This window comes from Pseudomonas sp. CC120222-01a, from assembly GCF_003097235.1.
In the GTDB taxonomy this organism is placed as follows: Bacteria; Pseudomonadota; Gammaproteobacteria; order Pseudomonadales; family Pseudomonadaceae; genus Aquipseudomonas.
In genome coordinates, this window is record NZ_QEQQ01000016.1 from 113,669 (window position 1) to 165,578 (window position 51,910).

General features: G+C 63.3%; 41 protein-coding genes, 1 tRNA gene and 1 pseudogene. 28 read left to right on the forward strand and 15 right to left on the reverse strand.

Annotation, left to right across the window (positions count from 1 at the left end; all coding sequences use genetic code 11):
• Nucleotides 1-346 precede the first annotated feature (346 nt).
• Nucleotides 347-604 carry a hypothetical protein gene (locus N430_RS19975; protein ID WP_110638474.1) on the forward strand — a complete coding sequence of 86 codons (258 nt, stop codon included), beginning with the start codon at nucleotides 347-349 and terminating at the stop codon, nucleotides 602-604.
• Entirely contained in the window at nucleotides 594-845 is a 252-nt protein-coding gene (locus tag N430_RS19980) for a DUF3077 domain-containing protein (protein ID WP_110638475.1), read from the forward strand. Before N430_RS19975 ends, N430_RS19980 begins: the two co-directional genes overlap by 11 nt.
• 64 nt (nucleotides 846-909) lie before the next feature.
• On the opposite strand, the gene N430_RS19985 is transcribed toward N430_RS19980, so the two are convergent.
• Together N430_RS19985 and N430_RS19990 are read right to left on the reverse strand one after the other, a co-directional pair.
• On the reverse strand, nucleotides 910-1,644 hold the full coding sequence (locus tag N430_RS19985; RefSeq protein ID WP_110638476.1) for a YkgJ family cysteine cluster protein: 735 nt from the start codon (nucleotides 1,642-1,644) through the stop codon (nucleotides 910-912).
• Complete coding sequence (locus tag N430_RS19990; RefSeq protein WP_110638477.1) at nucleotides 1,641-1,949, reverse strand: hypothetical protein; 309 nt, start codon at nucleotides 1,947-1,949, stop codon at nucleotides 1,641-1,643. Before N430_RS19990 ends, N430_RS19985 begins: the two co-directional genes overlap by 4 nt.
• A 214-nt stretch (nucleotides 1,950-2,163) precedes the next feature.
• Here N430_RS19990 and N430_RS19995 point away from each other — a divergent pair, with 214 nt between their 5' ends.
• Together N430_RS19995 and N430_RS29490 are read left to right on the forward strand one after the other, a co-directional pair.
• A complete protein-coding gene (locus tag N430_RS19995; RefSeq protein ID WP_110638505.1) occupies nucleotides 2,164-3,921 on the forward strand; it encodes an anti-phage dCTP deaminase in 1,758 nt (585 codons plus the stop codon).
• On the forward strand, nucleotides 3,908-4,066 hold the full coding sequence (locus N430_RS29490; RefSeq protein ID WP_158288802.1) for a hypothetical protein: 159 nt from the start codon (nucleotides 3,908-3,910) through the stop codon (nucleotides 4,064-4,066). Before N430_RS19995 ends, N430_RS29490 begins: the two co-directional genes overlap by 14 nt.
• 50 nt (nucleotides 4,067-4,116) lie before the next feature.
• Here the strand turns inward: N430_RS29490 and N430_RS20000 are convergent, their stop codons facing one another.
• From N430_RS20000 to norR, 6 genes are all read right to left on the reverse strand, one after another.
• On the reverse strand, nucleotides 4,117-5,016 hold the full coding sequence (locus N430_RS20000) for a chemotaxis protein (RefSeq protein WP_110638478.1): 900 nt from the start codon (nucleotides 5,014-5,016) through the stop codon (nucleotides 4,117-4,119).
• 219 nt (nucleotides 5,017-5,235) lie between these two features.
• On the reverse strand, nucleotides 5,236-6,420 hold the full coding sequence (locus tag N430_RS20005) for an HlyD family type I secretion periplasmic adaptor subunit (protein ID WP_110638479.1): 1,185 nt from the start codon (nucleotides 6,418-6,420) through the stop codon (nucleotides 5,236-5,238).
• Nucleotides 6,417-8,585, reverse strand: a complete 2,169-nt coding sequence (locus N430_RS20010) for a type I secretion system permease/ATPase (RefSeq protein ID WP_110638480.1) — start codon at nucleotides 8,583-8,585, stop codon at nucleotides 6,417-6,419. Before N430_RS20010 ends, N430_RS20005 begins: the two co-directional genes overlap by 4 nt.
• Nucleotides 8,582-10,015 (reverse strand): TolC family outer membrane protein, encoded by a 1,434-nt coding sequence (locus N430_RS20015; protein WP_110638481.1) that lies wholly within the window; start codon nucleotides 10,013-10,015, stop codon nucleotides 8,582-8,584. The genes N430_RS20010 and N430_RS20015 overlap by 4 nt, the downstream gene beginning before the upstream one ends.
• 63 nt (nucleotides 10,016-10,078) lie before the next feature.
• Entirely contained in the window at nucleotides 10,079-21,571 is an 11,493-nt protein-coding gene (locus N430_RS20020) for a BapA/Bap/LapF family large adhesin (protein ID WP_110638482.1), read from the reverse strand.
• Between the two features lie 138 nt (nucleotides 21,572-21,709).
• Complete coding sequence (gene norR, locus N430_RS20025) at nucleotides 21,710-23,263, reverse strand: nitric oxide reductase transcriptional regulator NorR (RefSeq protein WP_110638483.1); 1,554 nt, start codon at nucleotides 23,261-23,263, stop codon at nucleotides 21,710-21,712.
• A 155-nt stretch (nucleotides 23,264-23,418) separates the two neighbouring features.
• Between norR and hmpA the strand changes: the two genes are divergently transcribed.
• The 12 genes from hmpA (at nucleotide 23,419) to N430_RS20095 (ending at nucleotide 34,694) form a co-directional block, all read left to right on the forward strand.
• On the forward strand, nucleotides 23,419-24,597 hold the full coding sequence (hmpA, locus tag N430_RS20030; RefSeq protein ID WP_110638484.1) for an NO-inducible flavohemoprotein: 1,179 nt from the start codon (nucleotides 23,419-23,421) through the stop codon (nucleotides 24,595-24,597).
• 430 nt (nucleotides 24,598-25,027) lie between these two features.
• Nucleotides 25,028-25,534, forward strand: a complete 507-nt coding sequence (locus N430_RS20040) for a disulfide bond formation protein B (RefSeq protein ID WP_110638485.1) — start codon at nucleotides 25,028-25,030, stop codon at nucleotides 25,532-25,534.
• A gap of 558 nt (nucleotides 25,535-26,092) precedes the next feature.
• A complete protein-coding gene (gene cyoA / locus N430_RS20050) occupies nucleotides 26,093-27,028 on the forward strand; it encodes a ubiquinol oxidase subunit II (RefSeq protein WP_103445643.1) in 936 nt (311 codons plus the stop codon).
• A gap of 3 nt (nucleotides 27,029-27,031) precedes the next feature.
• Entirely contained in the window at nucleotides 27,032-29,050 is a 2,019-nt protein-coding gene (gene cyoB, locus N430_RS20055; RefSeq protein WP_110638486.1) for a cytochrome o ubiquinol oxidase subunit I, read from the forward strand.
• A 3-nt stretch (nucleotides 29,051-29,053) separates the two neighbouring features.
• Nucleotides 29,054-29,677 (forward strand): cytochrome o ubiquinol oxidase subunit III, encoded by a 624-nt coding sequence (gene cyoC, locus N430_RS20060; protein ID WP_027920308.1) that lies wholly within the window; start codon nucleotides 29,054-29,056, stop codon nucleotides 29,675-29,677.
• Nucleotides 29,677-30,009: a cytochrome o ubiquinol oxidase subunit IV gene (gene cyoD, locus N430_RS20065; RefSeq protein ID WP_054887538.1), complete on the forward strand. Its 333-nt coding sequence runs from the start codon at nucleotides 29,677-29,679 to the stop codon at nucleotides 30,007-30,009. The genes cyoC and cyoD overlap by 1 nt, the downstream gene beginning before the upstream one ends.
• An 11-nt stretch (nucleotides 30,010-30,020) precedes the next feature.
• Nucleotides 30,021-30,908, forward strand: a complete 888-nt coding sequence (gene cyoE / locus N430_RS20070) for a heme o synthase (protein ID WP_110638487.1) — start codon at nucleotides 30,021-30,023, stop codon at nucleotides 30,906-30,908.
• A gap of 318 nt (nucleotides 30,909-31,226) precedes the next feature.
• Nucleotides 31,227-32,435: an alanine transaminase gene (alaC, locus tag N430_RS20075; RefSeq protein ID WP_103445641.1), complete on the forward strand. Its 1,209-nt coding sequence runs from the start codon at nucleotides 31,227-31,229 to the stop codon at nucleotides 32,433-32,435.
• 151 nt (nucleotides 32,436-32,586) lie between these two features.
• Nucleotides 32,587-32,970, forward strand: coding sequence for a YkgJ family cysteine cluster protein (locus tag N430_RS20080; RefSeq protein ID WP_079229671.1), 384 nt, complete (start codon nucleotides 32,587-32,589; stop codon nucleotides 32,968-32,970).
• Nucleotides 32,971-33,184: 214 nt separating this feature from the next.
• A complete protein-coding gene (locus N430_RS20085; RefSeq protein WP_085673742.1) occupies nucleotides 33,185-33,748 on the forward strand; it encodes a GNAT family N-acetyltransferase in 564 nt (187 codons plus the stop codon).
• Nucleotides 33,745-34,302: a hypothetical protein gene (locus N430_RS20090; RefSeq protein ID WP_110638488.1), complete on the forward strand. Its 558-nt coding sequence runs from the start codon at nucleotides 33,745-33,747 to the stop codon at nucleotides 34,300-34,302. Before N430_RS20085 ends, N430_RS20090 begins: the two co-directional genes overlap by 4 nt.
• Nucleotides 34,303-34,313: 11 nt before the next feature.
• Nucleotides 34,314-34,694: a lysozyme inhibitor LprI family protein gene (locus N430_RS20095; RefSeq protein ID WP_110638489.1), complete on the forward strand. Its 381-nt coding sequence runs from the start codon at nucleotides 34,314-34,316 to the stop codon at nucleotides 34,692-34,694.
• 41 nt (nucleotides 34,695-34,735) lie between these two features.
• On the opposite strand, the gene mnmH is transcribed toward N430_RS20095, so the two are convergent.
• A complete protein-coding gene (gene mnmH, locus N430_RS20100; RefSeq protein WP_110638490.1) occupies nucleotides 34,736-35,836 on the reverse strand; it encodes a tRNA 2-selenouridine(34) synthase MnmH in 1,101 nt (366 codons plus the stop codon).
• A complete protein-coding gene (gene selD / locus N430_RS20105; RefSeq protein WP_110638491.1) occupies nucleotides 35,836-36,870 on the reverse strand; it encodes a selenide, water dikinase SelD in 1,035 nt (344 codons plus the stop codon). The genes mnmH and selD overlap by 1 nt, the downstream gene beginning before the upstream one ends.
• 126 nt (nucleotides 36,871-36,996) lie before the next feature.
• Here selD and N430_RS20110 point away from each other — a divergent pair, with 126 nt between their 5' ends.
• From N430_RS20110 to phnE, 4 genes are read left to right on the forward strand one after another with little or no spacing between them, the layout of a single operon-like run.
• Entirely contained in the window at nucleotides 36,997-37,851 is an 855-nt protein-coding gene (locus tag N430_RS20110; RefSeq protein WP_110638492.1) for a putative selenate ABC transporter substrate-binding protein, read from the forward strand.
• Nucleotides 37,848-38,645 carry a phosphonate ABC transporter ATP-binding protein gene (locus N430_RS20115; protein WP_110638493.1) on the forward strand — a complete coding sequence of 266 codons (798 nt, stop codon included), beginning with the start codon at nucleotides 37,848-37,850 and terminating at the stop codon, nucleotides 38,643-38,645. Before N430_RS20110 ends, N430_RS20115 begins: the two co-directional genes overlap by 4 nt.
• The gene (locus N430_RS20120; RefSeq protein WP_110638494.1) at nucleotides 38,639-39,466 is read left to right on the forward strand and encodes an ABC transporter permease; all 828 of its coding nucleotides are present in this window, start codon (nucleotides 38,639-38,641) and stop codon (nucleotides 39,464-39,466) included. Before N430_RS20115 ends, N430_RS20120 begins: the two co-directional genes overlap by 7 nt.
• Nucleotides 39,463-40,230, forward strand: coding sequence for a phosphonate ABC transporter, permease protein PhnE (gene phnE / locus N430_RS20125; RefSeq protein WP_110638495.1), 768 nt, complete (start codon nucleotides 39,463-39,465; stop codon nucleotides 40,228-40,230). Before N430_RS20120 ends, phnE begins: the two co-directional genes overlap by 4 nt.
• Nucleotides 40,231-40,356: 126 nt before the next feature.
• On the opposite strand, the gene N430_RS20130 is transcribed toward phnE, so the two are convergent.
• Nucleotides 40,357-41,247: a bestrophin family protein gene (locus N430_RS20130; protein WP_110638496.1), complete on the reverse strand. Its 891-nt coding sequence runs from the start codon at nucleotides 41,245-41,247 to the stop codon at nucleotides 40,357-40,359.
• 210 nt (nucleotides 41,248-41,457) lie between these two features.
• Here N430_RS20130 and N430_RS29325 point away from each other — a divergent pair, with 210 nt between their 5' ends.
• On the forward strand, nucleotides 41,458-41,715 hold the full coding sequence (locus N430_RS29325; protein ID WP_133248866.1) for a transcriptional regulator: 258 nt from the start codon (nucleotides 41,458-41,460) through the stop codon (nucleotides 41,713-41,715).
• Here N430_RS29325 and N430_RS20135 read toward each other — a convergent pair whose 3' ends face one another.
• A complete protein-coding gene (locus N430_RS20135; protein ID WP_110638506.1) occupies nucleotides 41,716-42,363 on the reverse strand; it encodes a trypsin-like peptidase domain-containing protein in 648 nt (215 codons plus the stop codon).
• Between the two features lie 365 nt (nucleotides 42,364-42,728).
• On the opposite strand from N430_RS20135, the gene N430_RS20140 reads away from it, so the two are divergent.
• Nucleotides 42,729-44,060, forward strand: a complete 1,332-nt coding sequence (locus N430_RS20140; protein WP_110638497.1) for a Fic family protein — start codon at nucleotides 42,729-42,731, stop codon at nucleotides 44,058-44,060.
• A gap of 248 nt (nucleotides 44,061-44,308) precedes the next feature.
• On the opposite strand, the gene N430_RS20145 is transcribed toward N430_RS20140, so the two are convergent.
• Nucleotides 44,309-44,980 (reverse strand): topoisomerase DNA-binding C4 zinc finger domain-containing protein, encoded by a 672-nt coding sequence (locus N430_RS20145; RefSeq protein ID WP_110638498.1) that lies wholly within the window; start codon nucleotides 44,978-44,980, stop codon nucleotides 44,309-44,311.
• 294 nt (nucleotides 44,981-45,274) lie between these two features.
• Nucleotides 45,275-45,359, reverse strand: a tRNA-Leu gene (locus N430_RS20150).
• 108 nt (nucleotides 45,360-45,467) lie between these two features.
• On the opposite strand from N430_RS20150, the gene queA reads away from it, so the two are divergent.
• The 6 genes from queA to N430_RS20180 all read left to right on the forward strand — a co-directional run bounded on the left by queA (nucleotide 45,468) and on the right by N430_RS20180 (nucleotide 51,533).
• Complete coding sequence (gene queA / locus N430_RS20155; protein ID WP_110638499.1) at nucleotides 45,468-46,517, forward strand: tRNA preQ1(34) S-adenosylmethionine ribosyltransferase-isomerase QueA; 1,050 nt, start codon at nucleotides 45,468-45,470, stop codon at nucleotides 46,515-46,517.
• A gap of 14 nt (nucleotides 46,518-46,531) precedes the next feature.
• Nucleotides 46,532-47,647, forward strand: coding sequence for a tRNA guanosine(34) transglycosylase Tgt (gene tgt, locus N430_RS20160; RefSeq protein WP_165837370.1), 1,116 nt, complete (start codon nucleotides 46,532-46,534; stop codon nucleotides 47,645-47,647).
• Nucleotides 47,648-47,689: 42 nt separating this feature from the next.
• Nucleotides 47,690-48,025, forward strand: a complete 336-nt coding sequence (yajC, locus tag N430_RS20165) for a preprotein translocase subunit YajC (RefSeq protein ID WP_027920288.1) — start codon at nucleotides 47,690-47,692, stop codon at nucleotides 48,023-48,025.
• 64 nt (nucleotides 48,026-48,089) lie between these two features.
• Entirely contained in the window at nucleotides 48,090-49,952 is a 1,863-nt protein-coding gene (secD, locus tag N430_RS20170) for a protein translocase subunit SecD (RefSeq protein ID WP_103445628.1), read from the forward strand.
• A gap of 10 nt (nucleotides 49,953-49,962) precedes the next feature.
• Nucleotides 49,963-50,871 (forward strand): protein translocase subunit SecF, encoded by a 909-nt coding sequence (gene secF / locus N430_RS20175; RefSeq protein ID WP_110638501.1) that lies wholly within the window; start codon nucleotides 49,963-49,965, stop codon nucleotides 50,869-50,871.
• Nucleotides 50,872-50,990: 119 nt separating this feature from the next.
• The gene (locus N430_RS20180; RefSeq protein WP_054887558.1) at nucleotides 50,991-51,533 is read left to right on the forward strand and encodes a glycine zipper 2TM domain-containing protein; all 543 of its coding nucleotides are present in this window, start codon (nucleotides 50,991-50,993) and stop codon (nucleotides 51,531-51,533) included.
• A 62-nt stretch (nucleotides 51,534-51,595) separates the two neighbouring features.
• Here N430_RS20180 and N430_RS20185 read toward each other — a convergent pair.
• Nucleotides 51,596-51,910, reverse strand: a pseudogene (locus tag N430_RS20185) (IS4 family transposase); the annotation flags it as partial.

Below are 51,910 nucleotides of genomic sequence, written 5' to 3' on the forward strand. Positions count from 1 at the left end.
CGCCCTAACGCGAACCTGCCACCAGCTGTAGGAAGAGTCTGAATCTGAAACCAAATGCTTCAAGAGCGCAGGGGGGACGAATTATCCTACGCGCTCTGTCGGATGGCGTCTGATAGGCGGGGAACTGTTTCAGCGATAACTTCACGGTTCGCCAAAAACGGCGAGCGGCCGTGAGAAGCCGCAGCTGCTTCTAGGATGCCATTTTTCATGGCAGCCGTGCGCGTGCGGACTTCGGTCCGGGCCGCGGTTCCTGGACGCGGTCTTCTCACCTCGCGTACGGCTGCCACCCAATCCGTGAGAAGAGCACGGTGGTTGCTTTCCAAATAGCAATTTCAGGAAAGTTAACATGAAGAAAATAGTTCCAGATCCACCTCTTTCGTTCCCACTCCCTTACCTCACAATAATCGCCGACCTAACCGTCGAAGACGCCAAGCCCCACGCTGCCGCTCTCATGGACAGCCTCTCCCGCACCATCCAGGTCTTGCTCGAAACCGAATGCCAAGACCACCGCCAGGTCCTGCTGGAAAACATGAGTATCCTCACCGAGCTGCTCCGAACCCTGTTCTCCCACATGGCAATGCGGGAGATAGCCCATGACCAATGAACTGAAGTCACGCAGCACAGCCGGCAAAGAAACCTTCCTCGACTTGTACGCCATCCAGCCGGGTATCCCGCTCGATCATGCCTTCGATGAGTTGTCGGTCTTGCTCGGTTGCATCCGCCATTTGAGCGAAGAGGCGGAAATGGAGGGCAACCTGATAGCAGGCAGTGCGGCGCGGATTCTCAGTGCCATGGCCAAGGCGCTGATCAATGATATGGAAATGGGCTTGAATCGCAGCGCCTGAACGTTATTGGGGCCGCTTTGCGGCCCTTCGCGGGCACGCCCGCGAAGAGGCCGGACCTGCTTACCTAGAACCCGATAAAGGCATAGTAGACCGGCGCTTCAGCAGTGGTCTGCAACCCCCGAACCTGCAAGTCATTCACCAGCTCAGGCTGCTCCACATGCAGCATCCACTCAGCCCCGCTCCCTGATGACGCCTGCGCGAGAGCGGCGGCAAACGCGCTCATGTCCGGCAAATAAGCAGTAAACCCATTGCCCTTGAGCGCACTGGTGGTCATCCCCAGTGCCTCGCAGATAGCCACCTTGGCCGCGATATCATCACGGTCCGCCTGCCGCGAAGCCTGCACCAGCGCCAGCAGCGCCGGGTCCACCGGCAGTGTGCCGTGGATCAACTCGGGCCCGTGCTCCCAGGCCTCGGGCGGGCAGTCCTTGTTCTCCGGCCGCAGCGGAATATGCGGATTGATCTCCACCGGGTAGATGCGACAGACCAGCGGTCGGTTTTCGTAAATGGTGCACAGGTCGTTGTCGTCGAGGTTGCGACAGCGCCCGGGGTTGAATGCGGCAAAGGTCACTGAAACGCGTACTTCGCTGCCCCCGCAAGGCACCGGGTACGAGCGACGCAGCACATGCTCGCGCTGGTCCGTCGGCATCCCCGGCCCATCGGTCACGAAGCCTTCGATCAAGACCACCACCTGGCCACCGCCTGCCGCCCACTGGCGCGCTTCGTCCAAGGTCAGCGGTACATGGTGGCCGGTACAGCACTTGCCACAGCCGGTACAGGCAAAACGCAGGCTGTCGTTCACTTGGCGTCCGGGTTCCATTCGCTGACAAAGGCCTGCTGCTGCTTGCGGTCGTACAGGCACAGTTCGGTGCCCGTCTGTTGCTGCATGTGCTTCTGTGGATAAACCCCTTCGATCAGCAGGGCGCTGAAACCGACCTGGTCATCGAACTCCGCCGGCTTGCCGCGGGCGTGGGCATCCTTGAACTGGCTGGCTTTGAGGCAGGCCTTGAGCATCTGCTGGCGTTGCTCGTTCCAGGCTTGCGTGGTGGAGGCCTGGGCGGCGAAAGCTGAAAAGGCAAGTACAAGGAAAAGCGCCGAGCGATTCATGGCTACATCCATCTACAAATGTCTGAATTATGCCGTTGCTGCCACGGCATGCAAGTGAATATTTCCTACGCTGTTTTCAGATTTTTTACGCATTGTTTCAATGTAGAGCCATAGCAATAATCTGTGATGTTTCACGAGCTTGAAAATGCAAGCGCTGCAGCTATACATAAAATGCAGTGCGATAAGAGTGTTGGTTGCTTTGCGGGAGGCTAGTATGCGTTTCGAAGGGAGCTACGAAGAACTGCAAGAAAAATTAATACAGCTAAATGCTGCAGGCGTATGGAAAGTATTGAATCCAAATCAGTATCAATTCAGGTCGAACAGTGGTGGGGTATTGAATTGGTATCCCAGCACTCGAAACATGACGTTTCAAGGTAAACCGTCCGCCGCCGATGAACTCGAAATTCTCGTTTCGAAAATCTTGGGGGCGGAAGAGGGGCCGCAGTCACTCGATTCAACTCAGGCAGCTGGGGAGGCGATAAAGAAACTTTCTGCCGAGGAGAGTGCTATAAACTCATCATTTCTTGATGATTCATATTCTGACTCTGAGCTCGTCATTGGTTTGGTCGGCGCTATTGGCACTGATCTGAGGGTTGTCTGTCAGTTGATAGAAGAAAGGTTGAAGGCGTTTTCATACGTGACTCAGCAAATAAAGATATCTTCCGATGTTATTTCAATGCTAGGTGAAAAGCCCGATTCCAAAAATGAGTTTGAGCGCATTGATAAATTCATGGCTGAGGGCAACAGGCTTAGGAAAGAGTGTCGTGATAACTCTGTTCTTGCATTGGGGGCGGCGGCAGTTATTGGTAGGCGGCGTGCCGAAATGGATCCCCGGCGAAATGCTTACATTATCAATTCTCTGAAAAGTCCTTATGAAGTGCAGCGGCTTAGGAAAATTTATGCGGGCGGATTCTTTTTGATAGGCGTTCATGCTGATTACGATCGCCGGCATGAATATTTGGCGAAAGATTTACGAATGAGTGAAACAGAGATTGCAAACCTTGTTTCCCGCGATGAAAACGAGAAGGAGGAGTTCGGTCAGCACACGCGCGATACCTACCACCTATCTGACTTCTTCATCAGTTATGATGGTAATCATGATGCGCTGAAGCAGCAGGTGTGGAGGGTGCTTAATTTGTTGTTCGGTAAGCCTTACGTGACACCGACTTTTGATGAGTATGCGATGTTCATGGCTTTCTCTGCTTCATTGCGCTCGGCAGACCTATCCCGTCAAGTCGGGGCTGTCATTGCCAAGGAAAACTGTATCGTCGCGACTGGAGCTAATGATGTTCCCCGTGCTGAAGGTGGGCTCTATTGGCCTGAAATAAATGCTAGTCATGAAATCGTTGATGCCGAAGATGGCCGGGACTACATGCGAGGGGAGGACTCCAATGCCGCCCAGAAAAAGGCGATAATCGACCAGCTCATCAAGATCGTACCGGAAAATCTCAGGGCAGAATTAGCACCCTTGATAAGAAGCAGTAGTATCAAGGACATCACGGAGTATGGAAGGGTTGTGCATGCGGAAATGGAAGCGCTTCTTTCCTCAAGCCGAACGGGAGTCAGCCCGCTAGGTAGTACGCTCTACTGCACAACCTTTCCTTGTCATAATTGCGCCAAGCATATAATTGCTGCAGGTATAAAAAGGGTTGTTTACGTCGAGCCTTACCCCAAAAGCAAGGCATTGCAATTTCACTCAGATGCCATTACTACCCATGAAGGAAGCCCCGGTGTTTTCTTCGAGCCTTTCATGGGGGTAGGCCCTCGCAGCTTCTTCGATCTTTTTTCCACGAACCTTGGAAGTGGCTATCCTGTCATACGTAAAACAGATGAGGGTCAGGTGGTTGACTGGCGTGAGGCAGATGCTAGATTGCGCACCCAAATGTTGCCATGTTCGTACATCGAGCGCGAATTCATAGCTAGTACTATGCTGTCAACATACTTGAAGGAGAAACCCGATGAACGGCTCTAAACAGGATTTTCTTCGCTATCTGGATGATTGCAGAAAGAAGGTCGAACAATGGCCTACCTGGAAACAGGAGGCGTTGAAAGCACCGGGAAGACAGCGTTCTCAGGCTGATGAGGGCTGCCAGGCTCGTGCTCAGTCCAAGCGTTGATGGACAGAAGGGGCAGAGAGTTGAACAAACCCTCTGCCCTTTTTGTTGCCTCAACGCTCGGCAAACACCACAGTCCGCGCCGCCGTCACCAGACAGTCGGTCAGGTCGGGCGAGGAGAACTTGGTGAGGATGGCATTGGCCCCGGCCAGCTTGGCCTTCTCGCTGCTCATGGCGCTGTCCAGCGAGGTGTGCAGCAGCACATAGAGGTGCTGGAAGTCCGGCGTCTCGCGCAAAGTGCGGGTGAAGGCATAGCCGTCCATCTCGGACATTTCGATGTCTGAAACGATGATGTTGATCTCTTGCCCGGTGCCTTGCAGCTCCAGCAGCACGTTCATCGCATCCTTGGCGCTGCGTGCGGTGTGGCAGTCGATGCCGAGGTTGCGCAGGGTGTGCACCGACTGCTGCAACGCCACTTGGCTGTCGTCGACCACCAGGATGTTGGCGGCGGCCAGCAGGCTGGCGTCCTCCTCGCTCAGCTCACCTGGCTGTGGCTCCGGTTCGGGCGGGGCGATGCCGTGGATGACCTTTTCTATGTCCAGCACCTGAACGAGCGTGTTATCGACCCGGGTCACGCCGGTGATGAATGAGCGGTTGCCCGAGCCGAACGGCGGCGGCTTGATGTCGGTGCTCAGGCAATGGACGATGCGGCTAACTGCTTGCACGTGCAGGCCTTGGCGTGAGCGGCTGATCTCGGTGACGATCAGGCAGCCGCCGTCCGGGTCGGCCAGCGGGCGTTCGCCAATGGCCCGGGACAGGTCGATCACCGACAGCGAGTTGCCGCGCAGGGTCGCCACGCCTTTCACGTGCGGGTGCGATTCAGGCAGCTTGGTCAGTGGCGGGCAGGGGATGATCTCGCTGACCTTGAGCAGGTTGATTGCCATCAGCTTGCCGCTGCGCAGGGTGAACAGCAGCAGCGACAGCGAGTCCGCGCGGGCATTTTGCGTGGCCATGGTGACCTTCGTGGGAGACAGGGGATAACGGGTTATCGGCCTGAGTTGCTTGGGCTTTAACCAAACTCCAGTGCAAGAGCATGGGCTGCTTTGCAGCCCTTTCGCGACGCAAGGCCGCTCCCACAGGTACTGCGCTGCATTCAAGACCTGTGAAGTCCCTGTGGGAGCGGCCTTGTGTCGCGAAAGGGGCGCACAGCGCCCCCAGGGATTCCAGCTTGATTACCGTTCGCGCAGGGCCTCGCGGGCGCGGTTCAGTGGTTTGATGAGGTAATCGAGGATGGTCTTCTCGCCAGTGCGGATATCCACTGTGGCAATCATCCCCGGCACGATCGCGAAGTGCTTGCCGGCCTTGTTGGTCAGGCTGTCCTGCTCGGTGCGGATGAACACCCGGTAGTAGTAGATCTCCGGTTTTACTTCATCCTGCAGGGTATCCGGCGATATCCCCACCACCTTGCCATCCAGCCCGCCATACACCGAGTAGTCATAGGCACTGATCTTGACCTTGGCCGCCTGGTCGGGGTGGATGAAGGCGATGTCCCGTGGGGCGATGCGGGTTTCGATCAGCAGGCGCTCGTCCATCGGCACGATCTTCATCACCTGCCCGCCAGGCTGCACCACACCGCCCAGCGTGTTGACCTCGATGTCCTTGACGATGCCGCGTACCGGCGAACGCAGGGTCAGGCGGGTCAGCGAATCGCTGCGCCCGCGGATCACTTCCGACAGGCTGTCGGCCTCGGCACTGGCCTTGGCCAACTCTTCGCGGGCGCGCACCAGGTACTCGGAGCGGGCCTCGTTGGCCTTGAGCTCCAGCTCCGAGCGCTGGCGGTTCAGGCGGATCACTTCGACCCGGCTGGAGGCGCCCATCTTGGCCAGGTTCTCGGTGATCTTCAGTTCTGCACGCACCAGCCGCAGCGAGTCCTCGATGCCGGCCAGGGTCTGCTCCAGGCCGCGACGGCGGGTTTCGTACAGCGCCGTCTCGGCGTCGATCAGGTCGGGTGAATCACGCAGGCTTTCGGGGAAGCTCAGCGGCTTGCCGGTGACCTCGGCCCGCAGGCGCGCCTCGCTGGCCTTGGCCGCACGGTACTTGGCCTCGCTTTCGCCAACGCTGGAGGCGGTCTTGGTCGGGTCGAGCTGGGCAAGCACCTGGCCGCGCTCGACCAGGTCGCCTTCGGCCACGTTCATCTCGGCGACGATGCCGCCTTCGAACGACTGGATCACCTGCTCGCGTGAACTGGGGATCACCTTGCCGGTGCCGGTAGACACTTCGGTCACCTCGAACCAGGCCGCCCAGGCCAGGAACGCAGCGAGCATGAGTGCGCAAATGGTGATGATGCGGCCAGCACGCAGCACGGCCTGGTCGTCCTGGCCATCCAGGTAGGAGGCGGGGAGTTCGTGGTTGCTCATGCCTGCGCTCCTTGCAGCTTGGCCAGGGCGGCGTCGCGTTTGTCGTCGATGACGATGCGCCCGCCGTCCAGCACGATGATGCGCTCCACGCGCTGCAGCACGCTGAGACGGTGGGTGGCGATCACCAACGTGCGGCCCTGGCAGAAGCGATCGAGGTTATCCAGCAGCTTGCGTTCGGTGACGTCGTCGAGCGAGGCGGTGGGCTCGTCGAGCAGCAGCACCTGCGGTTGGCGAACCAGCAAACGCGCCAGCACCAGGGCCTGGCGCTGCCCGCCGGACAGGCCCACGCCGCCTTCGAGAATCAGGTGGTCGAGGCCCTTGGGCAGGTGGCGGACGAAATCCAGCGCCCCGGTGGCGGCCAGTGCGGCCACCAGTTCCTGGTCACTGGCCTGGCCGGCGCCAAGGGTGAGGTTTTCCCGCAGGGTGCCGTGGAACAGCCGGGCGTACTGGGCCAGCAGGCCGACGTCACGGCGCAGGTCGGCCGGGTCGAGGTGGGCCATGGCGATGCCGTCGAGGCTGACTTCGCCCTGGCTCAGGTCCATGGCACCGCCCAGTGCCTGCAGCAAGGTCGATTTGCCGGCACCGTTGCGCCCGAGCACGGCGATGCGCTCACCGGGCTGTATGACGAGCTGGCCGATGTTCAGCACCGGTGGCGCTTCCGGGCTGTAGCGGAAGTTGGCCTGACGCAGCAGGTATTCGCCACGGATCGCCGGCAGGTGCACGCGGGCCTCGCCTTCGGGGTGGTCGACCGGCGCCTGCATGAGTTTGTCCAGGCCCTCCAGGGCCACCTTGGCCTGTTGCCAGCGGGTCAGCACATGGGTCAGCTGCGCCAGCGGCGCCATCATCCGTGACGACAGCATCGAGGCTGCCACCAGGCTACCGGTGGTTAGGTCGCCGGCAATCACCATCGGCGCGCCGATCACGATGACCACGGCAAACACCGCGCCCTGCACGTTCTGGGTCCAGGTCACCAGGCCGTTGGTCAAGGTGCGCAGGCGCAGGCTGGTGTGCGCGCAGGCAGCGTTGTACTGGTTCCACTGGCGCTCGAAGCGCGCCTCGGCCTGCAGCGCCTTGATCTCGTCCAGGCCCTGGATGCTCTCCACCAGCATGGCGTTGCGCAGCGACGACTCGCGCATCGAGGCATTGGCCAGTGCCGCCAGGCGCCGTTGCGCCAGCAGCCCCGGGATGACCATGGCCAGCAGCGCCACCAGCGGGATGAACACCAGCACCCCGCCGATCAGCCAGAACACCAGCAGGAACAGCAGGAAGAACGGCAGGTCGGCCAAGGCCGTGGCAGTGCTCGAGGTGATCAGGTCGCGGATCGACTCCAGCTCGCGCAACTGCGAGATGAACGAGCCGGTGGATTTCGGCCGTGCCGAATTGCGCAGGCGCAGCGCATGGCCGTAGACCAGGTCGGACACCCGCAGGTCGGCACGCTTGCCCAGCAGGTCGGTAACCTTCAACCGCAGCAGGCGCATGCTGAAGTCGAACACCAGCGCCAGCACCACGCCACCGAACAGCACGTACAGGGTCGGCAGGGACTCGGCGGGGATCACCCGGTCATACACCTGCATCGAAAACAGCACCCCGGCCAGGGCCAGCACGTTGGCCACCAGGGAGGCGACCATCACCTGGCCGTACGGGCGCAGGTCGCGCAGCACGATGCGGGTGAACCAGTGGCGGTCGTAGGGCGCGGTGTAGTCGTCGGTGCGCACATCGCGCAGCGGCCGTGCCGGGCGCATCAAGGCCACGCGATTGATGCGCCCTTCGAGCGCTTCACGGGGCAGGCGGGAGGTCAGGCGCTGGTCACCGGCGAACACCACGGCCAGTTCGTTTTCCTCGGTCACCGCCTCGACCGTGGCCAGCTGGCCATCGTCCAGTTCCAGCACCAGCGGCGTGCGCCACTGGCGCAGGGCCTTGGCGTCGTAGCGCACGAAACGCAGGGTCAGCCCGGCCTGGCGCGCCATGTGCCGGAGGATTTCATCCAATGGGCGCGCATCTTCGACCGCCGCCAGGCGGATGCGCTGGGGTGAGACGTCCAGGCGATAGTGGTGGGCGACCTGCAGCATCACTTCCAGCCACGGGCCCAGGTCGGGGCGGTGCACCACCGCCGGCTCCGGGTTCTGCGCCTGACCGGCCTGGGTCAGCTTGACGGTATCGTTCATGGCTCGATTTCCACCCCTTGCAGGTTGCGCCCTTCCAGCCCGAAGGCGGTACGCAGGGCGCCGGAGTTGTACAGGCAGTCGACATCCAGGCGCAGCAGGTCGGAGCGGGTGCCGGCGAGTTCGAAGCGTGACTGGTAGATCTCCTGCTCGGCGTTGAGCAGGTCGAGCAAGGGCCGGGTGCCCAGGTCCAGGTACTGCCGGCCATACAGCTCGCGGGCTTCCTGGATGCTGGCCTGGCGCGCCTCCAGCGAATTCAGGCGCCGGCCCAGCCCGGAGGTCTGCGCCATGGCTTCGGCCAGGCCGCGGCGGGCCTGCAGGCGCGCGGCGTCTTCGGCGGAATCGGCGGCGCTCAGGGCATGGCCGGCGGCGCGGCTGCGGGCGCTGATGGCGCCGCCCTGGTAGATGGGCACCTCGACGTTCAGGTAGATACCCGCCTGGGTGCGGTCCAGGCTGCGGTTGTCGCGGTTGTAGTCGTTGTCCAGGTAGTGGTTGACCTGCGGTTGCAGCGACAGCGTGGGGTAGGCTTCGGCCTTGGCCTGGGCCAGTTCGGCCTGGGACTGGGCGCGCAAGGCCAGAGCCATCAGCACCGCCGGCAAGCGGTCGCTGCCGCCCGATGAGCGCTTGCAGGCCTGGTTCAGCTCGGGTGGTGATTCTTCGGCCAGGGCCGGCGGTGCCACCCGGCCAAGCAGTTCGGCCAGGGTCGAACGCCAGCGCTCGTACTGCGACTGGTATTCCTCGAGGGTGGCACGGGCGCCTTCTACCCGCGACTCGGCCTGGACCACATCGGAGCGGGTGCTGGCGCCCATGTCGCTGCGCTGGCGGGCCATGCCGGCGATGTCGCCGACGCCGCGGATCTGGTCGCGGGCGATGACCATCAGCTGTTCATAGCGGCGGGTTTCGATCCAGGCGTAGGCGGTGTCGCGGGCCAGGTCGTCGACCACCAGCAGGATATTGGCCTGGGCCCGGGTAGCGGCGGCCTGGGCGGCACTGACGGCATTGTCGACCTTGCCGAAGTCGTAGAGCATCTGCTTCAGCGACAGGTTCAGCGCCTGGCTGTTGCGGTCGCCGCCGTAGCCGGTGTCATAGCCGGTGCGGATACCGCCGGAAATCTGTGGGTAGTAACCGGCGCGGGCGACGTTGATGCCTTCGCCCTGCTTGTAGAGGTTGCCGACCGCTTCGGCGATGCTCGGGTGCCACTGCGCGGCGGTCAGCACCGCCTCGGCCAGCCCCAGGCGGTCGCCATTGTTGTTGGACTGCCCGGAAGGGGGGCGGGCGGGGATGGCATCGGGCGCGTCGCGCATCAATGACGGCCCGATGGTGCGCAGTCTGGGGTCTATGTCATCGGCTGCCTGGGCAACCGGGTTGAGGTTCAGCACCAGGAGCCCGAAGGCTCCCAGCCACAGCGGTGACAGCGGACTGCTTCGCTTCACGAAATTCCCTTACTGCTGTTCGTCCTTGCCGCCGGGCAGTGTGCCCGGCGGGATGCAGCGGCCTCAGACAACATGGATGCTGTTCTGCACCCAGAGGTGATGGCTCGGATCTTCCTGGGCCGTGTATTGGTTATAGTCGATACCGTCGACAGTTTGGTTGCCGACCAGGGTCCAGTTGTCCGTCATGTGCACCGAGTCTTTGTCATCCCCCTTGATGATCAGCGTGTCGTTGCCGGTTTCGGTGATCTTCACCACGTCCGCCAGGTTGAGGGTCAGCGCTACGGCGCTGGTGTCGTTGAGGTCGATCACTTCGATGTTGTGGATACGGTCGGCCAGGGTGCCCAGGTCGATGCTGGCATCGCCGCCGCCCCACAGCAGGGTGTCGGTGCCGGTACCGCCATCGACGCTGGCGAAGTTCTGGTCGACCACTTCGAGGGTGTCGTTGCCCGCGCCGCCTTCCAGGGTGATGTGCCCGCCCTGGCTGCCGACCAGGTGGTCGTTGCCATCGGTGCCGGCGATCACCTCGCTGGAGGCTGAGGCTGCGACGCTGGCCACGGCCACGCTGTCGTCGCTGGTGTCGGCCACCAGCGCGGAGAAGGTGGTGAGGCCGGCGGCGTTGTCCAGGTTGACGGTGAGCGTGGCGGTGTCGGTAGTGCCGTTGGGGTGGGTCAGCTCATAGGTGAAGGTGTCGTGCTGGCCGATCACCGCCGAGGTCAGCCCGCTGTTGAGGGTGTACGTGTAGCTGCCGTCCGCGTGCACCAGCAGCGTGCCGTAGGTGCCGGCCACGCTGACCCCGTTGTAGCCTGGGATGGTGTAGGTGCCGGCGGCTGTCAGTACGCTCAGCACGGTCAGTGCCGAACCCAGGTTGTCGGTACCCGACGGGTCGGTGATCAGGTTGCCGCTGGCCACCGTGGCGCTGCTGACCACGTACTCGGTGAGGTGCGTGGTGGTGGTGTTGAGGCTGGTGGTGATCGAACTGGCCAGGCCGATGCCGCCGGCGGTGACCACAATGTGGTAGGTGCCGGCGCCCTGGCCGGTGAAGGTATAGCCGGCACCGCCGCCGAGCAGGCTGACCAGCGAGCTGCCGCTGACTGTCTGCACCACCACGTACTGGCCGGTAGTTGTGTTGAGCTTGAGCAACTGAATGGTGGTGCCGTTGAGCAGGCTCAGCAGGTTGGTGGAGTTGACCACCACTTGCAGGTCGGCCGTGGTGTCGGCGGCCACCGTGGTGGTGTAGGTGGCCGAGCGCGAACCGATCAGCGGCAAGGTCAGCGAGCCCAGGGTGGCGCTGCTGCTGTCGACCCGGTTGGCCAGGGTGATGTGGCTGCTGTCGACGTCGTTGACGGCATCCACCACCGTGGCCGGCGCGCTGAGGTTGCTGTCGTTCCAGGTCTCCGTGGCCTGCGGGCTGTCGATGCGCACGTAGAGGTTGGCCGTGGCGGTCAGCCCGTTCGGGTGCACCAGCTCGTAGCTGAATACATCCACCTTGCCGACGCTCGACGGGCTGCCGCTCGGGGTGTAGGTGTAGCTGCCGTCGGCATGGATCACCAGGGTGCCGTACTGGCCCTGCACCGTGGTGCCCGCGCCACTGGCAGCGGTCACGTAGCTGCCGTTGACCAGGATCTTCAGCACGGCGCCGCTGTCCGGGCCGAGGGAGTCGACCACGCCATTGGTGCCCGGGTCGGTGATGACGTTGCCCGAGGTGGCGGTGCCGGTGCCGGTGAACTGGGTCAGGCTGGTGGCTTCGATGTCCAGGCTGGTGGTGACTTGGGTCACCAGGCCGATGCCGCCACTGGCCACGGTCAGGCGATAGTCACCGGCCTGCAGCTTGCCGATGTCCACCTGCAGCCCCAGCGGCAGCACGATCAGGTCGAGCAACCCTTGGGTGTTGCCGGTGGCGATGGTCACCCAGGCACCGCTGGCGCCCTTCACCTGCAGGGTGAAGGTGGAGTTGTTGAGCAGCGCCAGCACGCTGTTGGTGGTCAGCGTCAGGGTCGGGTCGACCGTGGTGCCAGGAGCCACCGTCCAGGTGTAGGTCTTGCTGAAACCCGACAACAGGGTGGTGAAGCTGTCGGTGTAGGTGGTGGTGGCGGTGACCGGCGCCAGGTTGACGGTAGCGGTAGCCAGGTTGTTGCTGGCGATGACCGGGGCGTTGGCATCAACGTCGGGCGCGGTGATGTTGACGTTGCCGGAGACGTTGCTGCGCGGGTCGGTCAAGGTCACCGACAGCACCTGGCCGTTGTCCTGGGCCGGGCTCAGGGTGACGGTGAAGGTGCCGTTGGGTTGCACGGTCGCGGTCTGCAGCACGGTGCCGCTGGCGCTGCGTACGGTGACCGTGGCGCCGACCTCGCCGGTACCGGTGAGGGTGGTGCCGTCGGCACTGATCACCAGGTTGCTGGCGTTGGCCGGCGGGGTCAGGTCCGGAGCAGTCAGCGCCGTGGCGGTGGAGGTGTTGCCCGCAGCATCGGTGAGGGTGACGCTCAGTGCCTGGAAGTTGATCTGCGCCGCACTCAGGCTGACCACATACAGGCCGTTGCTGCCTACCGTGGCGGTGCCGAGCACGGTGCCCAGGCTGTTGCGCACGGTCACCGTGCTGCCGATTTCGCCAGAGCCGCTGACCGTGGTGCCGTTGGCGTTGATCGATGCCACCGGTGCGGTGGGCGCGGAGGTGTCCGGGGCGGTGATGCCGGTGCTGCCGGACACGTTGCTGCCGGCGTCGGTCTGGCGCACCACCAGGGCCTGGCCGTTGTTCTGGGTGCTGGTCAGGGTGACGCTGAAGGTGCCGTCCGCCTGCACGATGGCGCTACCGAGCGAGCTACCCCCCGGGCCTTGTACGGTGACGGTCGCGCCCGCCTCGCCGTTACCGGTGAGCACGGTACCCGCGCCATTGATCGCCAGGTTGGTCGGTGCCAGCGGCGCCTGGACGTCCGGCGCCGTGTAGCTGGTGGCACCAGAGACGTTCAGCGCGGCATCGGCCTGGGTCAGGCTGAGTACCTGGCCGTTGAGCTGGGCACTGCTGAGGTTGATGCTGAAGCCGCCGGAGCCGTTGACCAGGCCGGTACCGAGCACGTTGCCACTGGCATCGCGCACGGTCACCGTGGCGCCGGCTTCACCGGTACCGGTGAGCACCAGGCCGTTGGCCGACAGCGCGCTGACCACCGGGTTGGCCGGTGCAGTGATGTCGGCGGCAGTGACGAACACCGGTTGCGATTCGCCCCCCAGCAGCGACACCGAAGTCACCGACAAATGTTGCCCGTTGAGCTGGGCGGCGCTCAGGGTGATGGAGAAGCCACCGTTGCCGATGTTGGCCGAACCGGCGCCGATGAGGTTGCCAGCGGCGTCGTAGACGCGGATCGAGGTGCCGGTGGCAGCGGTCCCGGTCAGGGTCAGGCCATCGGCGGCCAGTGTCACGTTGACCGGTGGCTCCGGTGGCGGCACCAGCGGCGTGAGGAAGGTCGCCACCGCCGAGGTGTTGCTGGCGGCGTCGGTTTGCGTGACGGCCAGTGACGCCGCCGAGCCCGGTGCAGGCGACAGGTTGATGGAGAAGTTGCCACCGCTGTCGACCAGGCCCGTACCGATGACCACGCCACCAAAACTGACCGTCACGGTGGCACCGGCTTCGCCGCGCCCGGTGAGGATGTTGTAGGTGTTGTTGATGGCCAGGTTGGTGACCGCGGCCGGTGGCGCGGTGTCGAGGGTCTGGTAGGTGGCAGGCGTCGAGATGTTGCCGGCATTGTCGGTGGCGACGACGCTCAGCAGTTGGCCGTTGTTCTGGGCCGGGCTGAGGGTGACGGTGAAGTTGCCGCCCGCGGGCACCGCGATGGTGCCGACCACGGTGCCCGACGGGTCGCGCACGGTGATCACGCTGCCGACTTCACCGGTGCCGCTGAGCAAGGTGCCGTTACCGGTCAGGGTGAGGTTGCCGGGCTCGGTCGGTGGGACCAGGTCTGGCGCGTTCAGCAGCAGGGGCACCGACGGATTGCCGGTGGCGTCCTGGGCGATGACGCTCAGCACCTGGCCATTGATCTGCGCCGTGGTGAGGGTGATGACGAAGCTGCCATCGGCGGCAATGGTGCCCTCGCCGATCAGGTTACCCAGGTTGTTCATCACCGTGACGTGCGCGCCGGGCTCGCCGGTGCCGCTGATCTGTGTGCCACTGGGGTTGAGCAGGGCGACCACCGTGGTCGGTGGGGTGATGTCGACGGCGCTGAGGGTGCTGATCGGCGAGATGTTCTGGCTTGCGTCCGTCAGGGTGACCTGCAGCAGCTGGCCGTTGAGCTGTGCCGCGCTGAGGTTGACCACGAAGGTGCCATCGGCCGCGACCGTGGCGGTGCCGATCTCGGTGGTGCCGACGTAGACGCGCACCGTGGTGCCGGCTTCGCCGGTACCGCTGAGCTGGTCGCCGGCGGCATTGAGGTGCAGCGAGGCCGCCGCAGCCGGCGGGGTCAGGTCCGGCGCATTGACCGTGACCGGCAGGCTGATGTTGCCGGGCGGGTCGGCCTGTTGCACTGACAGCACCTGCTGGTTGATCTGCGCCGGGCTCAGTTCGACGCGGAAGCTGCCATCGGTCAGCACGGTGGTGGTGCCCAGCACCACGCCTGCGGCGTTGGTCACGGTGACCGTCGCGCCGGGCTCGCCGGAACCGCTGACCACGCTGCCATTGGCATTGATCACCACGTTGGTGAGCAAGTCCGGCGGGGTGAAGTCCGGTGTCTGCAGGGTGGCGACCGGCGACACGTTGCCGGCGCCATCGGTCAGGGTTACGCCGAGCAGCTCGGCGTTGCCCAGGGCCGGGTTGAGGGTCAGGGTGAATTGGCCGCCGGCATCGACGATGGCCGTGCCGATCTGCTGGCCGGCCGGGTCGGTCACGGTGACCAGCGCGCCGACTTCGCCACGCCCGGTGATGGTCGCGCCGTCGCTGGCGATGGCCAGCTCGGTGGGCGCGGCCGGCGGCGTGGTGTCGGGTGCGGTGATGGCGCCGGGGGAAGACTGGTTGCCGGCGGCATCGGTCAGCACCACCTGCACGGCCTGGCCGTTGGCCAACGGTGTGCCGAGGATGACTTGGAAGCTGCCGTTGGCCATGACCACGGCGGTGCCCAGCACGGTGCCGTCGGCGGCGATGACTTTCACCGTGGCGTTGGCTTCGCCAATACCGTTGAGCAGGCTGCCGCCGCCGGCGAACGCCAGGTTGGCAGGCGCGTCCGGGGCTACGCGATCGGGCGCGGTAAGGTTGACGCTGTTGGACTCGTTGCCGGCGGCGTCGGTCTGTGCGGCGCTGAGTTGCTGGCCGTTGATCTGCGCGCTGGCGAGGTTGACGCTGAAGTTGCCGCTGGCATCGACCACGGCGGTGCCCAGGCTGGCACCGCCCTGCCCGGTGATGGTGACGGTGGCGCCCGCTTCGCCACGGCCGGTAAGTGTGAGGCCATCGCTGGACAGCGCCAGGTTGGTCAGCGGTTGTGGTGCGGTGGTGTCCGGTGCTTGCAGTGTCGCAGGCAGGGAGGCGGTGCCATCGCTGGCCACCGCGCTGACATGCAGCACCTCGCCGTTGGCCTGGGCGCTGGCGAGGGTGACGCTGAAGGTGCCATCGCTGGCCACCGGTGCGGTGCCCAGCAATACGCCATTGGAGCCGTAGACGTTGACCGTGGCACCCACGGCGGCGGTGCCGGTGACCACCAGGCCATTGGCCGACAGCACCAGGTTGTCCGGGCTGTCCGGGGCAACGTTGCCCGGCGCAGTTACGGTTTGCGCGGGCGACACGTTCTGCGCGGCATCGGCCTGGGTCACGCTGAGCACTTCACCGGTACTGGCAGCCGGGCTCAGGGCCACGGTGAAGTGGCCATCGGCACCGACAGTGGCGGTGCCCAGTGTGCTGCCGTCCGGCGCACGCACGGTGACGGTGGCGCCTGCTTCGCCGGTACCGGCCAGGCTGGTGCCGTTGGCGGAGACCGCGAGGTGGTCCACCGCCGCAGGCGGTGTGGTGTCGGCGGCGGTGTAGGGTGCGGCTGGCGAGACGTTGCCGGCGGCGTCGGTGGCGGTCACCTGCAGGACCTGGCCGTTGGTCTGGGGGCTGCTCAGGGTGACCTGGAATACACCGTTGCCTGCTGCCACGGCGGTGCCCAGCACATTGCCCGAGGCGTCGCGCACGGTCACCGTGCTGCCGGCCTCGGCAGTGCCGTTCAGTTGCAGGCCACTGCCGGACAGCGCCAAGGCCGTCGGTGCGGCTGGCGCGGTAAAGTCGGGTGCGGTGACACTGACGGCGACCGAGGTGTTGTTGCTGGCGTCGGTCTGGGTCACGCTCAGGTGCTGGGCATTGAGCTGGGCACTGGTGAGGGTAAGGGTGAAGCTGCCGTTGGCGGCCACCAGGCCGTTGCCGATGATGGTGCCGTCCGGGCCACGCACGGTGACCGAGGCACCCGCCTCACCGAGGCCAGTGAGGGTCAGGCCGTTGTTGTTGAGCACGACGTTGGTCAGTGCCGCAGGCGGAGTCAGGTCCGGGGTGGTGACATTGATGGCAGGGGACACGTTGCCGGCGGCATCCACCTGGGTTACGCCAATCGCCTGGCCGGTGGCCTGCGGGGTGGCGAACGTCACCGTGAAGCGCCCGTCGGCACCCACGGTGGCGGTTCCGAGCACCGTGCCGCTGGCATCGCGCACCTGCACGGTCGCACCCACTTCACCGCTGCCGGACAGTTGCCGGCCATCGGCGCTCAACGAAGGGTTGGTGATCGCCGCCGGTGGTGTGCGGTCCGGGGTCGCCAGGCTGGCCGGGCCGGACACGTTGCCGGCGGCATCGCTGAGGGTCACCTGCAGCGGGCTGCCAGTGGTCTGGGCGCTGGGCAGGGTGATCTGGAACTGTCCGCTCTGGTTCACCGTGCCGGTGGCCAGTACGTTGCCACTGGCGTCGCGCACGGTCACCGTCGCGCCGGCTTCGCCTTGCCCGCTGACGACCGTGGCGGCGTTGTTCAGGCTCAGGGCGGTGGCGGCATCGGGCGCTTGCAGGTCGGGAGCCTGCACGGTCGCGGCCAGCGAGACGTTGCCGGCGGGGTCGGCCTGGGTGATCGTGAGGTTCTGCGCGTTGGCCTGTGGTGGCACCAGGTTGATGGTGAACAGGCCGTTTGTGCCAACGATACCGGAACCCAGCAGCGTGCCGTTGGCATCGGTAACGCTGACGGTCGCGCCCACTTCGCCATGGCCGCTGACCGTGCTGCCGCTGCGGTTGATGGTGACCTGGGTGGGTGCGTCCGGTGGCGTGGTGTCGGCGGCGACGATGGTGGCCGGTACCGAAGGGTTGCCACCGGCCGAGGCGCGGGCAGTGACCTGCAGGGTCTGGGCGTTGAGCTGGGCATTGGTGAAGAAGATGCGGAAGATGCCGTCGCTGCCAACCGTGCCGGTGCCCAGGGTGGTGCCCCCGGAGGTGACGGTGATCAGCGAACCGACGGTGCCCTGGCCAGTCAGCAGGAAGCCGTCGGCGCTGATGGCCAGGTTGCTTGGCGCGGCAAGCTGGCTGCCATCCGGGCCGGCCACGTTGACTGCGGTTTCGTTGTTGCCGGCATCGTGCACCACCAGCTGCACGCTGTCGCCGGTTACCAGCGGTGGGTTGACCTGAACCACGAAGGTGCCGTCGGCGCCAACCTGTGCGGTACCCAGTTCGGTGCTGCCATCGCGCACGATCACGGTGGTGCCGGGTTCGGCCCTGCCGCTGATGGTGCCGCCATCCGGGCTGACGGCGATGTCGGAGGCCGCTGCCGGTGGCGTGCTGTCGGCGGCGGTGACACTGGTCGGTTGCGTGGCATTGCCGGCAACATCGCTGACCACCACGGTCACGGTTTCGCCGTTGAGCAGGGCAGGGGACAGCGGCACGCTGAAACTGCCGTCGCCATTCACCGTCACGGTGGTTTCGACGCCGGTCGGGCTGATCACGGTGACCGAAGCTGCGCCCGGGGCGTTACCGGTCAGCGTGAGGCCATCGCCACTGATGGCGAGGTCAGTAGGCAGCGCGGGCGGGGTGAGGTCCGGTGCGGTCGCCTGGGCGGCGCCGGAGGCGTGGCCCTGTGGGTCGGTCTGGGAGACGTCAAGGGTCTGGCCATCGAGCTGCGGCGGGTTCAGCGACACACTGAAACTGCCATTGGCGGCTACCACCGCAGAGCCCAGCAAATCACCCGCGGCATTGCGCACTTCCACGGTTGCACCGGCTTCACCGGTGCCTTGCACGCGGGTGCCGTCGGCGCTGACCTGCAAGCCGCCGGGGGCCGCCGGGGCGCTGCTGTCATCGGCGGTGAAGGGGGCCGATGGCGACGCGTTGCCAGCGGCGTCGGTGAGCACCACCGAGACAGTTTCGCCGTTGGTCTGTGCGGGTGTCAGGGTGACGCTGAAGGTGCCGTCGCCATCGACCACGCCGCTGCCGAGCAACTGCCCGGCCGTGTCGCGGACCTCCACGGTAGCGCCGGGCTCGCCCTGGCCGGTCAGGGTGATGCCATCTGCGCTCAGGCCGAGGCCCTGGGCCGCTGCGGGCGCCTCGATATCCGCGGCGGTCAGGGTGTTGGCGGGGGAGGGGTTACCGGCGTCGTCGGTCTGGATGACGGTCAGCACTTGGCCATTGAGCTGCGGTGGGTCGATGGTCACATGGAAGCTGCCGTCGGCTGCGACCGTGGCAGTGCCCAGCACCGCGCCGCCGGCACCGGTCACCTGCACTTGCGCGCCAGGCTCACCATTACCGGAGAGCACCGTGCCATCGGCAGACAGGGCCAGGCCGGTGGTTGTGGCCGGGGCCTGGGTGTCCGGGGCAGGCAGGTCAACGGCGGCCGAGACGTTGCCGGTGGGGTCGCGCTGCTCGACGGTCAGGGCCTGGCCGTTGGTCTGGGCAGTATTCAAGGTGACCTGGAAGCTGCCATCGCCGTTCACCACGGCAGTACCCAGCACGCTGCCATCCGGGCCGCGCACGGTAACCGTGGCGCCGGGTTCGCCGGTGCCGCTGACGGTGCTGCCGGTGCCGTCGATGCTCGGGTTGCCGACCGTTTGCGGTGGCGTGGTGTCGGGGGCGGTGAAGCTGACCGGGCCGGCGCTGTTACCCAGCGTGTCGGTGGCTTCGACGCTCAGGTTTTCACCGTTGCGTTGCGGGGCGTTGAGGGTGACGTCGAAGTGCCCGTCGGCGGCGACGATGGCCGTGCCCAGCACGCTGCCGTCAGCCGCGCGCACGGTCACGATCGAGCCCGCCTGGCCGACGCCGGTCAGGTGCAGGCCGCTGACATCGACGGCCAGCGCCGATGGCTGCAGCGGGCCGTCCAGGTCCGGTGCGGTGAGGGTGGCGGTGGAGCTGTTGCCGGCGCCATCGCGCAGCACCACGTCGAGCTCCTGGCCATTGAGCTGGGCGGACGACAGGGTGACGGTGAAATAGCCGTTGGCGCCCACCGTGGCGGTGCCTAGCAGCGTGCCTTGGGCGTTGGTCACCTGCACGGTGGCGCCGACTTCGCCGCGCCCGGTGAGGGTGATGCCGTCGGCGGCCAGGTGCAGGTCGCTGGCTTGTGCAGGCGGGGTAATGTCGGGGGCCGTGATCTGGGTCGGCAGCGAGCTGTTGCCGTCGGCGTCGATGGCCACCACGTCGAGCAGTTCGCCATTGGCTTGGGCCGGGCTCAGGGGGATGGTGAAGGTACCGTCGTTGCCTGCCCGCACGCTGCCTATCAGGTTGCCGTTGGCATCGCGCACTTCCACCAGGCTGCCCGCCGGGGCGGTACCGCTGATGGACGAGCCGTCGGCGGCCAGCACCAGCCCGGCCGGGCTATCCGGCACGGCGGTGGCGGGGACGATGACGGTGAGCGCGACCGAGGGGTTGCCGGCGGCGTCGGTCTGTACCAGGACGAGGGTTTCGCCGGCGCTGACCGGGCCGCTCAGGTCGACCAGGAAGGTGCCGTTGGCGCTGACCACGCCGGTGCCGAGCAGGTTACCGTTGTTGTCGCGAATTTCCACGGTGGCGCCGGGTTCGCCGTGCCCGGCGACGGTCAGGCTGCCGGCGCCGACGATGACATTGCTGATGATCGCCGGTGGTGTCGTGTCCGGCGCGGCGTAGTCCAGCGGCGCGGAGCGGTTGCCGGCGGCATCGGTCACGGTGATGGCCAGGTGCTCACCGTTGCTCTGGGCCGGGTCGAGCGTGAGGCTGAAACTGCCGTCAGGCCCGACGATGCCGCTGCCGATCAGGTTGCCGTCGGCATCGCGAACTTCCACCCGGGCGCCGGGTTCGGCGCTGCCGGTCAGGGTCACGCCGTTGTCCAGGCCGAGCCCGGTAGGTTGGCCGGGCGCCTGCAGATCCGGGGTGGTCAGCGGGCTAGGCGTGGAGACGTTGCCGGCGGCATCGGTGAGGGTGACTTGCAGCGACGAGCCATTGGTCACGGGGGTGGTCAGCTGGAAGGTGAAGCTGCCGTCCGGCTGTACGGTGCCGGTACCGATCACCTGGCCCTGGTCATTGAGCACGTTGACGGTGGCGCCGGGTTCGCCCCGGCCCGAGACCGTACGGCCATCGCCGCTGATGGTCAGGCCAGTCGCAGGGTCTGGCGGGGTGGTGTCGCCGCCGCCTAGGCCGTCGTCCGGCGCGGTGACGTTGCCCGCTGTCGAGGTATTGCCGGCCGCATCGGTGGCTGTGACGGTCAAGGCTTGCCCGTCAGTCTGCGGCGGTTGCAGGGTGACGCTGAAGCTTCCGTCGGCCCCGGTCACGGCGCTGCCCAGCACGCTGCCGTCGGCGCCGCGCACCTGTACGGTCGAGCCCGGTTCGGCGCGGCCGGTAAGGGTATTGCCTTGCGCGCTGATTGCCAGCTCCGTCGGTGCTGTTGGCGCGGTGGTGTCCGGTGCGGTAACCGCACCAGGTTGCGATGTGTTACCCGCAGCATCGGTCAGGGTGACGCCGAGGTTTTCACCATTGGCCTGCGGGGTGTTCAGGGCGACATCGAAGCTGCCATCGGCATTCACCGTGCCGCTGCCGATCAGGTTGCCGGCGGCATCGAACACCTTGACCGTGGCCCCGGCTTCACCGCGCCCGCTCAGGCGCAGGCCGTCGGGCGAAACCAGCAGGTCGATGGGCGTGGCCGGTGCAGTGGTGTCGCCAGGCTCGCTGCTGCCACCCCCTCCACCGCCGCCCCCGCTGTTGTTCGCCGCTGCAGCCACGCCGCCGACACCGAGCAGGCTGAGACCGGCGATGGCGAAGGTTGAGGTGCCAGCGCCAGCGACACCGATACCGGCCACCAGTTCGTCAAGTGAGGCCACTTCGTCGAAGGTGAAGCCAGTGAACGCCGTCGTGTCATAGTTGGCGTGCCACAAAGTGCCGTCTTCGCCAACGAACACCATGTCGCTGCCAACACCTGCCTGGTCTACGGCAAAGAAATTGCCGACGGTGACCTTTTCTCCGTTCTTGAGCGTGACGATCAGATCCTGGCCACGCCGGGTGACGGTGGCTACCTGGTCGGGAGCGACGGGCATCTGCACGACGCCTGGGCTGTTGAGGGTGATATTGCCCCAGGCATTCTGGGTGGCTACGGCGGATTGCTTGTCGGCGACGACGATGTTGTCCATGAGTGCTCCCTGCTGGATTTCGGTACACAGGGCCGCCTTCGCGACCCATGGCCGTGTAACCGGAGATTAGGGAGATATAGCAGTCCAGCAGATTGCCACCAGATGGCTTTCCGGATAGTCCTTTAGTGAATGCGGGGGTCAGCGAAGCCCCAGGCGACGAGCCAGGCGGCTCAGGTTGGCACGGTCCAGGCCCAGTTCGCGGGCTGCTGCGGCCCAGTTGTCCTGATGACGTTGCAGGCAGGCATCGATCATTTGGCGCTGGTAGTCATCGGTGGCCTCGCGAAGACCACCGGCAGGTACCGCAAGGGCCGCTGGCGTGGCCGGGGAAAGGGGGGTAGCCGCAGTTGGCTGGGTGGCTCGCAGGTCGAGGTCGCTGGCTTCCAGGGTGAGAATGCGTGGGCGTTGCGGGTGTTGACCCATGGCCTTGAGGGCCGAGCGACCGATCAGGTGTTCGAGTTCGCGCACGTTGCCCGGCCAGTCATAGGCCAGGAGTGCTGCTTGCGCTTCACTGCTCAGGCGAAGGCTGTTCAAGCCCAAGCGTGATCGGTTCTGTTCGAGGAAATAACCAGCAAGAAGCAGTACATCGCGCCCACGTTCACGCAGCGGCGGAACTTGTAGCGGATAGACGCTGAGGCGGTGGTAGAAGTCGGCGCGGTAGTTGCCTGCGCGCACTTCTGCGGCCAGGTCGCGGTTGGTGGCGGCGATCAGGCGTACATCGACGCGGTGCTCGCGGTCCGAGCCCAGGCGCTGCAGTTGGCCGCTCTGCAGCACCCGCAGCAGCTTGGTTTGCACGGTCAGCGGCAGTTCGCCGACCTCATCGAGAAACAAGGTACCGCCGTTGGCCAACTCGAACTTGCCGCGGCGTTCGCCGTGGGCACCCGTGAAAGCGCCGCGCACATGGCCGAACAGTTCGCTTTCCACCAGGGTGTCGGGGAGGGCTGCACAGTTGAGGCTGACCAGGGGTTTGTCGGCGCGGCTGCTGGCCTGGTGCAGGGCCATGGCCACCAGTTCCTTGCCCACGCCGGTTTCGCCAGTGATCAGCACGGTCAGCTCGCTGCCGCCTACCAGGCGGATCTCTTCCACCAGGCGCTTGTGCGCCGGGCTCTGGCCGATCAGCTCCTTGTCCTGGCCGCTGGCCTGGCGGTAGACCTCGGCGCGGTGGTGCTCGTCCTCGGCGCGCAGCGCCAGGTGCTCGATCCGCTCGGCCACGGTCACAGTGGCGGCGGCGAGGCTGGCGAAGGCCTGCAGGGCATCCAGCTCCAGGCTCTGGAACTGGCCGGGGGTGAGGGCGTCGAGGGTCACCAGGCCCCACGGGCGCTCGTCGACCATCAGCGGGCAACCCATGCAGTCGTGTACCTCAAGGGCGGCGTCGGGCGCGTTGACCAGGCCATCGTAAGGGTCGGGCAGCTCGGAGTCGCTGGCAAAGCGGGTCGGCTCCGGGCGGCTGAGCAGGATCTGGAAGCGCGGGTGTTCACTGACCTTGAAGCGACGGCCCAAGGTATCGGGCGACAACCCATCGACGGCCAGCGGCACCAGCCATTCACCATCCAGGCGCAGCAGCGCGGCGGCATCGCAGGGCAACAGCCCGCGCATGGCCTGCAGCAGGCGGCGGTAGCGCTCCTGGTCGGGCAAGTCGCGGGACAGGTCACTGACCAGAGGCAGCAAGGTGGTGAGCAACGGCTTTGTAGTCATATGGACTCCTTTAGGTCGATTTGACTATACGCCGGGGTTGGTCGATTTGACATGATCGGCGTCAATGCCCTGATTTCATTGGCGAAAAAAGTTGGCACGATTGCTGTAATAGCAAGGGCAACCATTTGAAGCCTCAGGCTCAGGAGTTGTCGCAAATGCTCAATGCCGAACAACGTGCAATCATCAAAGCCACTGTCCCTCTGCTGGAAACCGGTGGTGAAGCGCTGACCACCCACTTCTACAAGATGATGCTCAGCGAGTACCCAGAGGTGCGCCCACTGTTCAACCAGGCCCACCAGGCCAGCGGCGACCAGCCGCGCGCCCTGGCCAATGGCGTGCTGATGTATGCCCGTCACATCGACCAGCTGGAGCAGCTGGGTGGCCTGGTCGGCCAGATCATCAACAAACACGTTGCCCTGCAGATTCTGCCGGAGCACTACCCGATCGTCGGCAGCTGCCTGCTGCGTGCTATCGAAGAAGTATTGGGCAAGGAAATCGCCACCCCTGAGGTGATCGCTGCCTGGGCCGCTGCCTACGGCCAGCTGGCCGACATCCTGATCGGCGCCGAGGAAAGCCTCTACAAACAGAAGGAAGAGGCTGCCGGCGGCTGGCGTGGCACTCGCGAATTCCGCCTGGTGCGTCGCGAGCAGGAAAGCAGCGAGATCACTTCGTTCTACTTCGCCCCGGTGGATGGCCAGCCGGTACTCAAGGCCGAGCCTGGCCAGTACATCGGCCTGCAGCTGTTCATCGACGGTGCCGAACAGCGCCGCAACTACTCGCTGTCGGCCCTGTGCGACGGCCAGCAATACCGCATCAGCGTCAAGCGCGAGGAGGGCGGCAAGGTCTCCAACTACCTGCATGACCAGTTGGTGGTGGGCGACACCCTGCAGCTGTTCCCGCCAGCGGGTGACTTCACCCTGGCGGCCAGCGACAAGCCGCTGGTGCTGATCAGCGGTGGCGTGGGCATTACCCCGACCCTGGCGATGCTCGAAGCCGCACTGCAAACCCAGCGTGAGGTGCATTTCATCCACTGCGCACGTAACGGTGCCGTGCATGCCTTCCGCGACTGGGTCGACGGCCTGGCCGAGCGCCATCCGCAGCTCAAGCGCTTCTACTGCTATGCCGAGGAGGAGGGCGCTCAGAGCGCTGACGCGGTTGGCCTGCTGAGTCAAGACGTGCTGGGTGAGTGGCTGCCGCGTGAACGCGATGTGGATGCCTACTTCCTCGGGCCGAAAAGCTTCATGGCGGCGGTCAAGCGTCAGCTGAAGGGCCTGGGCGTGCCGGAGCAGCAGAGCCGCTACGAGTTCTTTGGGCCGGCTGCTGCCCTGGAGTAACTTGCTCGATTGTCTGTAGGAGCGGCCTTGTGTCGCGAAAGGGCTGCGAAGCGGCCCCAGGGTTTCAGCTTCGCAGCTGAAATTGCCGGGGCCGCTTTGCGGCCCTTTCGCGACACAAGGCCGCTCCTACAACCTATATATAAGGAAAGATGAACTGAGCCTCAGGCACCTTTCACCTTTAATCCTCCTTTAATCACTGTATCCTTCACTCCCGGGTGTCGAGGGGCTTGCCCCTGCGCGGCACCCGGGCAGTCGCTTTTTTACCGGCAGACGTTGAACCGACGTTGCTGCAGCCGGTCACAGAGTCTCCGGATAGCCCTGCGCAGTGCTGTCCCGCCGCCCCCTCGCACGCTAACGGGCCATGCCTGCGTGTAGAATTGCACTCAGGCGGGCGGACCACGCTGCCACCTATCCATCGAAGGAATCGGCAATGAACGAACAAACATCGCGCCTGAATCGCGAACGGCGCTTTCTGGTGCTGCTGGGGGTGATCTGCCTCGCCCTGATCGGCGGTGCGCTGTACATGCAGGTGGTACTGGGTGAGGCACCTTGCCCACTGTGCATCCTGCAACGCTATGCCTTGCTCTTTATCGCCATCTTCGCGTTCATTGCCGCTGCCATGCCCGGGCGCCGCAGCCTGACCCTGTTCGAGGGGCTGGTGGTGCTCAGCGCCATTGGCGGAATCGTTGCGGCTGGCAACCATGTGTATATACTCGCCAACCCCATGGTCAGTTGCGGCATCGATACCCTGCAACCGATTGTCGACGACCTGCCCCTGGCCAAGCTCTGGCCACTGGCGTTCCAGGTCGACGGCTTCTGCAGCACGCCGTACCCGCCGATCCTCGGCTTGTCGCTGGCACAGTGGGCACTGGTGGCGTTCGTCCTGACAGCCATCCTGGTACCGGTCGGCATCTACCGCAACCGGCGCCAGTCTTAGACATAAGTCCCGATTTCGGTGTGGTCTTTTGCACCGGATGAGAAGAGCGAAAAGTCCTCCCCCGCTTGATCCAGATCAACCTCAAAGCCTTGCTAAATGCGGGTTCGAGGGCTAGCAAGCGGGGTGCGACAAACTGTCGCGAAGTTGATTTGTCGAGCTGGATTGTTACGGATTCTGTAAAGGACTGTTGCTCAATAAGTCATAGTCAAGGGTTGGCGACCTATCTACAATCGCCCCCAATTTCCGTTCGGCACTGCTTGCGAGTCGCAGGATTGAAGGAAGCCCCAGCGCTCCTTTTTGCTGACTTCGTCAAGTTTCGCCCAACGGCGATACCGGGCGGACCCCCCTCCGCGTTTTCCCGCACCAAATGGACTTGGTCTGAAGTACAGGCCTGTTGCCTACGAAACCATAAGCACCGCTAACACGCTTTGCGCCAAGGTCCAGCAGTCGGACCCGGGCAGGAGCGAGTACGGGCGCGAAATGCCGCACTTGGCAGGACGAAGTGTTGGCTACCAAAACACAAATTGCATTGAAGCAAGCTGATCTAGAGGTCGTGAGATGAGTAAAAAGCGTTACCCCAGACTGTTTGGCATATTGCCCTTTTTAGGCATGCTTTTACTCAGTGGGTGCAACTGGACCCTGCTCGACCCGAAAGGTCAGGTCGGCATTGAGCAAAAGAACCTGATCCTGATCGCTACCGGCCTGATGCTGCTGGTGGTGATTCCGGTCATCATCATGACCGTGGCATTCGCCTGGAAGTACCGTGCTTCCAACAAGGCCGCCACCTACACCCCAGACTGGTCGCACTCGACCAAGATCGAACTCGCGGTGTGGATCATCCCGATCATCATCATCATCGCCCTGGGTTACGTCACCTACAAGTCGACCCACAAGCTGGACCCATACCGTCCGCTGGATTCCGACGTGAAGCCGATCCAGATCGACGTGGTCGCGCTGGACTGGAAATGGCTGTTCATCTACCCAGAGCAAGGCATCGCCACCGTCAACCAGATCAACTTCCCGGCTAACGTCCCGGTGAACTTCCGCGTCACCTCCGACGCCGTGATGAACTCGTTCTTCATCCCGGGCCTGGGTGGCCAGATCTACGCGATGGCGGGCATGACCACCAAGCTGCACCTGATCGCCAACGAAAATGGCGTCTTCGACGGTATCAGCGCCAACTACAGCGGTGCTGGCTTCACCGGCATGAAATTCAAGGCTAATGCGACCTCTCAGGAAGACTTCGACAAGTGGGTCGCCGAGGTCAAGCAGTCGCCACTGAAACTGGGCAAGGCCGAGTACGAAGCACTGGCCAAACCTAGCGAATACAACCCAGTCGCGCTGTACAGCGAGGCACCTGCTGAACTGTTCCAGACCATCGTCGACAAGTACGAAGGTATGAACCGCGGCAAGCCGGTCCACGAAGAAGCAGGCAGCAAAGATCTGGCCACCACCGAGTCGAGTGTGCAACCAGCTGCCGGTGCAGAGGAGTAAGAGATGTTCGGTAAATTAACCCTGGAGGCGATACCCTTCCACGAGCCGATAGTCATGGTGACGCTTGCCATGATCGCGCTCGGGGGTATTGCTGTCGTTGGTGCTATCACCTATTTCCGCAAGTGGACCTACTTGTGGACCGAGTGGCTGACGACTGTCGACCACAAAAAGATCGGCGTGATGTACATCGTCGTCGCGATGGTCATGCTGCTGCGCGGCTTTGCCGACGCCATCATGATGCGTACCCAGCTGGCTGCCGCTACCGGTGGCTCCGAAGGCTACCTGCCGCCTGAACACTATGACCAGATCTTCACCGCTCACGGTGTGATCATGATCATCTTCATGGCGATGCCGTTCTTCACCGGCCTGATGAACCTCGCGGTTCCTCTGCAGATCGGTGCACGTGACGTTGCCTTCCCGTTCCTGAACTCCCTGAGCTTCTACCTGCTGCTGGCAGGCGTGCTGCTGGTCAACATCTCGCTGGGCGTTGGTGAATTCGCCAAGACCGGCTGGGTTGCCTATCCGCCGCTCGCGGGCATTCAGTACAGCCCTGGGGTGGGTGTCGACTACTACATCTGGGCGCTACAGCTCTCAGGCCTGGGTACGACACTGACCGGCGTGAACTTCCTCGTCACCGTGATGAAGATGCGCGCACCTGGCATGAAGCTGATGGACATGCCGATCTTCACCTGGACCTGCACCTGGGCCAACGTGCTGATCGTGGCTTCGTTCCCGATCCTGACCGCTGCACTCGCACTGCTGACTGTTGACCGTTATCTGGACTTCCACATTTTCACCAACGAGCTTGGTGGGAACCCGATGATGTACGTCAACCTGTTCTGGGCGTGGGGTCACCCTGAGGTTTACATCCTGATCCTGCCGGCCTTCGGCGTGTTCTCGGAAGTGACTTCGACCTTCTCCGGCAAGCGTCTGTTCGGCCACCACTCGATGATCTACGCATCGGGCGCCATCGCCGTTCTGGGCTTCGCTGTATGGCTGCACCACTTCTTCACCATGGGTGCCGGCGCCAGCGTCAACACCTTCTTCGGCCTGGCGACGATGCTGATCTCCATCCCGACCGGTGTGAAGCTGTTCAACTGGCTGTTCACCATGTACCAGGGCCGTGTGCGCTTCACCGCGCCGATGATGTGGACCCTGGGCTTCATGATCACCTTCTCGATCGGTGGTATGACTGGCGTTCTGCTGGCTGTTCCAGGTGCTGACTTCGTACTGCACAACAGCCTGTTCGTAATCGCTCACTTCCACAACGTGATCATCGGTGGTGCGGTATTCGGCTACATCGCCGGCTTCGCCTACTGGTGGCCAAAAGCGTTCGGCTTCAAGCTGAACGAGAAGTGGGGCAAAGCTGCCTTCTGGTTCTGGATCTCCGGCTTCTACGTAGCGTTCATGCCGCTGTACGCCCTGGGCTTCATGGGCATGACCCGTCGTCTGAACCACTCCGACAACCCACTGTGGGAACCCTACCTGTACGTAGCCGTTGTCGGCGCCGTGCTGATCCTGTTCGGTATCGCCTGCCAGCTGATCCAGATCGTCGTTTCGATCCGCGATCGCGAGCAGAACCTGGACGTGACCGGCGACCCATGGGGCGGCCGTACCCTGGAATGGTCGACCTCGTCGCCACCTCCGTTCTACAACTTCGCCCACATGCCAGAGAAAGTTGGCCTGGACTGCTGGAACGAAGCTAAAGAAGCCGGTGTTGCCTACAAGGTGCCGGGCAAGTACGAAGCGATCCACATGCCGAACAACACCGCTACCGGTCTGTTCATGGGTATGTTCCTGACTGTCTTCGGCTTCGCTTTCATCTGGCACATCTGGTGGCTGGTTGGCGCGAGCCTGCTGGCAACCATCGCGGTCTTCGTTCGCCACGCTGCACGTGACGACCAGGGCTACATGGTTCCGGCCGAAGAAGTGGCGCGCATCGAAGGCGAGCGTCTCAAAGCGCTGGCCAAAGCAGGTGCTCTGCCTGCCGGCGCACGTGTCGAATCGTTTGAACGGGTGTAATCAATGTCCAGTCAAGTAATCCACGGTGGCGCGCATGGTCATGACCATGCTCACGATGACCACCACCACGACTCGGGCCAGATGACCGTCCTCGGTTTCTGGCTGTACCTGATGACCGACTGCATCCTGTTTGCGTCGCTCTTCGCCACCTACGCGGTGCTGTCCGGCAGTTTTGCCGGCGGCCCGTCGGGTCACGACATCTTCCAGCTCGACTTCGTAGCTGTTGAAACGCTGTTCCTGCTGCTGTCCTCGATCACCTTCGGCTTCGCCATGCTGAAGATGTTCGACGGCAAGAAAGCGGGCGTACTGGGCTGGTTGGCTGTGACCTTCCTGTTCGGTGCAGGCTTCATCGCGATGGAAATCTATGAGTTCCATCACCTGATCGGCGAGGGCTTCGGCCCGACCCGCAGTGGCTTCCTGTCGGGCTTCTTCGCCCTGGTAGGTACCCACGGTCTGCACGTGACCGCCGGCCTGATCTGGATGGCAATCATGATGTACCAGATCAACAAGCACGGCATCACGCCGACCGCCAAGACCCGCATGAGCTGCCTGAGCCTGTTCTGGCACTTCCTGGACGTGGTCTGGATCTGCGTATTCACCGTCGTCTACCTGCTGGGAGTTCTGTAATGGCTAACGCACACGACACTCATCACGAAGGTAACCACGGCAGCGTCAAGTCGTACATGATCGGCTTCATCCTGTCGATCATCCTGACCGCGATCCCGTTCGGCCTGGCCATGTCGCCAAGCCTGCCGAAGAACCTGACCGTTCTGATCATCGTGGCCATGGCCGTGATTCAGGTAGTGGTACACCTCGTGTACTTCCTGCACATGGACCGCTCGAAAGAGCAGCGTTCCAACGTGTCGACGTTCCTGTTCACCACCTTGGTAATCGCTCTGCTGGTCGGCCTGTCGCTGTGGATCATGTTCAGCATCCACTTCGAAATGATGGCCAAGTGAGGTAAGACTGCATGTCCGTTAAGCACTTTATCCAAATCACCAAACCGGGGATCATTTTCGGTAACGTGCTTTCCGTGGCAGGCGGTTTCTTCCTTGCCTCGAAGGGCCATGTGGACTTCGCCCTGTTCCTGGCGGTGGTGATCGGTACTTCGCTGGTGGTGGCGTCCGGATGCGTGTTCAACAACTGCATCGACCGTGACATCGACCACAAGATGGAGCGCACCAAGAACCGCGTCATGGTTCAGGGCGGCATGTCGCTGACCCTCGCGCTGGTCTACGCCACCCTGCTCGGGGTGGCGGGCTTCAGCCTGCTGTATGTCCAGGCCAACCCGCTGTCGGCGTTCTGTGCGCTGATCGGCTTCATCGTCTACGTCGGTTTCTACAGCCTCTGGCTGAAGCGCAAATCGGTGCACGGCACCTTGGTCGGCAGCCTGTCCGGTGCCATGCCTCCGGTGATCGGCTACTGCGCCGTGAGCAACAGCTTCGACCTGGCTGCAGTGACCCTGCTGGTGATGTTCAGCCTGTGGCAGATGCCGCACAGCTTTGCCATCGCGATCTTCCGCTTCAAGGATTACAGCGCTGCCAACATTCCGGTCCTGCCGGTGGCTCGTGGTGTCCTCGCAGCGAAGAAGCAGATCGTGCTGTACGTGCTGGCCTTCCTGCTCGCTACCTTGATGCTCACCCTCGGCGGTTACGCCGGCCTCGGCTACCTGGCCGTGGCAGCAGCCATGGGCCTGTACTGGCTGTACATGGCCTGGGGTGGCTACAAGGCTGAAGACGACAGCAAGTGGGCCCGCAAGGTGTTCGGCTTCTCCATCCTCACCGTCACTGCCCTGAGCGTGATGATGGGTGTGGACAGCCAGACAGCTGCAGATGTGCTGATGACCTACGCGCGCTGATCGAGGCGAGTGCTTCACTAAAGAACCCGGCCACTGCGCCGGGTTTTTTATGCCTGTGATTTTTGCGTTGGCTTCTTCGCGGGCACGCCCGCTCCCACAGGTACGGCGCTGGCCCCTGTGGGAGCGGGCGTGCCCGCGAAGAGGCCTGAGCTGTAAACATAAATCTTTGATTTTCAAAAAATACATCTGAAAAGTTCTAGAAAAACAGGATATTGTCCTTTACAGGAATCCTGTTTCGGGACTATCTTCTGATCCAGGCCGCCGCAGCGGCCAGCGTCGCTCGGACGGTTCCGGGCGCTTACGTCTCCAGAGGAAACCATGGCCAATCCAGGTTCGCCGCGCCGCTTCGCGCGCATCGATCGTCTCCCCCCTTACGTCTTCAACATCACTGCAGAACTCAAGATGGCTGCCCGCCGCCGTGGCGAGGACATCATCGACCTGAGCATGGGCAACCCCGATGGCGCGACCCCGCCGCACATTGTCGAAAAGCTGGTGCAGGTCGCCCAGCGTGATGACACCCATGGTTACTCCACCTCCCGCGGCATCCCGCGCCTGCGCCGGGCCATCTCCAACTGGTACAAGGAGCGCTACGAGGTCGACATCGACCCGGAAAGCGAAGCCATCGTCACCATCGGCTCGAAAGAGGGCCTGGCGCACCTGATGCTCGGCACCCTCGACCACGGCGACACCGTGCTGGTGCCTAACCCGAGCTACCCGATCCACATCTACGGTGCCGTGATCGCCGGTGCCCAGGTGCGTTCGGTGCCACTGGTGCCAGGGGTAGACTTCTTCAACGAGCTGGAGCGGGCGATCCGCGAATCGATCCCCAAGCCGAAGATGATGATCCTCGGCTTCCCGTCCAACCCCACCGCTCAGTGCGTGGAGCTGGACTTCTTCGAGCGTGTGGTGGCCCTGGCCAAGCAGTACGACGTGCTGGTGGTGCACGACCTGGCCTACGCCGACATCGTCTACGACGGCTGGAAGGCCCCGTCGATCATGCAGGTGCCGGGCGCCAAGGACATCGCGGTGGAGTTCTTCACCCTGTCCAAGAGCTACAACATGGCCGGCTGGCGGATCGGCTTCATGGTCGGCAACCCTGAGCTGGTCAGTGCCCTGGCGCGGATCAAGAGCTACCACGACTACGGCACCTTCACCCCGCTGCAGGTGGCTGCCATTGCCGCCCTGGAAGGTGACCAGCAATGCGTGCGCGACATCGCCGAGCAATACCGCCAGCGCCGCAACCTGCTGGTCAAGGGCCTGCACGAACTGGGCTGGATGGTCGAGAACCCCAAGGCGTCGATGTACGTGTGGGCGAAGATCCCCGAGCAGTATGCGCACCTGGGTTCGCTGGAGTTCTCCAAGAAGCTGCTGGCCGAAGCCAAGGTCTGCGTGTCGCCGGGCATCGGTTTTGGTGACTACGGCGACGACCATGTGCGCTTTGCCCTGATCGAGAACCAGGACCGCATTCGCCAGGCGATTCGCGGTATCCGCCAGATGTTCCGGGCCGATGGCCTGACCCAGAAGTAACGCGTTACCCGGGCCCGTTTCGGCGGGCTCGGGCCTGCCGGATCAACGGCGAACTATTTTTGCATTGCCCCTCTTCTCAGCCGACTCGGCTTCGATTACAAATGGCGCGCGGGCCCAGCCCCGATAACAACAACCCTCCTTCCGTGCCATCATGTCCGAATACAACCCTTGCCTTGACTGCGGCGCCTGCTGCGGGTACTTCCGTGTGTCCTTCTTCTGGGGCGAATGCCAGTCTGCCGGCGGCCTTGTGCCGGATGACCTGGTGGTACAGATCAACCCCACCCGCGTTGCCATGATCGGCACCGACGCCAAGCCTTGCCGTTGCGTGAGCCTGCAGGGCGAAATCGGTACCGAGGTGGCGTGCACCATCTACGCCAACCGTTCCAGCCCATGCCGCGAGTTCGAGGCGTCATGGGAGGGTGGGGTGCATAACCCCAGCTGTGACGATGCGCGGGCAGCCTATGGGCTGCCGCCCTTGACGCCGCCCGGTGCCAACGAGCCGCACTGGCCGGATGATGGGGCCGAGGTGGCCTGATAACCCTCGAGTCTGTGCGGGCGTTGTAGGAGCGGCCTTGTGTCGCGAAAGGGCTGCGAAGCGGCCCCAGTAAGTTGTGCAACCGCGCGAATTCCCTGGGGCCGCTTTGCGGCCCTTTCGCGACACGAGGCCGCTCCTACAGAGCCCCGGGATGCTCGAACCGGTCACATGACGTTAAACTGTCATCTCCCCAGCAATGGACAGGAGATCCGGCGTGACCCCACCCCGCAGTTTCCCGACTGACCTCTGCCTCGACAGCCCGCGCCTGCAGCTGCGGCCGATGCGCCATGCCGACGCTGAGCAATGGCTGACGATCATGGCCGATCCCGAGGTCATGCGTTACTGGCACCATGCACCCTGGCAAGACCTGGCCGAAGCCGAAAGCGCCCTGGCCGCCGACCGCGAAGCCTACGCCAATGGCGACCAGCTCAAGCTGGGCATGTACCGCCGCGACAATGGCGAACTGATCGGCATGGTCCAGCTGTTCAACATCGATGATGTCTCACGCCGCGGCGAGATCGGCTACTGCCTGGCCAGCGCCGTGCAGGGCAGAGGCTACATGGACGAAGCGCTGACCTGCTTCATCGACTACATCGCCCATACCCTGCACATGCGCCGCCTTGAAGGCGAGATCGACCCACGCAACCAGGGCTCGGCCCGCACCCTCGAACGCCAGGGCTTCGTCCTCGAAGGCACGCTGCGGGCGCGTTGGTGCGTGGCGGGTGAGCTGACCGACTCTGGCATCTACGGCCTGCTGCTGGAGCCGCCAGTCGCATGACCCTGGGCGCCCGCTTACCGGCCTTCTACCTGACCCTGAGCCTTGCCCTGTACCTGCTCAGCCTGGCCTTCGACGGCGCCCTGATGAGCGCCGGCCGGCACATGCCGGCGCTGCAGATGTTCCTGTACGGCCCTTGGGGTATCCCCTTCGGCATGTTCCAGTGGTTCGCCAACCCGCTGCTGGCGGTGGCCATCCTTTGCCATCGACGCTTTCGTCGGCTGGCGCTGCTGCTTGGGCTGGGGGCGTTGTACCTGGCGGCCAGCAGTTTTGGTATCGAACGCCTGCCGGACAACATCAGCTATGAATTCACACACCGCACCGGTTTCGGCGCGGGCTTCTACCTGTGGCTGGCAGCGATCGCCATGTTTTGTCTGGGCCAGGCCTGGCAGTGCTTGACCGCGCGCAGCAGTGACGATGTGCCGGGCTGGAACTGGCTGGATGTCGCCCTGATCGCAGCGCTGGCAGTGACCGCCTACGCGGCGACCCAGATGCCAGCGCTGCAATTCGAGCCGGGCAAGGTGCTGATGCCGCCAGAGCCGGTACAAACGCTATGAAGGGATTTGCGATGAACAAGCGATATCTGATGCTACTGGCCTTCGTTGCGCCGGTGGCGCTGGCCGATGACAACTCGCCGGCCTACAGCCAGTGCATGGACAAAGCCTCCAGCACGGTGGCCATGAGCAGTTGCATCCAGGCAGAGACCCAGCTTCAGGACCAGCGCCTGAACCGGGTCTACAAACAGCTCACGACCAAGCTAGATGCCGGCCCGCAGAAGAGCCTGCGCGATGTGCAGCGACAGTGGATCGCCTATCGCGACGCCAACTGCAAGTTCCACGTGCTGGCCAGTGGCGGGACCCTGGCGCAGCTGGAAGGGGGCATGTGTGTGCTGGACATGACCCGCGAGCGGGCGGCGGAGCTGGAGCGGGTGCTCAGCCCCGGGCAGTGACCTTGCCTGAGGCTGGCTCCCGCAGGAGGGGCGCGCCTCGATCAACGTTGGGCGCGGGCCTTGAGGTACTCGCGCACTTCCACGCCATCCCCGGCAAACTCGATCCGCTCGGCCTTGGCTTCGCGCTGGTAGGCGTACATCGGGTCGTAGTATTCCTTGAGCAACCCTTCGATCCAGCCCCGGTGCAGGTCCACCGCGCCACTGCGCAGTTGCTCGTCCAGCGCCTCATTCAAGATCGCAGACAAGCGCTGGAAGCGCTCTCCGCCAAGACGCTTGTGGATGTTGCTCATGCTTTGCGTCATCCGCCCGGCGAACTTCAGGCGGCCGTCTTCCTCGCCATGCACGTCAACGAACTCGGCGCACAGGTTGATCACGTAATCGCGCAGGATGCGCTCCACGCGATTCTCGAAACTGTCCTCCAGCCACACCATCGGGTAGTGCTGCATGCCTTGGTACAGCTCCAACGGCACAGAGCAGCTGCCGACGATGCGGCCTTCATCTTCCAGCACGAACTGTTCAACGCCTCGGGCGCGCTTCTTCAGCACGTCGACGGCCAGTTTGTTTTCGAAGTCGATCTGCGCCGGCTGGCCGGTGGCGCGCTTGCCGAAGCTGGAGCCGCGATGGTTGGCATGGCCTTCAAGGTCGAGCACGTTGTTCAGCTGGTGCAGCACGTCAGTCTTGCCGGTGCCGGTGAGGCCGCCGACCAGCACGAAGTCGCATTGCTCGACGGCCTGCTGGGTGGTCTCCAGCAGGAAGGTACGCATGGCCTTGTAGCCGCCCTTGATGCGCGGGTAGTCGATGCCGGCCTCGTCGCGCAGCCACTGCTGCACGATCAGCGAGCGCAGGCCGCCGCGGGCGCAGTACAGGTAGCCATCAGGGTGGGCCTTGGCGAAGCTGGCCCAGGCATGCAGGCGCTCGCGCTTGGTCGCGCCGCTGACCAGCTGGTGGCCGAGGGTGATGGCAGCGGCCTGGCCCTGCTGCTTGTAGCAGGTGCCGACCTTCTGCCGCTCCTGGTCGGTCATCAGCGGCAGGTTGACGGTGCCGGGGAAGGCACCTTTGACGAATTCGATCGGCGCGCGCATGTCCATCATCGGCGCGTCGTCGAGGAACAGTTGGCGGAAGTCGGTGCAGTCGGGGCGCATCAGTTCACCTCGACCGCATGGCTCTGTCGCTCGACCAGCAGGCCGATTGGCGACAGGTTCAGGCCCAGTTCGGCTGCCACTGCCAGGAACTCGGCTTCGCCTTCAGGGGTCACTGCAACCAGCAGGCCGCCGCTGGTCTGCGGGTCGCACAGCAGGTGCTTCTGCTCGTCGGTCAGCGCGCCGAGTTTGTGCCCGTAACTGTCGTAGTTGCGCAGTGTGCCGCCAGGAATGCAGCCTTCGGCCAGGTAATGGTCGACGCTTGGCAGGCGCGGCACGGCGGCGTAGTGCAGTTGCGCTGTGAGGCCGCTGCCTTCGGCCAGTTCCACCAGGTGGCCGAGCAGGCCGAAGCCGGTGACGTCGGTCATCGCCTTGACCCCATCGAGCTTGCCGAAGCGGCTGCCCGGAGTATTCAGCGTGCACATCCAGTCGCGAGCCAGGCCCTGATCCTGCTCGCGCAGCTTGGCCTTCTTCTCGGCGGTGGTGAGGATGCCGATGCCGAGGGGCTTGGTCAGGTACAGGCGGCAGCCGGCGGTGGCGGTGTCATTGCGTTTGAGGTGGCGTTTGCTGACCACGCCGGTGACCGCCAGGCCGAAGATCGGCTCGGGGGCGTCGATGGAGTGGCCGCCAGCCAGCGGGATGCCGGCTTCGGCGCACACGGCGCGGCCGCCGCGGATCACTTCGCGGGCGACTTCCGGTGGCAGCACGTTGACTGGCCAGCCGAGGATGGCGATGGCCATCAGCGGGTCGCCGCCCATGGCGTAGATGTCGCTGATCGCGTTGGTGGCGGCGATGCGCCCGAAGTCGTACGGGTCATCGACGATCGGCATGAAGAAGTCGGTGGTCGAGACCACCCCGCGCTCGTCATCAAGGGCATAAACGGCGGCGTCGTCGCGCGAGGCATTGCCGACCCACAACTTCGGGTCCAGGGCCTGGGCGCCGCTTTCGGCGAGGATCACATCCAGCACCTTGGGGGAGATCTTGCAGCCACAGCCGGCACCGTGGCTGTACTGGGTCAGGCGAATCGGCTCGCTCATGTGCACCTCGGGGGATCAATTTGTTGCGCGATTGTAGCAAAGCTGGCCTTTGCGCCTGCGACTCTTATAATTCCCACGGTCGGCGCGTTGCCGGCACTTTCCCCGCTATTGAACCGGAGAACTCCCATGCTCAAACGCCCCCTGGCGCTCGCCGCCGGCCTCGTGCTGTCCTGCTGTGCCGTAGTCGCCCAGGCTGCCGACACCTTGCGGGTCAGTGCCATCCCCGACGAAGCGCCGACCGAACTGCTGCGCAAGTTCGAGCCACTGGGCAAGTACCTGTCCAAGCAACTGGGCATGGACGTGAAGTTCGTTCCGGTCGCCGACTACCCGGCGGTGGTCGAGTCGCTGGCCAGCAACCGCCTGGACATGGCTTGGCTGGGTGGTTTCACCTTCGTCCAGGTGCACCTGAAAGACCCGACCGCCACGCCGCTGGTGCAGCGTGAACAGGACGCCCAGTTCACCTCCAAGTTCATCACTGCCAACCCGGCCGTGAAGAGCCTGGCCGACCTCAAGGGCAAGTCGTTCGCCTTCGGTTCGATCTCGTCCACTTCGGGCAGCCTGATGCCGCGCTACTTCATGCTCAAGGAAGACAACATCAAGCCTGAGAGCTACTTCAGCCGCGTGGCCTATTCCGGTGCCCACGACGCCACCGTGGCCTGGGTGCAGGCGGGCAAGGTCGATGGCGGCGTGCTCAATGCCAGCGTCTGGCAGAAGCTGGTCGATGCCGGCAAGGTCGATACCAGCAAGGTCAAGGTGTTCGCCACCACGCCGACCTACTACGACTACAACTGGACCGTGCGCGGCAACATGGACCCGGCGCTGAAAGAGAAAATCAAGAAGGCCTTCCTCGACCTCGACCCGGCCAACCCGGAGCACAAGGCGATCCTCGACCTGCAGGCGGCCAGCCGCTTCATCGAGACCAAGCCTGAAAACTACGAGGGCACCGAGCAAGCCGCACGTGAGGCCGGCCTGCTCAAGTGACTATTCATGTACACGGCGCCGGCCTGCGCCACGGCCAGGTCCGCGCGCTCGATGCTGTCAGCCTGAGCATCGCCAAGGGTGAGCGGGTGGCGATCATCGGCCCCTCGGGGGCCGGCAAGTCCAGCCTGCTGCACCTGATGGCCACCGCCGTGCAGCCCAGCAGCGGGCACCTGGAACTGTTCGGTGAACAGCCCTGGGCGCTGTCTGCCGGGGCGCGTCAGCGCCTGCGTGCACGGATTGGCCTGGTGCACCAGGCACCGCCGCTGCCGCCGCGCCAGCGTGTGGTGACGGCGGTGCTGGCGGGGCGCCTGGGGCAGTGGGGCCTGCTGCGTGGCCTGCTCAACCTGGTGTATCCGACCGATGTGCCGGGGGCGCGTCAGGCCTTGGCCGAGTTGGGCCTGGCCGACAAGCTGTTTGTCCAGTGCGGGCAGTTGTCCGGCGGGCAGTTGCAGCGGGTCGGCATTGCTCGGGCGTTGTATCAGCGCCCGGAAGTGCTGCTGACCGACGAGCCGGTGTCGGCCATGGACCCGGTGCTGGCCGATCACAGCCTGGCGCTGCTCAATCGCCATGCCATGGCCAATGGCGTGACCCTGGTGGCCAGCCTGCATGCGGTGGACCTGGCGCTGGCGCACTTTCCGCGGGTGATTGGTATTCGTGAAGGGCAGGTGGTGTTCGACTGCCCGGCCGAGGCGGTGACCGAGCAATTGCTGGATGCGCTGTACGCCAATGAGCAACTGGGCTCGCCCGCGCAAGCCCAGGGGCCGACCCTGACCGTGCAGATTCCACGATGCTGAAGGCCGACGCCCGCGACCCGGCTACGTTGCCGCGCTTGTTGCTGACCTTGCTGGCGCTGGCCGTGCTGTGGCCAGGGCTGCAATTGAGCGAACTGAACCCGGGCGTCTTGCTGCAGGCGGAGAACCGGCAGCAGATCGCCAGCTTCACCAGCGCCTTCTGGCCGCCGGCGCACAGTGCCGAATTCCTCACGTTGCTGTACGAATCCACCTTGCAGACGTTGGCCGTGGCAACAGCCGGCATGGCCCTGGCGCTGTTGCTGGCGGTCCCGACCAGCCTGCTGGCCAGCCGTGCACTGTCACTGCGCGCCGCCTCCCGGGGAGGCCGGGCCGGGCCGTGGTCGCGCTTGTTGCGCCTGCCTGTGCGCGGCTTGCTGATTTTTCTGCGTAGCGTGCCGGAGATCGTCTGGGCGCTGCTGTTCGTGCGCGCCGTGGGCCTGGGGCCGACGGCCGGGGTGCTGGCCATCGCCATTACCTACAGCGGCATGCTCGGCAAGGTCTACGCGGAAATCTTCGAATCGGTCGACCAGCGCCCGGCGCATGCCTTGCTGCAGGCCGGCAGCGGCCGATTGGCGGCGTTCTTCTACGGCATCCTGCCCAGTGCGTCGGCGGAAGTGGTGTCCTACACCGTCTACCGCTGGGAATGTGCTGTGCGCGCCTCGGTGGTGATGGGCTTTGTCGGTGCCGGTGGGCTGGGGCAGCAGATCGACCTGTCGATGCGCATGTTCGCCGGGGGCGAAGTGGCGAGCATGCTGCTGGCGTTCCTCGGCCTGGTGCTGCTGGCCGACCTGCTCAGCCGCTTCCTGCGCGGGAGGCTGGCATGAACCGGGTGATCAACCTGCTGGTGATCGTTGCCATTGTCGCGGCAGTGGTGGCGTCGTTCGGTTATCTGCAACTGGACCTGCATGCCTTGGTGGGTGACGGCGGGTTGGGGCAGATGGGCGAGTATGCAGCTCGCTTCCTGCATCCGGACTTGTCCGGCGAGCATCTGCAGGCGGTAGGGCGGGGTGCCATGGAGACCCTGGCCATGTCCGGGCTGGGCACCTTGCTGGCGATGGTCCTCGGCATGCTGCTGGCCTTGCCGACGGCGGGGCGCTTCGGTTGGCCGCTGCAATCGCTGGCGCGGTTGCTGCTCAATGCCTTGCGGGCCATTCCGGAGTTGGTGTGGGCTGCCTTGACGGTGCTGGCGGCGGGCCTGGGGCCCAATGCCGGTACCTTGGCCTTGGCGCTGCACACGTCCGGGGTGTTGGGGCGCCTGTTCGCCGAGGCGCTGGAAAATGCGCCGGCAGAGCCTGCCGCGGCGATTCGCTTGCAGGGTAGTGGTCAGGTGGCGGCGTTCTGTTTCGGGACCTTGCCGAACCTGTGGCCGCAGTTGCTCGCTTACAGCCTGTACCGCTGGGAGAACAACATTCGCATGGCCAGTGTGCTGGGGTTTGTCGGGGCAGGGGGGCTGGGGCAGATGCTCTATACCACCCTGAGCCTGTTCCAGGAGGCCCAGGCCAGCACGGTGATCATGGCGATGTTGCTGCTGGTGCTGCTGGTAGATGCCTTCAGTGATCTGCTGCGCCAGCGGTATGTGCGCGCCTGACAGATAGCCGGGGCCGCTTCGCGGCCCTTTCGCGGCACAAGGCCGCTCCTACAGGTAACGCGATCTTCTGTAGGAGCGGCCTTGCCGGGGCGCCGGACCGGTCGGAAAGGGCTGCAAAGCAGCCCCCTACTGCACCAACTCCCCACACTGCGCTTCCCGCTGCATCGATTCCAGATTCCGCTCGATGGTCTCGCAAATCGTATCCATCTGGATCTGATGCTCACTGAAGCGAAACGGACTCTGCAGATCCGTCCCGATCCGCTCGATCGCCAGCAGCATGAACCCGACCACGGTCGACGCCAGCGGCGTGAACCAGCCCAGCGATTCCACCAGCCCCACCGGCACGATCAGGCAGAACAGGGTGATGAACAGCCGCGGGAAGTACACGTACGGGTAGGGCAGCGGCGTATTGGCGATCCGCTCCATGCCGCCCTGGGCGTTGGACAGGTCCACCAGCGTCGACTCCAGCCGCGCCAGGCGAATGCTGTCCAGCCGCCCGGCCTGGTATTCCCGTGCCAGCAACGCCGCCGAACCGCTGAGGATATCGTTGGCAAAGTTGTTCGATCGGTTACGCCGCTCGAACTCCCCCGGCGGGATGAATGCCATCAGCTCGTCCGGGCAGGCCTCACCCTTCAGGTGCGCCGCCAGGCAGTTCACATAGGCGATGTGCCGACGCAGCAAGGTCGCCTTGACCGGGTTCGGTCCATCCTCGGTGTCATCGATCAGCGTCAGCGTCTGCCGGGCGAAGCTGCGCGAACCGTTCACCAGCGCCCCCCACAAGGTCCGCGCTTCCCACCAGCGGTTGTAGGCGCTGCTGTTGCGAAAGCTCACCAGCACCACCAGCGCCGAACCCAGCAAGGTCAGCGGGATCAGCGGCAGGGTGAACTTGCTGTTGAAGAACAGCATGAAGTCGATGGTGACCAGCACGTCCCAGAGCAGCAGCCAGAACAGCGACCAGCCGATGTAGCCGAACGTCTTGACGATCAGGCGGTACTTGCGGGCGATGACGTCTTTCACACGAGCTGCCTCGAAAAGCCGGGGATGCAGGATGGGACGTCGAGGGGCGGGTATGGTTCGGTGCTGTTCGTCCAGGGGTGTTACTGGACGTGTTTTTAAAAAAAGCGCGAAGCGGACTACACAGCTTTCGGATGCCGCTGACTAGGGTGTCGAAAAGAGAACTGACATTGTCGATGCTTCTTCGTTTCGCGCATTTATGCAGGGGCTCTGATGACGCCAAATCTGATTCCGTTCGACATGGCAAACCTCTTGGATTGCGAAGAGGCAATCGAGGAGTACCTGATGCAGGTGATGATTGATGGCGACTCTGCCGAGCTTGCCCGGGCGCGACTTCACATCGATAGAGCCCGGGCGCGAAATGCCGTGATCAGCCCAGTTGCTGTTTCATCTGCACCAACGCTACCCGCTTGCCATCCTGAGCCTGCCGCTCCTCAATGTCGGCGGAATCCGCCTGACTTCAAGTGTTGATCAAGGCTTGCTCGCCACTGCCACATAACCCTTGACCGCAGCAGGCGCGCCGTGCGGCTTGCCTTTGTGCGCCAGGTACTGGAAGCGCCGCCATTCCTTGTCGATTTCGCTGTACGACATGAACACGCTGACCCGTGCCTTGTCGGCCAGGTCCGGGCGGTTGCGGGCATCGATCCCTTCCTTGGCGATAAAGGCGACGTTCATCCCGACCACTTTGCCGTCGTCGGCGAACACCGGGCCCCCGGACATGCCTTTGGTGATAGGGCCATCATGTATCGAGTAGAAAACACTGCCCGGGGTACCTTCGAGGCGCACCAGCGAGTCGAGCGTACGACCCTTGCCTTGTACCGGCATCATGAAGCTGTTGAAACCCACTGCAGTCACCGACTCACCCGGCACGAACTGCCGCCATTGCGGAACTTTGCTGGCCTTGTGCTTGAAAAACACCACGTCTCCCAGGCCCTCATGCACTACGTTGCGCAGGAACGGGGTGTGCTTGGCAGTGACGGCGTAGTCTTCGTTCCACTGGATGGCGCTGGCCATCAGCAGCATCGGGAGGGGAGCACCGGAAGTGACGACAAAAGCCTGGTCGTAGACGGGGTCTGAAACGTATGCGGTTGGCATTCCATTGCACCCACTCAGCAGCATCATTGCTGCCAGACAGGGCGCGGTTTTGTTCATGGGGCACACAAGTGGTAATGAATAAGGGGCGCAACTATGGCCAAGTGATATTACGGCATCAATACTTTTTGCATATAACCGACGAGTGACAGCTTATGGCCATCACTCGGCTGGCGGCCAATAGATTCGATGGATGCCTGGAGAGCACGTGGTCGTTGGGGTGGCGTCAAAAGGCGGGCTTGTCAGGATTAATGAGCTGGGTTGAGCTCGATTGAGCTGGGTTGAGCTGGGTTGAGCTGGGTTGAGCTAGATTGAGCTGGGTTGAGCTAGATTGAGCTGCATTGAGCTATATTGAGCTATATTGAGCTGCATTAGCTATATCCGGAGATGTCATGACTTTGCCAAACAAGATCCTGACCGCTTTGCAGGGTAATCAAGCGCTCAGTTCCCGGGAGCTGGCCGAGTGCCTGGATGCGAGCTGGTCAACTGTCAAACGCCACCTGGAGGTGTTGCTGGAGGCAGGCGAGGTTGAGCGTGAAAAAGATGGGCGTACAACGCACTATCGACTGAAATCTGCTGCACCTCGTGCGAGCGACAGTGAGAAAGCACCGAGCACCATCGCCGACCTGCCCTGGTCATCGGAAAGCCGCGCACTTCGTGCATCGCTGCTTCGGCCATTGGCAATGCGCGAAGTGGTCACATATAGGCGTGATCTGGTAGACAGCTATCAACCGAATCAGACGACGTGGCTGCCCCCGAGTCTGGCCGCCGCGCTTGAACTGGAGGGAAGAATGAGAGGGCAGCAGCCGGCGGGCACTTATGCGCGCAAGGTGCTGGAGCCTTTGCTGATAGATCTTTCCTGGTCTTCGTCGCGTCTGGAAGGCAACCGCTACACGCTGCTCGACACTGAAAGGCTTTTCAAAAGCGGTGTAACCGACGGTGATCTGGATGCGGTCATGCTGCTCAATCACAAGGCTGCCATCGAGTTCATGGTCGATGCGGTGCCTGAATACGGGCTCAATCCGGCGGTTATCAGCAACCTGCATGCCCTGCTGATGCAGGATCTACTGGCAGATGGCGCTGCCTTGGGCAGTATTCGCCAGACTGTGGTGAACATCAGTGGCACCACTTATTTCCCGACCCAGGTGCCTTCGCTGCTGGAGGAGATGTTCGAGCAAATATTGTACAAGGCGAAGCAAATCAAGAACCCGATCGAAGCCGCATTCTTCCTGTGGATAAACCTCGCCTACCTGCAACCGTTCGAGGATGGAAACAAACGCACGAGCCGGTTGGCAGCGAACATCCCGTTGATGCTCTACAACTGCTCGCCCTTGTCATTCCTGGATGTGAACCCAGAAGATTATGCGCTGGCAATGATGGGGGTTTACGAGCAGCGGGACATGTCCATGGCCGCGGATCTGTTTGTTTGGGTCTATCGCCGCTCGATCAGCAAATATGGCGTGATGCTCGAAGCCATGGGGGTGCCGGACCCTGTTCGTCTGCGCTATAGAGAGCTGCTGAACGAAGCAATCAATGCAGTCGTGCGTGAGGGCTTGACTGCGGATCAGGTGGTGGCTGGGTTGGAACTGCCTGAAGAAGAGAAAGTGCAATTTGCGCCACTGCTACGCGGCGAACTGGATATTCTGGCGTTGCACAACTGCGCCCGTTACAGGTTGAGCATGAAGCAGGTGAAGGCTTGGATTGATGCTGGTCGTCCCTGCTGAAGCTGAGCGAGACGTAAGCTGCCATATGACCCAGTCAGGGGGAAGCCGGTTTGTTCGGCTTCCCGAAGAGGGCACCGCAGTTGTGGAGTCCTTCGCCTATTACTTGGCGCACAAGCCCATCAGTACCAGAGCCGCAGTGGTAGAGCACGCCGGAGAGCGGCACCCTGAGTGATGCGGAAATCTCCGGAGTTCCTGCCAGTGCATCTGCACGATGTCCAGCGCCGTGCTCAACGCGAGTTCGTTCAGAGCTACTGGTGGGAGTCAGGTAACAGCGTGCCGTCTAGGGCTCCAGATTTTGAAGCCGCCGCCGGCAACTGATCTGGAATCGTTTGCCGTATACCCGTACACCTGGGGAACTTGGAGCATCCATAGAACGATTTTCCCTTGTGCCTACCGCGCTTGGCTACTCGGGGAACCATGCGGTTACCGCAATCGGGGCATAGGCCCAGGGCCTCCCAGGTTTCACGCGAAGGAATTTGCGGAGCTTGCGGTGGCGGGGCGGCAGGGGTAGCCGGTCTATTGGACTTTCTTACACGCTTCCAAGATGGATAGAGGAACCACAGCCAGGGCGCCACGAAGATCAGAAGCAACAGTGTAATGGCGAGCGTCACCCGTGCCCCGCGACTCAGGTATGAGCCGCCACCGCCAAATCCGGAACTGCCGCCAGATGATCGAGAGTAGCTGGTGCCGCTGTATGACGACGTAGGCCCAGATGGCGCGATTGGCGAGATGCCAAGAGACGGGTTGGGAGTCAACTGGTTTCCGGGCCTGGGTTCTGGGTGAGCAGTCAGCGAGACGTAGGGAAACGGGAAGGAAGGGGTCAGTGGCACTTCGTGCCACTTAGCATGCTGTTTCACGCACCCTGATATCAGCAGGGCGGCCAGTAGAGTCGTGGTACCTGGAAAGAACTTGATTGCCATTGGCGATTCCCTGCCAGTGAGGATTAGCGTTTTACACCGTGCTCCCCAGCCAAACAACCTGCCACACCCAAAGCCAACCGAAGCCCGCCCCGAGCGGGCTTTCCTGCAACTCAGACGATGCGTCGGATGGCACGGGCTTCGCCCGTGTTCGCGGGTGAACCCGCTCCCACATGGAGTGCGCCAGCTTTCGTGAGTTGAGCAAGTCAGTACCTCTTACAGGACCTTGCAGTCCAGAAAAGGTGGAAAACTGCAGGCACAAAAAAACCGACCAAAAGGTCGGTTTTTTCTGGATCTTGGTGCCCCGAGGGAGACTCGAACTCCCACTCCTTTCGAAAACGGATTTTGAATCCGCCGCGTCTACCAATTCCGCCATCAGGGCTTAGGCGCCGCAGTATAGAGAGGTCGCTCAAGCCGGTCAATCGGCTTTCATGGTCAATTTTCACGCATTGGGCTAAACTTCCCGGCCCTGTCGAACCCGAACATCATCATGCGCGTCGCCGATTTTTCTTTCGAACTCCCCGATTCCCTGATCGCCCGCCACCCACTGGCCGAGCGCCATGGCAGCCGTCTGCTGGTCCTCGATGGGCCGAGCGGGGCGTTGGCGCACCAGCAATTCCCCGATCTGCTCGACTATCTGCGGCCGGGCGACCTGATGGTGTTCAACAACACCCGGGTGATTCCGGCGCGGCTGTTTGGCCAGAAAGCCTCCGGTGGCAAGCTGGAAGTGCTGGTCGAGCGTGTGCTCGACAGCCACCGCGTGCTGGCCCATGTGCGTGCCAGCAAGGCGCCGAAAGAGGGGGCAGTGATCCTCATCGATGGCGGTGGCGAGGCCGAGATGGTCGCCCGCCACGACACGCTGTTCGAACTGTGCTTCACCGAAGAGGTGCTGCCGCTGCTCGATCGCGTCGGCCACATGCCGTTGCCGCCGTACATCGACCGCCCCGATGAAGGCGCCGACCGTGAGCGTTACCAGACCGTGTACGCCGAACGCGCCGGTGCGGTTGCTGCGCCGACTGCGGGCCTGCACTTCGACGAAGCGCTGCTGGAAAAGATCGCCGCCAAGGGCGTCGAGCGCGCCTTCGTCACCCTGCACGTGGGTGCCGGCACCTTCCAGCCGGTGCGGGTCGACAAGATCGAAGACCACCACATGCACAAGGAATGGCTCGAAGTGAGCCAGGATGTGGTCGATGCCATCGAGGCCTGCCGCGCCCGTGGCGGGCGGGTGATCGCAGTCGGTACCACCAGCGTGCGCTCGCTGGAGAGTGCGGCGCGTGATGGTGTGCTCAAGGCCTTCAGCGGTGACACCGACATCTTCATCTACCCGGGCCGGCCGTTCCATGTGGTCGATTGCCTGGTCACCAACTTCCACCTGCCGGAGTCCACGCTGCTGATGCTGGTCTCGGCATTCGCCGGTTACCCCGAGACCATGGCTGCCTATGCGGCGGCGGTCGACAACGGTTACCGCTTCTTCAGTTACGGTGATGCCATGTTCATCACCCGCAATCCGGCGCCACGCGGCCCAGAGGATCAAGCATGAGTCGCACCTGTCGAATGTCGTTCGAACTGCTGGCCACCGACGGCAAGGCCCGTCGCGGCCGGCTGACCTTCCCCCGTGGCACGGTCGAGACCCCGGCGTTCATGCCGGTGGGCACCTATGGCACGGTCAAGGGCATGCTGCCGCGTGACATCGAGGCCATCGGCGCCGAGATCATCCTCGGCAACACCTTCCACCTGTGGCTGCGCCCAGGTACCGAGGTGATCAAGAAGCACAATGGCCTGCATGACTTCATGCAGTGGAAAGGCCCTATCCTCACCGATTCCGGTGGTTTCCAGGTGTTCAGCCTGGGCGCCATGCGCAAGATCAAGGAGGAGGGTGTCACCTTCGCCTCGCCTGTCGATGGCTCCAAGGTGTTCATGGGCCCGGAAGAATCCATGCAGGTGCAGCGCGACCTGGGTTCGGACATCGTGATGATCTTCGACGAGTGCACGCCGTACCCGGCCGAGCACGACGTGGCGCGCACCTCCATGGAGCTGTCGCTGCGCTGGGCCCAGCGCTCGAAGAATGCCCACGGTGACAGCAGCGCAGCGCTGTTCGGTATCGTCCAGGGTGGCATGTACCAGGACCTGCGCATGCGCTCGCTGGAAGCGCTGGTCAATATCGACTTCGACGGCCTGGCCATCGGCGGTCTGTCGGTCGGCGAACCGAAGCACGAAATGATCAAGGTGCTCGACTACCTGCCGGACCAGATGCCGGCTGACAAACCTCGTTACCTTATGGGGGTAGGCAAACCGGAAGATCTGGTTGAGGGTGTGCGCCGCGGCGTCGACATGTTCGACTGCGTGATGCCCACGCGCAACGCGCGCAACGGCCACCTGTTCGTCGATACAGGGGTGATCAAGATCCGCAACGCGTTCCATCGCCACGATGATTCGCCGCTGGATCCGACCTGTGACTGCTACACCTGCACCAACTTCTCCCGCGCTTATCTGCACCATCTGGACAAGTGCGGCGAAATGCTGAGCAGCATGCTGAATACCATCCACAACTTGCGCCATTACCAGCGCTTGATGGCCGGTTTACGCGAGGCTATTCAACAGGGTAAATTGGCCGCCTTTGTCGACGCCTTCTACGCCAAACGCGGGCTGCCTGTGCCGCCTTTGGACTGACTGTTCGCATCCATTATTAGAAAATTACATTAGGAGTGCCCAATGAGCTTCTTGATCCCCGCCGCATACGCGGACGCTGCAGCACCCGCCGCTGGCCCAGCCGGTACCGGTTTCGAGTGGATTTTCCTGGTCGGTTTCCTGGTCATCTTCTACCTGATGATCTGGCGCCCGCAGTCCAAGCGCGCCAAAGAGCAGAAGAACCTGCTGAGCAACTTGCAGAAAGGTGACGAAGTTGTCACCAACGGCGGCATCGCCGGCAAGATCGTCAAGGTTTCCGATGACTTCGTGGTCCTGGAAGTTTCCGACACCGTCGAACTGAAGTTCCAGAAGGGTGCCATCGCGGCCACCCTGCCAAAAGGTACGCTCAAGGCTATCTGAGTTACCGGTTTCATTTTTCCAGTCGGGGCGCGCAAAGCGCCCCGCGTCTTGAACGGGCGGCGTGATGCTGAACAAATACCCTCTGTGGAAATACGCACTGATCCTGGTGGTACTGGCGATCGGTTTCATTTATTCCGCTCCCAACCTCTACCCGGATGATCCGGCGGTGCAGATCAGCGGTGCCAGTTCGGCGCTGCAGGTCAACCAGGCCGACCTCGACCGTGTCAGCAAGGCGCTGGTCGATGCTGGTATCACCGTCAAGGGCGCGAGCCTGGGTGAGAAGGGCAGTGGGCTGATTCGCCTGACCAACCAGGAAGCTCAACTGCCAGCCAAGGATGTCGTGCGCAAGGCACTGGGCGATGATTACGTCGTGGCCCTGAACCTGGCCCAGACTACTCCGCAATGGCTGCGCAACCTGGGTGCAAGCCCGATGAAGCTGGGCCTGGACCTGTCCGGTGGTGTGCACTTCCTGCTGGAAGTGGACATGGACAAGGCCATGAGCGCCCGCATGAAAGTCTACGAAGGCGAGGTCAAGACCTTGCTGCGCAAAGAGCGCATCCGCTACCGCAGCCTGCCGCAGCAGGATGGCGGTGTAATGCTGGGCTTCGCTGACGATGCTACCCGCGAACAGGCACGTGCCCTGATCCGCAAGAATTTCAATGATTTCGACCTGACCACCACCGAGCGCAACGAGCTCGCCGTGCTGCGTCTGGCGCTGACCCAGGCGAAAGTCGCCGAGATCCGCGAATACTCGATCAAGCAGAACCTGACCACCGTTCGCAACCGTGTGAACGAGCTGGGCGTGGCCGAGCCGCTGGTACAGCGCCAGGGCGCCAACCGCATCGTGGTCGAGCTGCCGGGCGTGCAGGACACTGCCGAAGCCAAGCGTATCCTCGGCAAGACCGCCAACCTGGAGTTCCGCTTCGGTGCCGAGCCGGGCGCTTCCAAGGCCACTACCGAGGTCTTCGAGTTTCGTGAAGGCAACCGTTCGGCTGCTGTCGAGCGTGGCCTGATCATCACCGGTGACCAGGTCACCGATGCCCAGGCCAGCTTCGACGAGCACGGCCGCCCGCAGGTGAACATCCGCCTGGATGGTCACGGTGGCGAGCTGATGAGCCGTGCGACCCGCAGCAACGTTGGTCGCAGCATGGCGGTGATCTTCATCGAGCAGAAGCCGGTCACCCGCTACGTCAAGCAGACTGTCGACGGCGTCGAGAAGGACGTTGCCGTACAGAGCTTCCAGGAAGAGAAGAAGATCATCAGCCTGGCGACCATCCAGTCGCCACTGGGCAGCCAGTTCCGCATCACCGGCCTGAACGGCCAGGGTGAATCGTCGGAACTGGCCCTGCTGCTGCGTGCCGGTGGTCTGGCTGCGCCGATGTACTTCGCCGAAGAACGTACCATTGGCCCGAGCCTGGGTGCCGACAACATCACCAAGGGTATCGATGCGTCGCTGTGGGGCATGCTGTTCGTCTCGCTGTTCATCATCGCCATCTACCGCGGCTTCGGTGTGCTCGCCACCATCGCCCTAGCGGGCAACATGGTGCTGCTGCTGGCGCTGATGTCGCTGCTGGGCGCCACGCTGACCCTTCCGGGTATTGCCGGTATCGTGTTGACCATGGGTATGGCGGTAGACGCCAACGTGCTGATCTTCTCGCGTATCCGCGAAGAGATTGCCGCCGGCATGTCGGTGCAGCGCGCGATTCACGAAGGTTTCAACCGCGCCTACTCGGCAATCGTCGACGCCAACCTGACCACCCTGCTGGTCGGCGGCATCCTGTTCGCCATGGGCACCGGCCCGGTCAAGGGCTTCGCGGTGACCATGTCCCTGGGGATTTTCACCTCGATGTTCACCGCCGTCATGGTGACCCGTGCACTGGTCAACCTGACCTGCGGCGGGCGTGACATCAAGAAGCTGTGGGTTTGAGGGAGCTGCGATGAAAACCATCAATTTCATGGGCGTGCGCAAGATTGCGTTCGCCGCCACCATGCTCCTGACGGTCCTGGCGCTGTTCAGCTGGTTCCACAAGGGCCTGAACTTCGGCCTCGACTTCACGGGCGGCACACTGATCGAGCTGACCTACGAGCGGCCGGCCGACCTCAAGGCGGTACGTGCCGAGCTGCAAGCGTCCGGCTTCCACGAGGCGGTGGTGCAGAGCTTCGGCGCCACCACCGACCTGCTGGTGCGCATGCCGGGCGATGACCCACAGCTGGGTGCCAAGGTTGGCGCGGCCCTGCAGAAGGCAGGCGGCGACAACCCGGCCACCCTCAAGCGCGTCGAGTTCGTCGGCCCGCAGGTGGGTGAAGAGCTGCGCGACCAGGGCGGCCTCGGCATGCTCCTGGCACTGGGCGGCATCCTCATCTACCTGGCCTTCCGCTTCCAGTGGAAGTTCGCCGTGGGCGCGATCGTCTCGCTGATCCACGACGTGGTGGTGACCCTGGGTATCCTGTCGTTCTTCCAGATCACCTTCGACCTGACGGTGCTGGCGGCGGTGCTGGCGATCATCGGTTACTCGCTGAACGACACCATCGTCGTGTTCGACCGGGTGCGTGAGAACTTCCGCGTGCTGCGCAAGGCCTCGCTGATCGAGAACATCAACATTTCGACCACCCAGACCCTGCTGCGCACCATCGCCACCTCGGTTTCGACCTTGCTGGCGATTGCCGCACTGCTGTTCTTCGGTGGCGACAACCTGTTCGGCTTCTCGCTGGCACTGTTCATTGGTGTCCTGGCCGGTACCTACTCGTCGATCTACATCGCCAACGTGGTACTGATCTGGCTGAACCTGAGCAGCGAAGACCTGATTCCACCTGCGAAAAACGAAGGTGTGGATGACCGTCCTTAAGGACTAGTCCTACGCCGTTCGGCGATGAAAAAGGCGTGAGTGTTGAACTCACGCCTTTTTTTTTGCTCCAAGGCTGGGAGAAAGCAGGTTAGCCCCTGCAGGTACAACAGGAGGTTCATGTGAACAAATCAATGCTCGTAGGCGCTGTGCTGGGTGCTGTCGGTGTTACTGCCGGAGGTGCTGTTGCCACCTACAGCTTGGTGAACAAGGGGCCTGAGTACGCCCAGGTCACCGACGTGCAACCGATCAAGCAACAGGTCAAGACCCCGCGCGAGGTCTGCAAGGACGTCGCCGTCACGCGCCAGGCGCCGGTCAAGGACCAGCACCAGATCGCCGGTACAGTGGTCGGTGCCATTGCCGGTGGCCTGCTGGGTAACCAGATCGGCGGCGGTACCGGCAAGAAGATCGCTACCGTGGCCGGTGCGGTCGGTGGTGGTTATGCCGGTAACAAGGTGCAGGAAGGCATGCAGCAGCGTGATACCTACACCACCACGCAAACCCGCTGCAACACGGTCAACGACATCAGTGAGAAGGTGGTAGGTTACAACGTGACCTATTCCATTGGTGATCAGGTGGGCAAGGTGAAGATGGACCGCGAGCCGGGTTCGACCATTCCGCTGGACAAGAATGGCAAGCTGATCCTCAGCGAAGCCGGGCAGTAAGCGACAGGCATAAAAAAAGCACCCCGAGGGGTAATGCCAGTCAGTTAAGCTGACTGGCATTTTCATTTTCGGGTCGGGTATTTTGCTGGTCGTTGCTTCACTGCTCTGGGGAACCAACGATCAGGTCGCCGATGAGGTAGGACATACTGCGCTGCTGATGCCTGCAAGTCCGCCAGAAATCCTGGCAGGTTGCCGGGATGATTCAGTGATGTGCCATGCAGCAAGCCCAAGATTGCCCAGCTGCAGGCGGTAAAACTCATTTCGCAGGGATAAACACCTGGGCACTGCCTCGACATCTGAACCATCTGATAGCGCAGCAGGTTGTAGCCCAGCAGCACGCCCCAAAGTTCTTGCGCAATCATCTCTGGTGTCTTGCT

Coding starts and splice junctions, on each gene's coding strand:
- N430_RS19975 (WP_110638474.1), top strand. CDS start 347: ATGAAGAAAATAGTTCCAGATCCACCTCTTTCGTTCCCACTCCCTTAC.
- N430_RS19980 (WP_110638475.1), top strand. CDS start 594: ATGACCAATGAACTGAAGTCACGCAGCACAGCCGGCAAAGAAACCTTC.
- N430_RS19990 (WP_110638477.1), bottom strand. CDS start 1,949: ATGAATCGCTCGGCGCTTTTCCTTGTACTTGCCTTTTCAGCTTTCGCC.
- N430_RS19995 (WP_110638505.1), top strand. CDS start 2,164: ATGCGTTTCGAAGGGAGCTACGAAGAACTGCAAGAAAAATTAATACAG.
- N430_RS29490 (WP_158288802.1), top strand. CDS start 3,908: ATGAACGGCTCTAAACAGGATTTTCTTCGCTATCTGGATGATTGCAGA.
- N430_RS20000 (WP_110638478.1), bottom strand. CDS start 5,016: ATGGCCACGCAAAATGCCCGCGCGGACTCGCTGTCGCTGCTGCTGTTC.
- N430_RS20005 (WP_110638479.1), bottom strand. CDS start 6,420: ATGAGCAACCACGAACTCCCCGCCTCCTACCTGGATGGCCAGGACGAC.
- N430_RS20010 (WP_110638480.1), bottom strand. CDS start 8,585: ATGAACGATACCGTCAAGCTGACCCAGGCCGGTCAGGCGCAGAACCCG.
- N430_RS20020 (WP_110638482.1), bottom strand. CDS start 21,571: ATGGACAACATCGTCGTCGCCGACAAGCAATCCGCCGTAGCCACCCAG.
- norR (WP_110638483.1), bottom strand. CDS start 23,263: ATGACTACAAAGCCGTTGCTCACCACCTTGCTGCCTCTGGTCAGTGAC.
- hmpA (WP_110638484.1), top strand. CDS start 23,419: ATGCTCAATGCCGAACAACGTGCAATCATCAAAGCCACTGTCCCTCTG.
- N430_RS20040 (WP_110638485.1), top strand. CDS start 25,028: ATGAACGAACAAACATCGCGCCTGAATCGCGAACGGCGCTTTCTGGTG.
- cyoA (WP_103445643.1), top strand. CDS start 26,093: ATGAGTAAAAAGCGTTACCCCAGACTGTTTGGCATATTGCCCTTTTTA.
- cyoB (WP_110638486.1), top strand. CDS start 27,032: ATGTTCGGTAAATTAACCCTGGAGGCGATACCCTTCCACGAGCCGATA.
- cyoC (WP_027920308.1), top strand. CDS start 29,054: ATGTCCAGTCAAGTAATCCACGGTGGCGCGCATGGTCATGACCATGCT.
- cyoD (WP_054887538.1), top strand. CDS start 29,677: ATGGCTAACGCACACGACACTCATCACGAAGGTAACCACGGCAGCGTC.
- cyoE (WP_110638487.1), top strand. CDS start 30,021: ATGTCCGTTAAGCACTTTATCCAAATCACCAAACCGGGGATCATTTTC.
- alaC (WP_103445641.1), top strand. CDS start 31,227: ATGGCCAATCCAGGTTCGCCGCGCCGCTTCGCGCGCATCGATCGTCTC.
- N430_RS20080 (WP_079229671.1), top strand. CDS start 32,587: ATGTCCGAATACAACCCTTGCCTTGACTGCGGCGCCTGCTGCGGGTAC.
- N430_RS20090 (WP_110638488.1), top strand. CDS start 33,745: ATGACCCTGGGCGCCCGCTTACCGGCCTTCTACCTGACCCTGAGCCTT.
- N430_RS20095 (WP_110638489.1), top strand. CDS start 34,314: ATGAACAAGCGATATCTGATGCTACTGGCCTTCGTTGCGCCGGTGGCG.
- mnmH (WP_110638490.1), bottom strand. CDS start 35,836: ATGCGCCCCGACTGCACCGACTTCCGCCAACTGTTCCTCGACGACGCG.
- selD (WP_110638491.1), bottom strand. CDS start 36,870: ATGAGCGAGCCGATTCGCCTGACCCAGTACAGCCACGGTGCCGGCTGT.
- N430_RS20110 (WP_110638492.1), top strand. CDS start 36,997: ATGCTCAAACGCCCCCTGGCGCTCGCCGCCGGCCTCGTGCTGTCCTGC.
- N430_RS20120 (WP_110638494.1), top strand. CDS start 38,639: ATGCTGAAGGCCGACGCCCGCGACCCGGCTACGTTGCCGCGCTTGTTG.
- phnE (WP_110638495.1), top strand. CDS start 39,463: ATGAACCGGGTGATCAACCTGCTGGTGATCGTTGCCATTGTCGCGGCA.
- N430_RS29325 (WP_133248866.1), top strand. CDS start 41,458: ATGACGCCAAATCTGATTCCGTTCGACATGGCAAACCTCTTGGATTGC.
- N430_RS20135 (WP_110638506.1), bottom strand. CDS start 42,363: ATGCTGCTGAGTGGGTGCAATGGAATGCCAACCGCATACGTTTCAGAC.
- N430_RS20140 (WP_110638497.1), top strand. CDS start 42,729: ATGACTTTGCCAAACAAGATCCTGACCGCTTTGCAGGGTAATCAAGCG.
- N430_RS20145 (WP_110638498.1), bottom strand. CDS start 44,980: ATGGCAATCAAGTTCTTTCCAGGTACCACGACTCTACTGGCCGCCCTG.
- queA (WP_110638499.1), top strand. CDS start 45,468: ATGCGCGTCGCCGATTTTTCTTTCGAACTCCCCGATTCCCTGATCGCC.
- tgt (WP_165837370.1), top strand. CDS start 46,532: ATGTCGTTCGAACTGCTGGCCACCGACGGCAAGGCCCGTCGCGGCCGG.
- yajC (WP_027920288.1), top strand. CDS start 47,690: ATGAGCTTCTTGATCCCCGCCGCATACGCGGACGCTGCAGCACCCGCC.
- secD (WP_103445628.1), top strand. CDS start 48,090: ATGCTGAACAAATACCCTCTGTGGAAATACGCACTGATCCTGGTGGTA.
- secF (WP_110638501.1), top strand. CDS start 49,963: ATGAAAACCATCAATTTCATGGGCGTGCGCAAGATTGCGTTCGCCGCC.